The organism is Seohaeicola saemankumensis (assembly GCF_021021435.1).
In the GTDB taxonomy this organism is placed as follows: domain Bacteria; phylum Pseudomonadota; class Alphaproteobacteria; order Rhodobacterales; family Rhodobacteraceae; genus Seohaeicola.
In genome coordinates, this window is the sequence record NZ_JAINWI010000014.1 from 57,308 (window position 1) to 114,021 (window position 56,714).

Annotated in this window: 55 protein-coding genes (2 of these 55 running past the window's edge); 36 read left to right on the forward strand and 19 right to left on the reverse strand. The window is 60.8% G+C overall.

The genetic code is table 11. From position 1 onward, the window contains the following. The 3 genes in view from K7H22_RS12720 to K7H22_RS12730 are tightly spaced (at most 42 nt apart) and all read left to right on the forward strand, a layout consistent with a single transcriptional unit that may run on beyond the window. Positions 1-148: the 3' end of a TRAP transporter permease gene (locus K7H22_RS12720; RefSeq protein WP_230801238.1), read on the forward strand. The gene continues 1,853 nt to the left of window position 1, outside the view; the window shows 148 of its 2,001 coding nt (coding positions 1,854-2,001); its start codon lies beyond the left edge, outside the window; its stop codon occupies positions 146-148. 42 nt (positions 149-190) lie between these two features. Beyond that, on the forward strand, positions 191-1,759 hold the full coding sequence (locus K7H22_RS12725) for a class I adenylate-forming enzyme family protein (RefSeq protein WP_230801239.1): 1,569 nt from the start codon (positions 191-193) through the stop codon (positions 1,757-1,759). Positions 1,760-1,774: 15 nt separating this feature from the next. Then, positions 1,775-3,343 carry an acetolactate synthase large subunit gene (locus K7H22_RS12730; protein ID WP_230801240.1) on the forward strand — a complete coding sequence of 523 codons (1,569 nt, stop codon included), beginning with the start codon at positions 1,775-1,777 and terminating at the stop codon, positions 3,341-3,343. Between the two features lie 10 nt (positions 3,344-3,353). Here the strand turns inward: K7H22_RS12730 and K7H22_RS12735 are convergent, their stop codons facing one another. Both K7H22_RS12735 and K7H22_RS12740 read right to left on the reverse strand, forming a co-directional pair. Beyond that, complete coding sequence (locus K7H22_RS12735; protein WP_230801241.1) at positions 3,354-4,898, reverse strand: fused MFS/spermidine synthase; 1,545 nt, start codon at positions 4,896-4,898, stop codon at positions 3,354-3,356. A 155-nt stretch (positions 4,899-5,053) separates the two neighbouring features. Next, positions 5,054-5,623 (reverse strand): YcbK family protein, encoded by a 570-nt coding sequence (locus tag K7H22_RS12740; RefSeq protein ID WP_230801242.1) that lies wholly within the window; start codon positions 5,621-5,623, stop codon positions 5,054-5,056. Between the two features lie 316 nt (positions 5,624-5,939). Between K7H22_RS12740 and K7H22_RS12745 the strand changes: the two genes are divergently transcribed. The 4 genes from K7H22_RS12745 to K7H22_RS12760 are packed head-to-tail and all read left to right on the forward strand — an operon-like array spanning position 5,940 to position 10,276. After that, entirely contained in the window at positions 5,940-7,631 is a 1,692-nt protein-coding gene (locus tag K7H22_RS12745) for a L,D-transpeptidase family protein (protein ID WP_230801243.1), read from the forward strand. 28 nt (positions 7,632-7,659) lie between these two features. Continuing rightward, complete coding sequence (locus K7H22_RS12750) at positions 7,660-8,751, forward strand: UDP-3-O-(3-hydroxymyristoyl)glucosamine N-acyltransferase (RefSeq protein ID WP_230801244.1); 1,092 nt, start codon at positions 7,660-7,662, stop codon at positions 8,749-8,751. A gap of 56 nt (positions 8,752-8,807) precedes the next feature. Next, positions 8,808-9,071, forward strand: a complete 264-nt coding sequence (locus K7H22_RS12755) for an acyl carrier protein (protein WP_230801245.1) — start codon at positions 8,808-8,810, stop codon at positions 9,069-9,071. Beyond that, positions 9,068-10,276 carry a beta-ketoacyl-[acyl-carrier-protein] synthase family protein gene (locus K7H22_RS12760; protein ID WP_230801246.1) on the forward strand — a complete coding sequence of 403 codons (1,209 nt, stop codon included), beginning with the start codon at positions 9,068-9,070 and terminating at the stop codon, positions 10,274-10,276. Before K7H22_RS12755 ends, K7H22_RS12760 begins: the two co-directional genes overlap by 4 nt. Positions 10,277-10,358: 82 nt before the next feature. Here the strand turns inward: K7H22_RS12760 and K7H22_RS12765 are convergent, their stop codons facing one another. Beyond that, a complete protein-coding gene (locus K7H22_RS12765; protein ID WP_230801247.1) occupies positions 10,359-11,006 on the reverse strand; it encodes an invasion associated locus B family protein in 648 nt (215 codons plus the stop codon). Positions 11,007-11,473: 467 nt separating this feature from the next. On the opposite strand from K7H22_RS12765, the gene K7H22_RS12770 reads away from it, so the two are divergent. Beyond that, positions 11,474-13,018 carry a helicase HerA-like domain-containing protein gene (locus tag K7H22_RS12770; RefSeq protein ID WP_230801248.1) on the forward strand — a complete coding sequence of 515 codons (1,545 nt, stop codon included), beginning with the start codon at positions 11,474-11,476 and terminating at the stop codon, positions 13,016-13,018. 78 nt (positions 13,019-13,096) lie between these two features. Here the strand turns inward: K7H22_RS12770 and K7H22_RS12775 are convergent, their stop codons facing one another. The 5 genes from K7H22_RS12775 to K7H22_RS12795 all read right to left on the reverse strand — a co-directional run bounded on the left by K7H22_RS12775 (position 13,097) and on the right by K7H22_RS12795 (position 18,297). Further along, entirely contained in the window at positions 13,097-14,398 is a 1,302-nt protein-coding gene (locus K7H22_RS12775) for a branched-chain amino acid ABC transporter permease (protein ID WP_230801249.1), read from the reverse strand. Further along, complete coding sequence (locus K7H22_RS12780) at positions 14,395-15,405, reverse strand: branched-chain amino acid ABC transporter permease (protein WP_230801250.1); 1,011 nt, start codon at positions 15,403-15,405, stop codon at positions 14,395-14,397. Before K7H22_RS12780 ends, K7H22_RS12775 begins: the two co-directional genes overlap by 4 nt. A 3-nt stretch (positions 15,406-15,408) precedes the next feature. Continuing rightward, the gene (locus tag K7H22_RS12785; protein ID WP_230801251.1) at positions 15,409-16,239 is read right to left on the reverse strand and encodes an ABC transporter ATP-binding protein; all 831 of its coding nucleotides are present in this window, start codon (positions 16,237-16,239) and stop codon (positions 15,409-15,411) included. Continuing rightward, positions 16,236-17,018, reverse strand: coding sequence for an ABC transporter ATP-binding protein (locus K7H22_RS12790; RefSeq protein WP_230801252.1), 783 nt, complete (start codon positions 17,016-17,018; stop codon positions 16,236-16,238). The genes K7H22_RS12785 and K7H22_RS12790 overlap by 4 nt, the downstream gene beginning before the upstream one ends. A gap of 94 nt (positions 17,019-17,112) precedes the next feature. Next, positions 17,113-18,297, reverse strand: a complete 1,185-nt coding sequence (locus K7H22_RS12795; protein WP_230801253.1) for an ABC transporter substrate-binding protein — start codon at positions 18,295-18,297, stop codon at positions 17,113-17,115. Positions 18,298-18,474: 177 nt separating this feature from the next. On the opposite strand from K7H22_RS12795, the gene K7H22_RS12800 reads away from it, so the two are divergent. After that, positions 18,475-19,584, forward strand: coding sequence for a PQQ-dependent sugar dehydrogenase (locus tag K7H22_RS12800; protein ID WP_230801254.1), 1,110 nt, complete (start codon positions 18,475-18,477; stop codon positions 19,582-19,584). A gap of 8 nt (positions 19,585-19,592) precedes the next feature. Here K7H22_RS12800 and K7H22_RS12805 read toward each other — a convergent pair whose 3' ends face one another. Further along, positions 19,593-20,597, reverse strand: a complete 1,005-nt coding sequence (locus tag K7H22_RS12805; protein ID WP_230801255.1) for a GlxA family transcriptional regulator — start codon at positions 20,595-20,597, stop codon at positions 19,593-19,595. A gap of 209 nt (positions 20,598-20,806) precedes the next feature. Between K7H22_RS12805 and K7H22_RS12810 the strand changes: the two genes are divergently transcribed. Next, on the forward strand, positions 20,807-22,177 hold the full coding sequence (locus tag K7H22_RS12810) for a class II 3-deoxy-7-phosphoheptulonate synthase (protein WP_230801256.1): 1,371 nt from the start codon (positions 20,807-20,809) through the stop codon (positions 22,175-22,177). Positions 22,178-22,265: 88 nt separating this feature from the next. Here K7H22_RS12810 and K7H22_RS12815 read toward each other — a convergent pair whose 3' ends face one another. Then, positions 22,266-22,988 carry a PAS domain-containing protein gene (locus tag K7H22_RS12815; RefSeq protein ID WP_230801257.1) on the reverse strand — a complete coding sequence of 241 codons (723 nt, stop codon included), beginning with the start codon at positions 22,986-22,988 and terminating at the stop codon, positions 22,266-22,268. A 219-nt stretch (positions 22,989-23,207) separates the two neighbouring features. Here K7H22_RS12815 and K7H22_RS12820 point away from each other — a divergent pair, with 219 nt between their 5' ends. The 11 genes from K7H22_RS12820 to phoB all read left to right on the forward strand — a co-directional run bounded on the left by K7H22_RS12820 (position 23,208) and on the right by phoB (position 34,104). After that, entirely contained in the window at positions 23,208-24,086 is an 879-nt protein-coding gene (locus tag K7H22_RS12820) for a YicC/YloC family endoribonuclease (RefSeq protein WP_230801258.1), read from the forward strand. Between the two features lie 27 nt (positions 24,087-24,113). Beyond that, positions 24,114-24,755, forward strand: coding sequence for a guanylate kinase (gene gmk, locus K7H22_RS12825; RefSeq protein ID WP_230801259.1), 642 nt, complete (start codon positions 24,114-24,116; stop codon positions 24,753-24,755). Next, on the forward strand, positions 24,752-25,279 hold the full coding sequence (locus K7H22_RS12830; protein ID WP_230801260.1) for a gamma carbonic anhydrase family protein: 528 nt from the start codon (positions 24,752-24,754) through the stop codon (positions 25,277-25,279). Before gmk ends, K7H22_RS12830 begins: the two co-directional genes overlap by 4 nt. 119 nt (positions 25,280-25,398) lie before the next feature. Continuing rightward, the gene (locus K7H22_RS12835; protein WP_230801261.1) at positions 25,399-26,586 is read left to right on the forward strand and encodes a trans-sulfuration enzyme family protein; all 1,188 of its coding nucleotides are present in this window, start codon (positions 25,399-25,401) and stop codon (positions 26,584-26,586) included. Between the two features lie 4 nt (positions 26,587-26,590). Further along, on the forward strand, positions 26,591-27,631 hold the full coding sequence (locus tag K7H22_RS12840) for an ATP-binding protein (RefSeq protein WP_230801262.1): 1,041 nt from the start codon (positions 26,591-26,593) through the stop codon (positions 27,629-27,631). A gap of 218 nt (positions 27,632-27,849) precedes the next feature. After that, positions 27,850-28,905 carry a substrate-binding domain-containing protein gene (locus K7H22_RS12845; RefSeq protein WP_230801263.1) on the forward strand — a complete coding sequence of 352 codons (1,056 nt, stop codon included), beginning with the start codon at positions 27,850-27,852 and terminating at the stop codon, positions 28,903-28,905. A gap of 72 nt (positions 28,906-28,977) precedes the next feature. Continuing rightward, complete coding sequence (gene pstC, locus K7H22_RS12850; RefSeq protein ID WP_230801264.1) at positions 28,978-30,441, forward strand: phosphate ABC transporter permease subunit PstC; 1,464 nt, start codon at positions 28,978-28,980, stop codon at positions 30,439-30,441. Further along, complete coding sequence (pstA, locus tag K7H22_RS12855; protein ID WP_230801265.1) at positions 30,438-31,802, forward strand: phosphate ABC transporter permease PstA; 1,365 nt, start codon at positions 30,438-30,440, stop codon at positions 31,800-31,802. Before pstC ends, pstA begins: the two co-directional genes overlap by 4 nt. 21 nt (positions 31,803-31,823) lie before the next feature. Beyond that, positions 31,824-32,621 (forward strand): phosphate ABC transporter ATP-binding protein PstB, encoded by a 798-nt coding sequence (pstB, locus tag K7H22_RS12860; protein ID WP_230801266.1) that lies wholly within the window; start codon positions 31,824-31,826, stop codon positions 32,619-32,621. Between the two features lie 63 nt (positions 32,622-32,684). After that, positions 32,685-33,410, forward strand: a complete 726-nt coding sequence (gene phoU, locus K7H22_RS12865; RefSeq protein WP_230801267.1) for a phosphate signaling complex protein PhoU — start codon at positions 32,685-32,687, stop codon at positions 33,408-33,410. 4 nt (positions 33,411-33,414) lie between these two features. Continuing rightward, positions 33,415-34,104, forward strand: a complete 690-nt coding sequence (gene phoB, locus K7H22_RS12870) for a phosphate regulon transcriptional regulator PhoB (protein ID WP_230801268.1) — start codon at positions 33,415-33,417, stop codon at positions 34,102-34,104. Between the two features lie 102 nt (positions 34,105-34,206). Here the strand turns inward: phoB and K7H22_RS12875 are convergent, their stop codons facing one another. Further along, positions 34,207-35,115, reverse strand: coding sequence for a LysR family transcriptional regulator (locus K7H22_RS12875; RefSeq protein ID WP_230801269.1), 909 nt, complete (start codon positions 35,113-35,115; stop codon positions 34,207-34,209). A gap of 161 nt (positions 35,116-35,276) precedes the next feature. On the opposite strand from K7H22_RS12875, the gene K7H22_RS12880 reads away from it, so the two are divergent. The 4 genes from K7H22_RS12880 to K7H22_RS12895 all read left to right on the forward strand — a co-directional run bounded on the left by K7H22_RS12880 (position 35,277) and on the right by K7H22_RS12895 (position 39,312). Next, the gene (locus K7H22_RS12880; RefSeq protein ID WP_230801415.1) at positions 35,277-36,500 is read left to right on the forward strand and encodes an acyl-CoA dehydrogenase; all 1,224 of its coding nucleotides are present in this window, start codon (positions 35,277-35,279) and stop codon (positions 36,498-36,500) included. 99 nt (positions 36,501-36,599) lie between these two features. Beyond that, a complete protein-coding gene (locus K7H22_RS12885; RefSeq protein WP_230801270.1) occupies positions 36,600-37,868 on the forward strand; it encodes an NAD(P)/FAD-dependent oxidoreductase in 1,269 nt (422 codons plus the stop codon). A 233-nt stretch (positions 37,869-38,101) separates the two neighbouring features. Then, positions 38,102-38,560, forward strand: a complete 459-nt coding sequence (gene aroQ, locus K7H22_RS12890; protein WP_230801271.1) for a type II 3-dehydroquinate dehydratase — start codon at positions 38,102-38,104, stop codon at positions 38,558-38,560. Next, on the forward strand, positions 38,557-39,312 hold the full coding sequence (locus K7H22_RS12895) for a LuxR family transcriptional regulator (RefSeq protein ID WP_230801272.1): 756 nt from the start codon (positions 38,557-38,559) through the stop codon (positions 39,310-39,312). The genes aroQ and K7H22_RS12895 overlap by 4 nt, the downstream gene beginning before the upstream one ends. Positions 39,313-39,763: 451 nt before the next feature. Here K7H22_RS12895 and tsf read toward each other — a convergent pair whose 3' ends face one another. After that, on the reverse strand, positions 39,764-40,639 hold the full coding sequence (tsf, locus tag K7H22_RS12900; RefSeq protein ID WP_230801273.1) for a translation elongation factor Ts: 876 nt from the start codon (positions 40,637-40,639) through the stop codon (positions 39,764-39,766). 77 nt (positions 40,640-40,716) lie between these two features. Beyond that, positions 40,717-41,487, reverse strand: a complete 771-nt coding sequence (gene rpsB / locus K7H22_RS12905) for a 30S ribosomal protein S2 (RefSeq protein ID WP_230801274.1) — start codon at positions 41,485-41,487, stop codon at positions 40,717-40,719. Positions 41,488-41,771: 284 nt separating this feature from the next. Here rpsB and K7H22_RS12910 point away from each other — a divergent pair, with 284 nt between their 5' ends. From K7H22_RS12910 to K7H22_RS12920, 3 genes are all read left to right on the forward strand, one after another. Continuing rightward, entirely contained in the window at positions 41,772-42,665 is an 894-nt protein-coding gene (locus K7H22_RS12910) for a PfkB family carbohydrate kinase (protein WP_230801275.1), read from the forward strand. Beyond that, on the forward strand, positions 42,662-43,603 hold the full coding sequence (locus tag K7H22_RS12915; protein ID WP_230801276.1) for a pseudouridine-5'-phosphate glycosidase: 942 nt from the start codon (positions 42,662-42,664) through the stop codon (positions 43,601-43,603). The genes K7H22_RS12910 and K7H22_RS12915 overlap by 4 nt, the downstream gene beginning before the upstream one ends. Before the next feature lie 71 nt (positions 43,604-43,674). Beyond that, complete coding sequence (locus tag K7H22_RS12920; RefSeq protein ID WP_230801277.1) at positions 43,675-44,364, forward strand: DUF502 domain-containing protein; 690 nt, start codon at positions 43,675-43,677, stop codon at positions 44,362-44,364. Between the two features lie 18 nt (positions 44,365-44,382). On the opposite strand, the gene K7H22_RS12925 is transcribed toward K7H22_RS12920, so the two are convergent. Next, complete coding sequence (locus K7H22_RS12925) at positions 44,383-45,420, reverse strand: patatin-like phospholipase family protein (RefSeq protein WP_230801278.1); 1,038 nt, start codon at positions 45,418-45,420, stop codon at positions 44,383-44,385. 113 nt (positions 45,421-45,533) lie between these two features. Further along, complete coding sequence (locus K7H22_RS12930; protein WP_230801279.1) at positions 45,534-46,307, reverse strand: 3-hydroxybutyrate dehydrogenase; 774 nt, start codon at positions 46,305-46,307, stop codon at positions 45,534-45,536. Between the two features lie 336 nt (positions 46,308-46,643). Here K7H22_RS12930 and K7H22_RS12935 point away from each other — a divergent pair, with 336 nt between their 5' ends. Continuing rightward, positions 46,644-48,479, forward strand: coding sequence for an extracellular solute-binding protein (locus tag K7H22_RS12935; protein ID WP_230801280.1), 1,836 nt, complete (start codon positions 46,644-46,646; stop codon positions 48,477-48,479). Further along, entirely contained in the window at positions 48,476-48,601 is a 126-nt protein-coding gene (locus tag K7H22_RS12940; protein ID WP_230801281.1) for an entericidin EcnA/B family protein, read from the forward strand. Before K7H22_RS12935 ends, K7H22_RS12940 begins: the two co-directional genes overlap by 4 nt. Before the next feature lie 6 nt (positions 48,602-48,607). Here the strand turns inward: K7H22_RS12940 and K7H22_RS12945 are convergent, their stop codons facing one another. Then, positions 48,608-49,231: a helix-turn-helix domain-containing protein gene (locus tag K7H22_RS12945; protein WP_230801282.1), complete on the reverse strand. Its 624-nt coding sequence runs from the start codon at positions 49,229-49,231 to the stop codon at positions 48,608-48,610. Positions 49,232-49,297: 66 nt separating this feature from the next. Between K7H22_RS12945 and K7H22_RS12950 the strand changes: the two genes are divergently transcribed. The 4 genes from K7H22_RS12950 (at position 49,298) to K7H22_RS12965 (ending at position 54,065) form a co-directional block, all read left to right on the forward strand. Continuing rightward, positions 49,298-50,824 carry a class I adenylate-forming enzyme family protein gene (locus K7H22_RS12950; protein ID WP_230801283.1) on the forward strand — a complete coding sequence of 509 codons (1,527 nt, stop codon included), beginning with the start codon at positions 49,298-49,300 and terminating at the stop codon, positions 50,822-50,824. Continuing rightward, the gene (locus K7H22_RS12955) at positions 50,811-51,482 is read left to right on the forward strand and encodes a DsbA family oxidoreductase (protein ID WP_230801284.1); all 672 of its coding nucleotides are present in this window, start codon (positions 50,811-50,813) and stop codon (positions 51,480-51,482) included. The genes K7H22_RS12950 and K7H22_RS12955 overlap by 14 nt, the downstream gene beginning before the upstream one ends. A gap of 6 nt (positions 51,483-51,488) precedes the next feature. Then, positions 51,489-52,757 (forward strand): MFS transporter, encoded by a 1,269-nt coding sequence (locus K7H22_RS12960; RefSeq protein WP_230801285.1) that lies wholly within the window; start codon positions 51,489-51,491, stop codon positions 52,755-52,757. 93 nt (positions 52,758-52,850) lie between these two features. Beyond that, positions 52,851-54,065 (forward strand): NADP-dependent isocitrate dehydrogenase, encoded by a 1,215-nt coding sequence (locus tag K7H22_RS12965; protein WP_230801286.1) that lies wholly within the window; start codon positions 52,851-52,853, stop codon positions 54,063-54,065. A 99-nt stretch (positions 54,066-54,164) separates the two neighbouring features. On the opposite strand, the gene K7H22_RS12970 is transcribed toward K7H22_RS12965, so the two are convergent. The 3 genes from K7H22_RS12970 to K7H22_RS12980 all read right to left on the reverse strand — a co-directional run bounded on the left by K7H22_RS12970 (position 54,165) and on the right by K7H22_RS12980 (position 55,706). Continuing rightward, entirely contained in the window at positions 54,165-54,455 is a 291-nt protein-coding gene (locus tag K7H22_RS12970; RefSeq protein WP_230801287.1) for a CcdB family protein, read from the reverse strand. After that, positions 54,443-54,697: a type II toxin-antitoxin system CcdA family antitoxin gene (locus K7H22_RS12975; protein WP_230801288.1), complete on the reverse strand. Its 255-nt coding sequence runs from the start codon at positions 54,695-54,697 to the stop codon at positions 54,443-54,445. The genes K7H22_RS12970 and K7H22_RS12975 overlap by 13 nt, the downstream gene beginning before the upstream one ends. Before the next feature lie 256 nt (positions 54,698-54,953). After that, positions 54,954-55,706, reverse strand: a complete 753-nt coding sequence (locus K7H22_RS12980; RefSeq protein ID WP_230801289.1) for a hypothetical protein — start codon at positions 55,704-55,706, stop codon at positions 54,954-54,956. Between the two features lie 159 nt (positions 55,707-55,865). On the opposite strand from K7H22_RS12980, the gene K7H22_RS12985 reads away from it, so the two are divergent. Continuing rightward, a complete protein-coding gene (locus K7H22_RS12985) occupies positions 55,866-56,195 on the forward strand; it encodes an SMR family transporter (RefSeq protein ID WP_230801290.1) in 330 nt (109 codons plus the stop codon). A gap of 120 nt (positions 56,196-56,315) precedes the next feature. Beyond that, positions 56,316-56,714, forward strand: the beginning of a protein-coding gene (locus tag K7H22_RS12990; protein WP_230801416.1) for a penicillin acylase family protein. Its footprint extends 2,079 nt past the window's final position; the window shows 399 of its 2,478 coding nt (coding positions 1-399); it begins with the start codon at positions 56,316-56,318; its stop codon lies off the right edge, out of view.

Consider the following 56,714-nt stretch of genomic DNA (forward strand, 5'->3'; position numbering starts at 1 on the left):
GTTCTTTGGGGGAATCCTGATTGCTAAACCCAAAACCGAGCTTCTGGACCTCAGCTACGGGGCGTCCTTCCTGCTGGGAGCCGCGATCTGCGCGTTGCCGATGCTCGTGGCGTGGCGCGCACGGGTTGCGCCGGCGCCTGCGGCCTGACAAGCATAGGTGAATAAGCGGAACACAAGCCGGAAGAACCCGATGATCAAGATCAACCCGCCCTCATCGGGCACCCCACCAACGCGCAGTATCGTCGAGCAGGTCCGTGACAACGCCCGCGCGCATCCTGACAAACTGGCTGTGGTCTGTGGGCCCGTCCGCCTGACATGGGGCGCGTTCGATGCGGGCGTGAACCGCGTCGCCAACCTGCTGTTGGGGCAGGGGATGCAGCACGGCGACCGCATCGCGATACTGTCGCCCAATTCGGCGGATTATGCGCTGCTCTTCATGGGTATCCTGCGGGCTGGCGGCTGTGTCACGCCCCTGTCCACGATGGCATCCAGCGCAGCGCTTGAGCGGATGCTGCGTGACTGCGAGGCCCGCGCGATTTTTGTGGCAGAGCAGTATCTGGGTCTGGTCGAAGGGTTTCTTAGCGATCTGGATATCACCCGCTACGCGATGGATTTCGACGATCCGCGCTTTGTGCCGATGCAAGCGGCACTTCAAAGCGCGGATACCACCGACCCGATGGTGCCGATTGGTCTGAAGGACGCTTTCAACCTGATCTATTCCTCTGGCACGACCGGCACCCCTAAGGGGATCATCCACGACCACTGGATGCGCGCCGCACAGATGGACCGTGTCACACCCAACGGCTATGACGACAACGCGCGCACGCTGATCTCGACACCGCTCTATTCCAATACAACTATCGTCTCGTTCATCCCGACTCTGTTCGGCGGATCGACTGTGCATCTGATGGGCAAATTCGACGCGGCCGCGTATTTGCAGATTGTCGAGAACGAGCGCATCACCCACACGATGTTGGTGCCCGTCCAATATAAACGGATCATGGATGTGCCGGATTTCGACCGCTTCGATTTGTCTTCCATGCGGGTGAAATTCTCGACCTCGGCACCGCTGCGCGCCGATGTGAAGGCCGATGTGCTGGCGCGCTTTCCCGGCAAGTTGATCGAGTATTATGGCCTGACCGAAGGCGGCGGTGTCACCGTGCTGGTCGCGGACGAACATCCTGACAAGCTGCACACTGTCGGCAAGCTCGGCCCCGGAAACGATATCCGCCTGATTGACCTCGAGGGGCGCGAGGTCGCGCAAGGGCAGGTCGGAGAGATCTGCGGACGCGGCCCTACGATGATGGCAGGTTATTTCGGACGCGAGGATCTGACCCGTGACTATATCTGGCTGAACGAATCCGGAGAGGTCTATTTCCGTTCCGGCGATATGGGCCGCTTTGACGAGGATGGATTTCTGATCCTGTCGGATCGCAAGAAGGACATGATCATCTCGGGCGGGCTGAATATCTTTGCCGATGATCTGGAACTAGTGTTGCTGGCCGATCCCGATGTGACCGATGCCGCCGTGATCGGTATTCCCTCGGATGCATGGGGCGAGACACCCTACGGGCTGGTCGTTCTGCGCCAAGGCACGGACCGCAGCCTTGGCGAAATCTGCACAGCCGCCAATGAGAAACTTGGCAAAAGCCAGCGTCTGTCGGGGCTTGAGGCGCGTGATGCCTTGCCCCGCAGCTCTATCGGCAAGATATTGAAACGCGAATTGCGCGCGCCCTTCTGGGCAGATGCGCCACACTGACCGGAAAGGCACAGCATGACGAACCCCACCGATCCCGCCATCAACGGCGCCGAAAGCCTTGTGCATACGCTGCTGGCCGCGGGCGTCGATACCTGCTTTTCCAATCCCGGCACCTCCGAGATGCATTTTGTGGCAGCGCTTGACCATATCCCCGGCATGCGCTCGGTTCTGACCCTGCAAGAGGGCGTGGCGACAGGGGCGGCGGATGGCTATTACCGCATGGCAGGCAAGACCGCCTGCACATTGCTGCATCTGGGGCCGGGCCTTGCGAATGGGTTATCGAACCTGCACAACGCCAAAAAAGCGGGATCGGGTGTTCTGAACATCATTGGCGAGCATGCCCAAAGCCATATCGACCTTGATGCGCCTCTGACCTCGGATATCGAGGGGATTGCGCGCCCTGTGTCGCATTGGGTGCATAGTTCGAAATCCGTGGGCGATCTGGGCGCGGATGCGGTGCAGGCTGTGCAGGCCGCCAATACCGCCCCGGGACAGGTAGCCGCCCTGATCCTGCCATCAGATACCGCATGGACGGAGGGCGGTATAGTGGCCGACCCGCAACCCGCACCACAGCGCCCCGATTTCGACCGCAGCCAGCTTCGGGCAGCGACCACTGCGCTGTCCGGCCCTGACAGCCTGTTACTCTTGGGTGGCGCGGCACTGACCGAGGACAATCTGCTGCTGGCAGGCCGCATCAGCGCCGCCACGGGATGCGCGCTCTTGTCGGAATGGGCCAATGCAAGGATGGACCGCGGGGCAGGGCGCGTCACCGTGGGGCGCGTGCCCTATCCGATTGATCAGGCGCTCAAGGTGCTGGCCCCCTACAAGCGGATCGTGCTGGTCGGCGCGCGCGCGCCTATCGGCTTTTTCGCCTATCCCGGCAAACCGGCTGTGCTGACGGCGGACGGCGCCGAGATCATCCATCTGGCCCATACCGGCAGCGATCTGGCTGCTGCCTTGGTCGCTCTTTGCGATGGTGCGGGTGCCAGCGCCACGCCCCCCGCCCATGTTGCGAAAGCCGCCGTGCCGGACAAACCCAAGGGCGGACTGACACCCGACAATATCGCCGATCTGTTGGGCCGCGCGATCCCAGAAGGGGCCGTGGTGGTCGACGAATCCGTCACCACAGGCCGCAGCTTCTTTCCGGCCACCCAAGGCGCGCCGAAACATGTCTGGCTGAACAATTGCGGCGGCTCGATCGGCTACGGCCTGCCCGTCGCCATTGGCGCCGCCATTGCCGCGCCCAAGGCAAAGGTCATGGCACTGACCGGTGACGGCTCGGCCATGTATACACTTCAGGCGCTTTGGACGATGGCGCGGGAAAATCTGGATGTCACCGTGGTGATTTTTGCCAACCGCAGCTACCGCATCTTGCGCGGCGAGTTGACGAATGTGGGCGTCGGTAATCCCGGCCCGCGCGCCATCGACATGCTGTCACTGGACCGGCCCAATCTGGACTGGGTGCAAATGGCCCGTGGCATGGGCGTCGAAGGCGTCGCCGTGACCGATTGCGACGGGCTGGAGGCGGCACTGGCCGACGGACTGGCGATGTCCGGCCCCTACCTGATCGAAGCCGTGATGTGAGAAGCGCCGCTCAATAACTTTCCGCACCAATCAGCCGGTCAATGGGCGCGTAGTCATCGGTCAGCACGATCGGCGCGCGCGCGGCCTTCAGTTGCGCCTGCGCTTGCGGGGGAATGCGCGCAAAGGTGATCGGCGCGGGTGACATGCCTTGCAACACATCCACATCCGTCGGGCTGAACCCGGCGGCGATGATGTTGATCATCCGCTCGCCCGGTTCGGGGCGGCGCGCCTCGGTCCAGATTTCGACATGGGGAAAGACCTGCTCCAGCGTATGGACGAGCGACATCAGCGCAATCATCCGGTCGGCATGGTCGATCACGTTCATCAGGTAAACGCCATCCTCGGTCAGGTGGTCGCGCACCAGCGTGAAGAACTCTTCCGTCACCAGATGCGCAGGCACCGCGATATCGGTGAAAGCATCACCGATGATCACGTCATAGCTGCTGCCATCGGTCCGCAAGGCACTGCGCGCATCCTGGTTGAGGATACGCGTGCCTGCGGGGTCGAACCAGAAATCGCGGATCGCCACCTGCGTCACGGTGGGGTCAATCTCGGCCACGGTCACCTGGGGGCGCGGCTCAAGCGTGGACCATTTGCGCGGCACGGTGAAGGTGCCGCCCCCGATGAAAAAGGCCGAGAAATCGGTGCCGCCCATCCGCTCGCGCGCCAGCAGGTCCAGCAAGGCAGCATGGTCGTAGAAGATCACCTCGGGCAGATCGCGGGCCGACACGCCATGCACCAGATGATCCAGCACCATCAAACGCACAGGGCTGTTCGGATCGGCCGAGACATCCTCGACCCTGATGCAGAAATAGTCGCTTTCCTCGGTGCAGGGCGAGGGCTGTGCCAATGTCGCGCCAGCCAGCGCCAGACCGGCCAGCGTGACCAGTGCAGCCACCAGCATGCCGGATTGATCACCAGCGCGCCGTGCCAGCCACAGCAGGATCAGTGCCGCCACCAGATAGCAGACCGTGACCAGCGCCAAGGTCCCCACCGATCCCAGCCATGCGACAAAGACGAAACCTGCCAGCAACGTGCCGGCAATAGCGCCCAAAGCACCAGCCGCGAACATCGCCCCCAAGGCGCGGCCGGACTGATCAGGGGCCGCGACCACCGAAATCTGTGCCAAAACCGGTGCGGGAATGCCCGCAAAGAACGAGGGCATGAAGAAGGCGATCATACATAGCGCGACAATGGCCCCGATGGGATTGCTGATATGCGGCAGCAGGATGTCCGCGCCGCTCCGCAACACGAACACAGCCAGCGCTGTGGTCAGGCCCGCGCCCAGCATCGACCACCCCGTCCAGAGAAGGGCGCGCGGCGCCTGCATTTCAGCGATCCGCCCGCCCGCCCAATGGCCTGCCGAAAAACCGGCCAGCACCACGGCGATGATCGAAGTCCAGGTATAGAGCGACATGCCGACATAGGGGGCCAGCATCCGTCCCGCCACGATTTCCACCACAAGCGAAGCCGCCGAAACTGCCGCTTGCAGGATAACCAGCAAAGCCACACCCGGCAGGACAGAAGGGTGATCCTTGGTCAGAATGGCTGTCACAGTGTCGGTCCCTTTCGGCGTTTTCGTTCAGCGCGCAGTTGGGACAAAACAGGGGTGCACTGCAAGATGAAACCACCGGGACATATGCAAAAACCCGCAAGGATCAACTTGCGGGTCGGCTCATTCCTGTTGCGCGCGTAGTGCGGGAGAGGACCTTACCGGCCCCAACTGCGGATCGGCCCGCAATCCATATGCACAAAATTGGATCCCGAATAAGATCCGACCCCGCCGGCGCGGCAGGCGGCTGCGGCGCGGGCCATCTGACCGACCGAGCGAGAGGCCAGACGCAGATCGGCAGCCTGACCCTGAAGGTGCAAGGAGTTGCGCGCCACACCCGAAGAGTTCGAGCGCAACATCGCATTGGTCTTGGGGCTGCGATAGCCGGACAGAAGCATGTAGGGCTCGCTCACGTCCAGAAGGTTATGGGCGGCGGCCATGATATCGACGGTCCGCAGGTCCATGTTCTTGACGTCATTTGTGCGCCAGTCGCGCATGAAATGGTTTATCTCGGCCACGGCATCGCGGATATACTCGCCTTCGACCCAGTAGATCGTGTCAAGACGTTCACCGGTCCGGCCCGAGTAAAGTTTGATCCGGCGGATATCACCGCTGCGGCGTAACAATCCGGCGGCTTTGGAATAGGTCGGGGCTGCCACCAATGCGGTTGCCGCGAACACACCCAGAAGCGCACGCCGCGAAAGGCTTGAGGAGTTGTCATAGGTCATGTGAGCGTCTGTCCCGTCGCTTGCCTGTTTGCCCGCGATGTTACGCGGAGTTTGCCATCCATCCCCAGATGCAGGGTAAGGTATTACATATAAGGATTCGTGAACCAACCCGCGGTTCCATTTTTTTTCGACCCGCAAGCCCCTTTCGGCGAAATTCTGCCACTCGCGCGGTCGGTAGCACATTTGGCGGCAAACCGATGCAACCCTGCATCACCCGTGCCAACTGCGCCAGGACATGACAAATTGTGAATGGACTTTACGGCGCGCAGTTTCCACTGCTGAAGTCCATAGCTGCTTGATTTGAAAAGAGGTTGCGATGTTTTGCGCTGGAGAACCTGCTGAAACCGGCTTTGTTAAGGCTGTTCTGGTTTCTGCATTACTGTCCCTGACACTCGCCACGGGGCTGTCTTTCGGCTTTGGTGGCAACGCACAGGCCCAGATCCTCAGTCCCGACCAATCGCAAACCCTGGCCGCGGCAGGCGAGAGGACGCGTGTCACAGCCTTCAAGCAGGCCGTTGCCGAAGCGGCCTCCTCCGACAAGGATATCGCGACGTTCTACCGCGAAAACGATTATGCGCCGGTTTGGACCGGCACAGGCGCAGAACACACAGACCGCCGACGCAGTTTACTACAGGCGATTGCGGATGCGGGCGAGCATGGGCTGCCCCCTGCGCGCTATCGCGGCGATGCGCTGATGGCGGCCATGCAGGTGGCCGGCAACCCGCGCGATCTGGGGCTTCTCGAGGTCGAGTTGACGCGTAGCCTGTTGCGGCTGGCGCGCGATCTGCAAACCGGCTTGGTCGTGCCCTCCGAGATCGACAAGGCCATCGTCCGCAAAGTGCCGCTGCGCGACCGCGTCGAGACAATGAACAGCTTTGTCACCACGACACCTGCCGCCTTTTTTCGCGGGTTGGCACCGTCGACCAGTGAATACACACGGTTGATGAAGGAAAAAATCCGGCTGGAGCGGTTGTTGGGGCAGGGCGGCTGGGGCGCCCTTGTTCCGGCCAAGACCCTTGCGCCGGGTGACAGCGGTGCCGCCGTGGTCGCCCTGCGTAACCGGCTGATCGCAATGGGGTATCTGGGACGCAGCGCGACACAGAACTATGACGCCGCGGTGCAAACCGCTGTGCAGCTGTTTCAGGCCGACCATGGCTTGACAGCGGATGGCGTGGCTGGTGCCTCCACCATGACCGAGATCAACGCACCTGTGGAAGAGCGCCTGAAATCAGTGATTGTCTCGATGGAGCGTGAACGCTGGTTGGGCGAAGAGCGTGGCAAGCGGCATGTTCTGGTCAATCTGACCGACTTCCAGTCCAAGATCATCGACGATGACCGCGTGACCTTTCAGACTCGTTCCGTGATCGGCGCCGTCGATCCGGCCAAGCGCACGCCCGAATTCTCGGACATGATGAGCTATCTGGAGATCAATCCCGACTGGACCGTTCCGACAGGCATCATCCAGCGCGACTACCTGCCTGCCTTGCAGCGCAATCCCAATGCGTTGTCGCATCTGCAAGTAACCGATGCGCGCGGACGGGTGATCCCGCGCGGGGCTATCGACTTCTCGCGCTATACCGCGCGGACCTTTCCCTTCAACCTGCGCCAGCCGCCAAGCCGGTCGAACGCACTGGGGACCGTCAAGTTCATGTTCCCGAACCCCTATGCGATCTATTTGCACGACACGCCCGACAAGAGCCTGTTTTCACGTGAAAGCCGTGCCTATTCGAATGGCTGTGTCCGCCTGAACGATCCGCATGATTTCGCCTATGTGCTGCTGGCGCGGCAGGAAGCGGACCCCAAGACATTTTTCGACCGCATCCTGAATTCAGGCCAGCAAACCCGCGTGAACCTTGTGGACCCCGTGCCGGTGCACCTGATCTACCGCACCGCCTTTACCAACGCCAAGGGCAAGACCAACTATCGGCGGGACGTTTACGGACGTGACACAAAGATATGGGAAGCGCTTGAACGGGCAGGGGTGGAACTGCGCGCGGTTCAGGGGTAAATCTGCCCCGTCAGATACGGGGGCCAGCATGAGTTACACGATAAAAGAGATCGCGGCGGCGCTGGGGGCAGAGGCTTTCGGCGCTGTCGACCTGCAGGTCTCGGGCGTGGCGGAACCCGCTATGGCGGGACCGGATGATCTGGCACTGGCCATGTCACCCAAATATGCCGAAGGCTTGCCACAGGGACAGGCTTGCGCGGCCATGCTTTGGGCAGGGGCAGACTGGCAGGGCCTTGGCCTGCAAGCTGCCATCGTCGCCCCGCGTCCGCGTTACGCGATGTCCGGCCTCAGTGCGATGATGGACCCGGGCGAAGGGTTCGGCATCGGAATCCATCCATCCGCCGTGGTCGATCCGCTGGCATTGATCGGCGCGGATGTCACGATCGGGGCGCTGGCAGTGATCGGGCCGCGCGCACAAATCGGGGCCGGTTCGGTGATCGGGCCGCAATGCTATATCGGCGCCGATGCGATCCTTGGCGACGGGGCTTTCCTGCGCGAAGGCGTGCGGCTTGCGGCCCGCGTCAGGATCGGCGCACGCTTCTTTGCCCATCCCGGTGCGGTGGTCGGCGCGGACGGGTTTTCCTTTGTCACACCAGAAGCATCAGGCGTCGAGAATGTGCGCCAGACGCTTGGCGATCAGGGTGATGCAGCCCCGCAATCATGGGCGCGCATCCATTCCCTTGGCTCTGTTCGGATCGGTGATGATGTGGAACTGGGGGCCAATAGCTGTATCGACCGTGGCACCGTGCGCGATACCCAAATCGGTGACCGCGTCAAATTCGACAATCTGGTCCATATCGGCCATAATGTAAGGATAGGGAATGATTGCCTGATCTGCGGTCAGGTGGGGATCGCAGGATCGACCGTTGTGGGCAATAACGTGGTGCTGGCCGGACAGACAGGGCTGAGCGATAATCTGACCATCGGTGACAATGTCATCACCGGCGGTGCGACAAAGGTCATGTCCAATGTGCCTGCGGGCCGCGTGATGCTGGGCTATCCTGCGGTCAAAATGGAAAATCACATCGAAAGTTACAAGGCGTTGCGCCGCTTGCCGCGCCTTTTCCGTGATGTCGCGGCCTTGCAGAAATCGGTTTTCAAGACCGAAGAGAGCGACTAAATCGGCACCAGATCCAGCGGCCAGTGGCCGGACGGGTCACAAGGAAAGGGCCTCGCATGAGCATTCAGGACCGTGTCATCGCCATCATCGCCGAACAGGCCGTGCTGGAACCATCTGATGTGACCCCGGACAGTACGCTTGAGGCGTTGGGAATCGACAGTCTGGGACTGGTCGAAAGTATTTTCGCGATCGAGGAAGCCTTCGACATCACTATCCCGTTTAATGCGAACGAGCCTGAAAAGTCAGATTTCGATATATCCTCGGTCGCTTCCATCGTGGCGGGGATCGAGAAACTGGTGGCCGAACGGGATCAATCTTGAAACGGGTTGTCATTACAGGTGCGGGTACGATCAACGCGCTTGGCCATGATGTTCCCGAAACCCTGGCCGCGATGCGCGAGGGGCGCTGCGGAATAGGCCAGCTAGAGTTCCGCGATGTCGAACGCCTGTCCATCCAGATCGGCGGTCAGATCAAGGGCTTCGAGGCCGAGGGCCATTTCAACCGTCAACAGATGACGCTCTATGACCGCTTCACCCAGTTCACCCTGATGGCGGCGCGCGAGGCGATCAAACAGTCGGGGCTGGAGTTCAGCGGCGATCTGGCCAATCGCGCCGGTGTTGTGCTGGGCACGGCGGGCGGGGGTGTCAGCACGTGGGATGACAATTACCGCGCCGTCTATGAAGAGGGCAAGAACCGTGTGCATCCATTCGTGGTGCCCAAGCTGATGATGAATGCCGCTGCCTCGCATGTGTCGATGGAGTATAACCTGCGCGGGCCAAGCTTCACGGTCTCGACCGCCTGTGCCTCGTCCAACCACGCGATGGCGCAAGCCTTCCAGATGGTGCGCTCGGGCATGAGCCCTGCGATGATCACCGGCGGGTCGGAATCGATGCTGTGCTTTGGCGGCATCAAGGCATGGGAAGGGCTGCGGGTCATGTCGCGCGATGCCTGTCGCCCGTTTTCGGCCAATCGCAACGGCATGGTGCAGGGCGAGGGAGCGGGGATATTCGTCTTCGAGGAATATGACCATGCCCGCGCGCGCGGCGCCGAGATTATGGCAGAGGTGGCTGGCTATGCCATGTCTTCGGATGCCGCCGACATCGTCATGCCGTCCAAACAGGGCGCTTCAAGAGCTATTGCAGGGGCCTTGCGCGATGGCGGTATCGCGGCGGACAAGGTGGGCTATATCAACGCGCATGGCACGGGAACGGCGGCCAATGACAAGACCGAATGCGCGGCGGTGGCCGATGTATTCGGGCGGCATGCTGACCGGCTGATGATCTCGTCAACCAAATCAATGCACGGTCATCTGATCGGCGCGACAGGAGCTGTGGAACTGCTAGCCTGTATCATGGCATTGCGGGACGGGATCATCGCACCCACCATTGGCTACGAAGAATTCGACCCCGAATGCGCGCTGGACGTGGTCCCCAACGAAGCGCGCGAGGCCAAGGTCGAGGTCGCCTTGAGCAACGCTTTCGCCTTTGGCGGGTTGAACGCTGTGCTGGCGCTCAAACGCGTCTGATTTTTCTCTGATTACCATATCACAAGAATAAAGGTCGCCCAACAGGGCGACCTTTGCAACAAATACACGTCAAACGGGTTGGTTACTCGGTCGGCAAGGTTACAAGATCATAACCTGCGGTAAAACCGGTGAGCGACAAGTCCAGACTGACCCGTTGATCCGGTGCTACGAAAGGCACAAGCGACACAGTGGCAGAAGCGCCGCGCTTGTAAGAGTTGACATCTTCCTCGGTCAAACCGATGCGCGCATAGCAGCCCTGCTGGTCACAGACCGAGAAGGGGTAACGCTTGCTTTGACCGTCATTGATCTGGATGGTCAACTGCCCGGTCAGCAAGGTCTCAAGCGGCACCGCCACCAGCGCGCCGGCTACTGCCTGACCACCAGCGGGCAGTTTGAACAGGCGCATGTTGGCAACCTGATTGCCTTGGCTATCCGTCAGGGTCTGGAACATTTGGCAAGGTTCGTCCTCGCCCTCGGGCACGCGCAGGCATTCCAGCGACCAGTCGCCTGTCACTTCGCGGATATATGTCTGGCCCGGCACCTGGCCGTCGACAACGGGTTCACCCATCGAAACCCCCTGATCAGGAGGCGTCGTCTGCTCGGTCGGGGCGGCTTCGGTCTCGGTTTCGGCGGGCGCGGGTGGTGTGGTCTGCGCGAAAGCAGCCCCTCCCAAAGGAGCCCCCAAAGCTAGTGCGGCAATCATCGACATCCGTGTTAGAAGTTTGGGCATATTCCCGTCCTGTTGCTGAGAAAAAACTACTGCGCGCGCTCTACCATGTCAGCATAGCATTGTCAGGGCGCTTTTCGATCAGCTTGACCCGATAGGGCGAAAACCCGCCTTGACCGATAGATCAAGAACGCTGTGCAACCATCCGGCGAAAAACAAAAAAGGGGCCGAATGGCCCCTTTTAAGGTATTTTTTTGCTCCCCGTCGGACTGGCCGACTTAGTTATTGACGTGACGCTAATTTGAAATGCACCACCGGTCAACAGGCAATGGAACACAATTCTGCCAGATATGAAAAAAGACCGCATCCGAAGATGCGGCCAGTCTGACAGGGAGGAAAAAGTCCGATTCCGTGTGCAACGACAGTTTCGGACTGGATTCATTCTGGCAGATAGGGGTTAAGTTTGTATTTTCAGAACGGCTAAACCGATGAAAGCGGGGCAGCTTTGAGGCAAATTGAAAGGGCAGACAGTGGAAGATGCGATTTTCGTAGGTGGCGGCGGTGAAGGCTACGGCACCAAACAAGGGTTGTTGCTGAGCTATGCGAACCGCCACGGGCTGATCGCGGGCGCGACGGGGACGGGCAAGACGGTCACGCTGCAGATCCTCGCCGAGGGTTTCTCGGCCGCTGGGGTGCCGGTCTTCATGTCCGATGTGAAGGGCGATCTGTCAGGCTTGGCCCTGCCGGGCGATCCGACGGGAAAGCTGCATGAACCCTTTACCAAACGCGCGACGACAATCGGTTTTGACAATTTCGCCTATGACGGCTTTCCGGTGGCTTTCTGGGACATGTTCGGCGCGCAGGGCCACCCTGTCCGCACGACCTTGGCCGAGATGGGGCCGCTGCTGCTCAGCCGCCTGCTGGAACTGACCGAGGCGCAGGAGGGTATCCTGAACATCGCCTACCGGCTGGCCGACGAACAGGGCATGCCGCTGCTGGATCTGAAAGATCTTCAGGCCTTTCTGGTCTGGATAGGCGAGAACCGCGCCGAGATTTCCTTTCGCTACGGCAATATCGCGGTGTCCTCTGTGGGCGCGATCCAGCGGCGGTTGATGGTGCTGGAAAATCAGGGTGGCACGCATTTCTTTGGTGAGCCCGCACTTGAACTGGCCGATCTGATGCGCTGTGACGAGGATGGGCGCGGTGTGGTCAACATCCTGGCCGCCGACCGCCTGATGAACAGCCCGCGCCTTTATGCAACCTTCCTGCTCTGGCTTTTGTCCGAACTGTTCGAAACCCTGCCCGAAGTCGGCAACCCCGCCAAACCCAAGCTGGTCTTCTTCTTTGACGAGGCGCATCTGCTGTTCAACGATGCCCCCAAGGCGCTGGTGGAAAAGGTCGAGCAGGTGGCGCGCCTGATCCGCTCCAAAGGGGTGGGCGTCTACTTCATCACGCAGAATCCGGCTGACGTGCCCGAGAATATCCTTGGCCAGTTGGGCAACCGTGTGCAGCATGCCTTGCGCGCCTTTACGGGGCGCGACCAACAGGAATTGCGTCGCGCGGCACAGACCTATCGCAGCAATCCCGCCTTTGACACCGAAACCGCGATCCGCGAGGTCGGCACGGGCGAGGCTGTCACTTCCTTGCTCGAGAACAAGGGCGTGCCCGGGATTGTCGAGCGCACGCTGATCCGTCCACCGTCTTCGCAACTGGGACCGATCACCGAAAGCCAGCGCAACGCACTGATCCGCACATCCGCGCTGTTTGGCAAATATGAGACCCCGCTGGATCGCGACTCAGCCTACGAGGCATTGAAACGGATTGCCGAAGAGGCCGCGCAAGAGGCCGAGGCGGCGGCTGCTGCCGAGGCCAAGGCCATCGAGGAAGAGCGCGAATTCAAAGCCGCGCGCCGCTACCAGCCGACAACGCCCGCAAAACGCAGCACAAGCAGTCGCAGCCGCGAGCCTGAAAGCCTTGGCGAGGCTATGGGCAATGCGCTGATGAAGGAACTCAAGGGCACGACAGGCCGCCGTATCGTGCGTGGACTTTTGGGCGGGCTGTTCAGGGGGCGCTGAACCACCATCGGATCAGTCAGAAAAAAGGCCCGCAAGGATATCCTCCTTGCGGGCCTTCTTGTTGTCGGGGCCTTTGGCCTATTTTTCGGGGATCAGGCCGCGCGGGCTGAAGCGCAGCACCAAAAGCAGGATCAATCCCATCGTAAACAGGCGCATATGCGCCGCACTGTCCATCAGATGCGATTTCAGGGCGCCATCGGACATACCGGATGTCAGCGTGCTCATCAGCCACAACCCGATCGGTTCCACCTGCACCCAAAGCAGCCAGATCAGCAACCCGCCCAGCACCGCGCCGAAATTGTTACCCGAACCGCCCACGATCACCATGACCCAGACCAGAAAGGTGAAACGCAGCGGCTGATAGGTGCCGGGTGTCAACTGTCCGTCCAGCGTGGTCATCATCGCGCCGGCGATGCCGCAAATCGCAGAGCCCAGGACGAAGATCTGCAAATGACGGCGCGTGACATCCTTGCCCATCGCTTCTGCGGCGACCTCGTTGTCGCGGATCGCGCGCATCATCCGGCCCCAAGGCGATTTCAGCGCTTTTTGCGCCATCCACAGCAGGATCACCAGAACCACAGTGAACAGCGCCGCATATTCCAGCTTCACATAGATGGTCGAGGCCGTGACCGCGTCCATCCCGAAACTGGCCGCGCGTTCCACGAATTCGGGGTCGCGTTGCAGATCCACTTCCAGCGGCACAGGGCGGGGCAGGCCCACCACGTTCTTGACGCCGCGCGCCAGCCAGTCCTCGTTCTTCAGGACCGCAATGATGATCTCGGCAATGCCCAGCGTGGCGATGGCAAGATAGTCGCTCCGCAGACCAAGGGCGGTTTTACCGATGATCCAGGCAGCCCCCGCCGCCAGCAACCCGCCGACCGGCCAAGCCATCAGAACCGGCAAGCCAAGCCCGCCGATATTGCCCGACGAGGCCGGATTGATCGCCTCAATCGCCTCGACAGCCGGATCGAAGACCGACCGGTAAAGAAAAAAGCCGCCGATCAGGATCACCAGCATCACCAGCACGCGCATATTGCCCTTGGGCATCCGGCTATAGGCCAGCACGGCCAGCACGATCGTCACGGCCCCCATCACAAGGCCCGCAATCACGCCGAAACCGCCCGCAGCCCATGCGCCTTGGGTCGGGGGCATCGACACCAGCACGGCGGCCAGACCACCCAGCGCCACGAAGCCCATGACACCCACGTTGAACAACCCTGCAAAGCCCCATTGCAGGTTGACCCCCAAGGCCATGATCGCGCTGATCAGGCCCATATTCAGGATCAACAGCGCCGTGTTCCAGCTTTGCATCACCCCCGTAATCACGATCAGGAGTGCGACAAGGGCAAAAAGCCCTGTGTTCTTGACCATCTCGTTCATACCGATTTCCCCTTGAACAGGCCCGTCGGGCGGAACAGCAGAACAACCAGCAGGATGATGAAGCTGACTGCGAATTTGTAATCAGTGGACAAAAGCTGTACCAGCCCGTCCGGCCCCATCCCGTCGGGCAGGGCATAGACCAGCACCTTTTTCCACGCATAAGTGATCGTCACCTCGGAGAAGGCGATCACGAAACCGCCCGCGATGGCACCCACAGGGCTACCAAGGCCGCCCACGATGGCGCTGGCGAAAATCGGCAAAAGCAGTTGGAAATAAGTGAACGCCTTGAAGCTTTTGTCCAGCCCGTAAAGCGTGCCCGCCACGGTGGCCAATGCGGCCACGATGATCCATGTCACCATGACCACCTTTTCGGGATTGATGCCCGACAGCAGCGCCAGATCCTCGTTATCAGAATAAGCGCGCATGGATTTGCCGGTGCGGGTCTTGTTCAGGAACCAGAACAACAGGGCCACGACAATCACTGCCGTAATCACGGTGATGCCTGTCGAGGTGCGGATTGCAAGCCCCTCCTCAAGGCCCGTCAACGCGCGGAAGGTGCGGGCCGAGATGATGAAACGCTCGCCATCGCCGAAAGCGTGGTCATCCGGCCCGATGATGAAGCGCACGACACCGTTCATGATGAACATGACACCCATCGACACGATCACAAGGATCACGGGCTTGGCCTTCTGCTCGCGGTAAAAGCGATAGACGGCGCGGTCTGTCAGCAGCACGAACAGCGCGCAGCCTGCGATGCCAAAGGGCAAGGCAAGCAGGGCAGTCGGAAAGACGCCCAGCGAGATACCCCATGACTGGAACAGCCATGTGAACAGGATGGTGACCATCGTGCCGAACGCCATTGTATCGCCATGGGCGAAGTTCGAGAACCGCAGGATGCCATAGATGAGCGTCACCCCCAGCGCACCAAGTGCGAGCTGGCTGCCATAGGCAATCGCGGGGACGATGACGAAATTCGTCAGCGTGATAATTGCGTTGAGAAGATCCATGGCTCAGCCCCCCAGAAACGATTTGCGGACTTCGGGATCGGCCATCAACGCCTTGCCGGTGTCTGTGAATGCGTTGCGCCCCTGCACCAGAACATAGCCCTTGTCGGCAATCTCCAGCGCCTGACGCGCGTTCTGTTCGACCATCAGGATCGGAATACCGGTGCGGGCAACCTCGATGATCCGGTCGAATAATTCGTCCATGACGATGGGTGACACGCCCGCTGTCGGCTCGTCCAGCATCAGAACCTTGGGCTTGGTCATCAGCGCGCGGCCTACGGCCACCTGCTGGCGCTGCCCGCCCGACAGTTCGCCCGCCGCCTGATAGCGTTTTTCCTTGAGGATCGGGAACAGATCATAGACCTGCGCCATCGTATCGCGGAAATCATCGCTGCGGATGAACGCGCCCATTTCAAGATTTTCCTCGACCGTCATCGAGGTAAAGATATTGCTGGTCTGCGGCACGAAACCCATCCCCTTGACCACGCGGTCCTGCGGGGTCAGCGCGGTGATATCCTCGCCATCCAGCAGCACGCGGCCCGAACGGACATCCAGCATTCCGAAAACCGCCTTCATCGCGGTGGATTTGCCCGCACCGTTTGGCCCGACGATCACGGCAATCTCGCCGCGATCCACGGCGATAGTGCAATCATGCAGGATGTCGGGGCCTTTGCCATAGCCGCCGGTCATCGCCTCGCCAATCAGAAAGGGGCCACCGGGGGCCGCAGTCACCTTGCCGCTTTTGCTGCGCGGCATCTGGCTGCCTTGTCCGGCAGGGTTGGTGATCGAGCGGTCCTTGTTGCCACGATCATCCTGATAGGGGTTGCCGTTGCTCATGCGCCCACCTTGTCCTTGTTCTTCAGACCGGTGCCCAGATAGGCTTCGATCACCTGTTCATTGGCCTTGATCTCGGCCAGCGTGCCCTTTGCCAGCACCTTGCCTTCGGCCATACAGATCACCGGATCGCAAAGCCGTCCGATGAAATCCATGTCATGCTCGATCACGACAAAGGTATATCCGCGTTCCTTGTTCAGCTTGATGATCGCATCGCCGATCGTGTTCAGCAGGGTGCGGTTCACGCCCGCGCCCACCTCGTCCAGAAAGACGATCTTGGCATCCACCATCATGGTGCGGCCCAGTTCCAGCAGCTTTTTCTGACCGCCCGAAATCTGGCTGGCTTTCTGTTCGGCCAGATGGTCAATAGTCAGGAATTCCAGAACCTCGTCCGCCTTGGCGCGTAGGGCGCGCTCCTCGTCGGCGATGCGTTTGCGACCGAACCAGGTGTTCCACAGGTTTTCACCTGACTGGTTGCCCGGCACCATCATCAGGTTCTCGCGGCAGGTCATCGAGCCGAATTCATGCGCGATCTGGAAGGTCCGCAGCAGGCCCTTGTGGAACAACGCGTGCGGCGGCAGGCCTGTGATATCGTCGCCAAGCATCGTCACCGTGCCCGATGTCGGCGACAAAACACCAGCGATCACATTAAAAAGCGTGGTTTTTCCGGCACCGTTGGGGCCGATCAGCCCAGTGATCGTGCCCTTCTTGATGTCCAGCGAGGCCCCGTCAACGGCACGGAATCCGCCAAACGTCTTTACGACGTTGTCGACTTTGATCATACCTTTTCCCCCGGCACTGTTCTTTTGACGTGCCTTTATCTTATGCAAACGGCGCGGGGGAAGCCCCCGCGCCGTCAAATCTCGCTGCGTCAGATCACCGGAAGTTCACGGTCTCGATCACGCCATCCTTGATCTCGATTTCACGGTAGTTGCCGGCCGATTCACCGGGTCCGATCAGTTCAACAGCGGTCGCACCGACATAGTCGATATCGCCGCCCGCTTTGATGATCTCGATCGCTTTGGCCAGTTCGCCGGGGAAGATTTCTTCGCCGGGGGCGTTGGCCAGATCCATCACGTGATCCTTAAAATCGGCAGAAGCCGTGGATTTCGCCGCTTCCATCGCCAGCAGGATCAGCGCGGCCGCATCATAGCTTTCCGGTGCAAAGGCCGAGGTGCCGTCGAAACCGGCTTCGGTCGCCAGACCCTGGAACAGTTCCGCACCGGCGCTGTCGGTGCCAGGATACTGGCCGAACGAGCCCGTCAGACCATCGCCGATATCGTCCACAAGCTGCTGGCCAACCATACCGTCGGGCAGAACGAACGTGTCGAATGCACCGGAATCAAGGCTTGCCTGAATGATGCCTTTGCCACCCTGATCGGTATAGCCTGCAACAACAAGAACCTCGCCCCCGGCAGACGCCAGTGCCGCCACTTCCGATGAGTAGTCGGCCTTGCCGTCCTCATGGCTGGAGTTGATTGTCACGGTGCCGCCGGCTTCGGTGAACGCGGCTGCGAATGCATCGGCCAGACCCTTGCCGTAGTCGTTGTTGGTATAGGTCAGGGCAACGGATTTGATTCCGCGATCCATGATCACTTCGGTCATCACAACGCCCTGACGTGCGTCAGACGGGGCGGTGCGGAAGAACAGACCATCATCATCGGCGGTCGACAGACCGGGGGATGTGGCCGAGGGCGAGATCATCACAACGCCGTTCGGCCGCGCGACGTTTTGCAGGATCGCACCGGTCACACCCGAGCAGTCCGCGCCCATGATCGCGTTCACGTTATCGGATGTCACCAGACGCTCTCCGGCTGCAGTCGCCGCACCCGCGTCGATGCAGGTCGAGTCAGCGCGCACTGACGTCACAGTTGCGCCATCCAGCAGCGTGCCAGCCGCGTTGACTTCCGCAATCGCCAGTTCAGCGCCGGCAGCCATGTTGGGCGTGATCGATTCCAGCGGGCCGGTGAAGCCCAGAATGATGCCGATCTTGATCTCTTGTGCCGACACGGAGCCCGCCATCAAGGCGGTCGCGGCCGTGGCCAAAAGTAGTTTTTTCATGTTAGTCTCCCATATTGGATCTTATGTCCAGCACACAGGTTAAGTTCACTTTGCCTAAAAGAAAAGCGCAATACGGGGTCAGCAATCACCCGAATGCGACTTTTTGTGAGGCCGCCAAATGCTAGGCTCCAGCGCCGTGCGTGCTAGGCTTGCGACACCAACTCCGGGAGAATGCCGATGCGCCGCGATATGATGATCACAAGCCTGCTGGCCTTTTGCGCCGGAACATGGGCCATCAGTGAACCTGTGGTTGCACTGGACAGCCGCGACGGGGCGTTGACCGTCACGGCCATGGCGGAGGGGTTCGCAACCCCTTGGGCCGTCGGGTTCCTGCCAGACGGCGGATTTCTGGTGACCGAACGCGAGGGGCGATTGTGGCACGTGGCGCGAAACGGCAACCGCCAGCAAGTCAGGGGGCTGCCGCAGATTCGCGTGGGCGGGCAGGGCGGTCTGCTGGATCTGATGGTGCCGCGTGACTTCGCCCAAAGCCGCGACATTTTCTTCAGCTATGCAAAGCCGCAGGGCAGGGCCGAGGGCACAGCCCTTGCCGTCGGACGTCTGTCCGAGGATCGCACAAATTTGCAAGATGTCCGGTTGCTGTTCGAAATGGCTCCCGGCTCGTCCGGGGGGCGACATTTTGGCGGGCGCATTGTGGAAGGCCCGCAAGGTCATCTGTTCCTGACCATCGGGGACCGTGGCGATCCGGACACCGCGCAGGATGTTGGCAACCACAACGGCGCAGTCATCAGAATTAACCGCGACGGATCGGTTCCTGCCGACAATCCTTTCGTGAACCAGTCCGGTGCACGGCCGGAAATCTGGTCCTATGGCCACCGCAACCCGCAGGGCGCAAGCCTTGATGCGGATGGCACCCTGTGGGTGAACGAGCACGGCGCGCGCGGCGGGGACGAGGTGAACCGCGTGCAAAAAGGCGCCAATTACGGCTGGCCTGTCATCTCCTACGGGCGGCACTACTCGGGTCTGCCCATTGGGGAAGGCACGTCCAAGCCGGGCTTGGAACAACCGCAGATGTATTGGGATCCGTCGATGGCCCCGTCGGGCATGGCGATCTACACGGGCGATCTTTGGCCCGCATGGCGCGGCCAGATGTTCGTGGGATCGCTCAAGTTCGACTATATCGCCCGTGTCGGTGGCGCGACCCCGACCGAGATTGAACAGATCAAGGGCCGTGAAACCGACCGCGTGCGCGATATCAGACAAGCGCCAGACGGGTCTGTCTGGTTCATCAGCGAGGGTCGCGGCACGATCTACCGTATCGCGCCCTGATCCTGATCTTAGATCGACAGCCGTGTCGCGTGACTGCCGCGCTCGCGGTAGGGCGTTGTGTCGTAATGCGCGCGGTAGCATTTCGAGAAATGCGAGGGCGAGGCAAAGCCGCAGGCAAGTGCCACGTTGATCACGCTCATATCGGTCTGCATCAGCAGGTTACGCGCCTTCGACAGCCGCAATTCCATGTAGTAGCGCTTGGGACTGCGGCTGAGATAGCGACGGAACAGCCGTTCAAGCTGCCGCGTCGACATGCCCACATCGCGCGCCAGAACCGAAGGGCTGATCGGCTCTTCGATATGGCCTTCCATCATCTGGATCACGCGGCTCAGCTTGGGATGGCGCACGCCGATTCGCGTTGGAACCGACAGGCGTTGCGTGTCCTGATCGGTGCGGATTGATGAATAGATGAACTGGTCCGCCACAAGATTGGCGACATCTTCGCCCTGATCATTTGCGATCAGCTTGAGCATCAGGTCGATGGACGAGATCCCCCCCGCGGTGCTGAAGCGGTTGCCATCGACCACAAAGACCGATTTGGTCAGATCCACCTCTTCGAATTCCTCGGCGAAACTGTCCTGATTTTCCCAATGGATCGTGGCGCGCTTTCCGTCCAGCAATCCGGCTTTGGCCAGCGCATAGCTGGCCGTGCACAACCCGCCCAGCAACATCCCCTTGCGTGCCTCGCGACGCAGCCACGAGATCACTTTTTTTGTTGTCGCCCGCTGCACATCAACGCCGCCACAGACCACTACAACATCGTCGCGCCCCAGTTCGATCAGATCCGCATCGACCTGGAACTCTACACCAGCCGAGCATTTGATCTGCGTGCCGCCTTCGCCCAACAAAAGCCAGCTATAGGCTGTGCGCTCCATGATGCGGTTGGCAATCCGCAGGCTTTCCAACGCCGAGGCAAAGCTGAGCAGGGTGAAGTTGTCCAAAAGCACAAAGACAAACCGCCGCGGTGCCGCGGCAGATGCAGGCTCTTTGGCCATCGGGCGGGGCGAAGACATGGGTGTGATGCTCCATCGGGGTTGCAGGGCAATTGATCAGGTTTGATAATCCGCATCAAGGGCCGCAACGGCGTTCTAAGGTGCAATTGCGCCAAATCGCGACCATTGGACGTCGCCTTTCACCGATGCGGGGGCAAATCGCTTGTGGCATGCGGGGCGCGGCTTTTGTATAGAAGGCCCGACAATAGCAGATTTGCGGAGATGCGGACATGAGCGAATGGCAAAAAACCGATTGGCGCGGACGCCCACGGGTTCAAATGCCTGATTATTTGGATGCCGCCAGCCTTGGCACCGTCGAGGCGCAATTGTCCAAATATCCCCCGCTGGTCTTTGCCGGCGAGGCGCGCAAGCTGAAAACCGCGCTTGGCGAGGCGTCGCGCGGCGAGGCGTTTCTGTTGCAGGGCGGCGATTGCGCGGAAAGCTTCGACCAGTTCAGCGCCAACGCAATCCGCGACACGTTCAAGGTGATGCTGCAAATGGCGATGGTGCTGACCTATGGCGCCAAGGTGCCGGTGGTGAAGGTTGGCCGCATGGCAGGCCAGTTCGCCAAGCCGCGTTCCGCCCCGACCGAAACGATCGACGGGATGGAACTGCCCTCGTATCGAGGCGACATCATCAACGATCTGGCCGCCACGCCGGATGCCCGTCAGCCCGACCCGCAGCGCATGTTGCAGGCCTATTTGCAAGCAGCGGCAACGTTGAACCTGCTGCGCGCTTTCTCGACCGGCGGCTATGCCGATGTGCATCAAGTGCATAGCTGGACGCTTGGCTTTATCGAGGGCGACAACGCGGCGCGCTACCGCGATATGGCCAACCGGATCAGCGACACGCTGGATTTCATCAAGGCCGCCGGTATCGACAGCAAGCAGGCGCATACGCTGCAAACCGTCGATTTCTACACCAGCCACGAAGCTTTGCTGCTGGAATATGAAGAGGCGCTGACCCGTCTGGATACGACATCGGGCAAATGGCTGGCAGGCTCCGGCCATATGGTCTGGATTGGCGACCGCACGCGCCAGCCGGACGGCGCGCATGTGGAATATTGCCGTGGTGTGCTGAACCCGATCGGGTTGAAATGCGGGCCAAGCATGACGTCCGAGGACCTCAAGCTGCTGATGGCCAAGCTGAACCCCAAGAACGAGGCGGGACGCCTGACCCTGATCGCGCGTTTCGGTGCGGGCAAGGTGGCCGAACACCTGCCGCGCCTGATCAAGACGGTGCGCGACGAAGGGGCCAATGTGCTGTGGGTCTGCGATCCGATGCATGGCAACACGATCAAGTCCTCGAGCGGATACAAGACCCGGCCTTTCGACGCGGTGCTGCGCGAGGTCCGCGAGTTCTTTGCCGTGCACAAATCCGAAGGCACAATCCCGGGCGGTGTGCATTTCGAGATGACGGGCGAGGATGTGACCGAATGCACCGGCGGTTTGCGCGCAGTCAGCGACGAGGATCTGTCGGACCGTTACCACACAGCCTGCGATCCGCGCCTGAATGCCAGCCAATCGCTGGAACTGGCCTTTCTGGTGGCCGAGGAACTGTCGAACCTGCGCGCAGAACGTCAGGCCGCCGCGGTAGTCTGACACCTCATAGGCGTTAAGAAAGCTAACCGGCGGGCCATACCCGCCGGTTTTTTTATGTGTGGCGCTGTTTCAGAGCGAAAGGCGGGGTTCAGGCGTCGGTCGGGACAAGACGCAAATGCGAACCGCAAATGTCGGACCCGCGCGATCGTCGCACCGCATGCAAGAGGGTAACATTGCACTCATGGCTGTGCTGCGCACCCGCAGTCTTGGGGGTGACAGCTTGAGGCGTGAAACACAGCGCACCCTCTTCACCGGTCACTTCGGTCATTTGCCGTGCGGTTACGGTGAAACGGCGGGGCGTGCGCCCGATACTGCCGCTGCTGTCCAGACAGCCCAGCACACGGCTGATCTCACCGCTTTCGCCACGCATTGGCAACAGCAACAGCCGCGCTTCGAGCGGTGGTTTGCCGATACCGGTTTCCGCCTGCAAGGATAGTCTGGCCGTGGCCGGCGCATTGCAAACCTGCACCAGACACTCCGCCAGCGCGCGACGCGCTTCGGGCTGGAAAAACGCGGTCAGGGGCATGCCGCGCACCTCCATCCCCAGAAGATCGACAAGATGACCGCCCGCGATCCTGAGCCGCCCGATGCCCGGCGCCACCTGTTCCAGAATGAACGCATATTCCAGCGCGGATTCGATACCGCGCGGATCAACCTCGGCCCGGCGTGGCACGATGCGCCGCCCGCGCAGGGCATGCCAATAGGCCTCGACCTGCGCGATATGGGCAAAACGGGGATCTGGACGGTGACGGTTCATCGCGATCACATTGCTGGTGGAGCCCTTTACGGGCGACATGCGGTCTTCACACATGACAACAAGTCCTTAACAGCGTTCTAGGCGGCAATAGGTTAACATGGCCTTAATATGCCAGTGTTTGATGAAAACCGAACATGAATTCGCAAGCTTTGGTTAACCCCTTCGCAACACCACAGCCCGCGACGGGATGCTTGCCGTTGGCCGCGGGACAGGCTAGGCCATCGCCCAACGCCGTGACAGTGACGCGAAGGGGATGCACAGGTGATACAGTCGATGACCGGGTTTGCCACCGCGAAAGGGTCCGCTTGCGGGGCTCTGTGGTCGTGGGACTTGCGAAGCGTCAACGGCAAGGGGCTGGACCTGCGTTTGCGGGTGCCGGACTGGATCGAAGGGTTGGAAACCCAGCTCAGAACACGCCTGACAGCACAGATCGGACGCGGCAATGTCACCTTGAATCTGCGCCTGAGCCGTGAGGAGGGCGTCGGCGAAATGACGGTCAATCCCGGTGGTCTGACCGCCGTGATCGCCGCCATGGCCTGCGTCGAGACCGAGGCGATGCAGGCAGGCCTGTCACTGGCCCCCGCCACCGCCGCCGATATTCTAGGCATCCGCGGCGTGTTGGAAACCCGCAGCCTCGAGGCCGAGTCCGGCCCGCTGCTCAAGGCGCTAATGGCGGATTTCGAAACCGTGCTGGCAGATTTCAAACAGATGCGCCGCACCGAGGGGCGCGCACTGCACGCCGTCATCAGGGCACAACTGGCGCAGATCACCACGCTAGTGGATCAGATCGCAGCCGCGTCCGAGGCGCGCAATACCGAAATGGCCGCCACCATGCGCACCAATCTGGCCCGCGTGCTGGACAACACGGACGGGGCCGATCCGCAGCGCGTGGCGCAGGAACTGGCGTTGATCGCGGTCAAGGCCGATGTAACCGAGGAACTGGATCGCCTGCGCGCCCATATCGCGGCCGCGCTGGACTTGCTGCAAAGCTCCGATCCGGTGGGGCGCAAACTGGATTTCCTGACGCAGGAATTCAACCGCGAAGCCAATACCCTCTGCGCCAAGGCCCAGCACAAGACATTGACGCGGATCGGTCTGGACTTGAAAACCGTCATCGACCAGATGCGCGAACAGGTCCAGAATATCCAATAGGCCGGATGATCGGAAAGGCAGACTGACATGGACCAAAGACGCGGGCTTCTGATTATCCTGTCTTCGCCCTCGGGTGCGGGAAAATCAACGCTGGCCAGCCGCTTGCGGGCGTGGGACACCTCGATCCGGTTCTCGGTCTCGGCCACCACCCGCGCCCCGCGCCCCGGCGAGGAACATGGCCGCGAATACTATTTCCACAGCCGCGAGGAATTCGAAAGCATGGTTGCGCGCGGCGACATGCTGGAACATGCCGAGGTGTTCGGCAACTTTTACGGCAGCCCGAAAGGCCCCGTCGCCGCCGCCATAGATGCCGGACAGGATGTGCTGTTCGATATCGACTGGCAGGGCGGCCAGCAGGTCCGCAACTCGAGCCTTGGCAAACATGTGCTGTCGATCTTCATACTGCCCCCCTCGATCGCGGAGCTGGAACGCCGCCTGCGGTCACGCGGGCAGGACAGCGATGATGTGATCGACGCCCGCATGACCAAATCGCGTGACGAAATAAGTCATTGGCCGGAATATGATTTCGTTCTGGTCAACGACAATCTGGACGACACGTTCGCCCGCCTTCAAACCATTGTCAGCGCGGAAAGGCTGCGCCTGTCGCAACAACCCGCGCTGGTGGATACGGTCCGCAACCTGAACAAGGAATTCGAGGAACGCACATGACACTTTACGCTCTGGACGGAAACGCCCCGCAACTGCCCGCAGACGGTGATTTCTGGATCGCCCCCGATGCCAATGTGATCGGCAATGTCGTGCTGGACAGCGGCGCCTCGGTCTGGTTTGGCGCGACATTGCGCGGCGATAACGAGGTGATCCATATCGGCGCGGGCAGCAATGTGCAGGAAAACACCGTGATGCACACCGATATCGGCTATCCGCTGGTGGTCGGCAAGAATTGCACAATCGGCCACAAGGCCATGCTGCATGGCTGCACGATTGGCGACAATACCCTGATCGGAATGGGCGCCACGGTGCTCAACGGCGCGAAGATCGGCAATAACTGCCTGATCGGGGCAGGAGCCCTGATCACGGAAGGCAAGGAGATCCCCGATGGATCGCTGGTCATGGGCGCGCCCGGCAAGGTGGTGCGGCAGTTGGACGAGGCCGCGATCGAAGGTCTGCGCCGCTCGGCGCTGGGATACCAGATGAATATGCGCCGTTTTGCAAAGGGCCTGACCGCACTCTGAGCAGTCGCGCAGGAGCGCGCCGCGCGCTGATATGTGAGGCAAGACGAAACGGGCAGGGCGCTGCTTGCCGTTGCTTGCGGGCTGTGCCAGTTGTTGCACAGTAACAGGAAAGACATGCCATGAAAAACTCCAAAGGATCGCTGATCCGCCCCGTCCCATTGCCCGACAGCATCAGCCGTCCGGTGGTCACTCCGCTAAGCCCCTCGGTGGTTTATGCCTCGGAAACGCCGGACGATCTGGACGCACAATATGAAGGCCGCACAAGCGGTTACACCTATGCGCGCGAAGGCCATCCCAATGCCGATGTGCTGGCGCGGCGGATTGACCTGCTGGAAGGCGGCACAGGCGGGATCGTGACATCTTCGGGCATGTCGGCTGTCACGGCGGTGATGCTGGGCCTGCTGAAAGCGGGCGATCATGTGCTGGGGGGAGACCAGCTTTATGGCCGGTCGCTGCGCCTGATGAAGCAGGATTTGCCACGTCTGGGGATTGCCACCAGCCTTGCCGACCCCACGGATGTGGCCGCGATGGAAGCGGCGCTGCGCCCCGAGACACGGATGATTCTGGTCGAGGTTGTGTCGAACCCGACGCTGCGTGTGGCCGATATCACCGGACTGGCCAAGCTGTGCAAGTCGCGCGGTATCTTGCTGGCTGTGGATAATACATTCACAACGCCCCGCGCCTACCGGCCCTTTGATGCGGGCGCCGATATCGTGATCCATTCGGTCACCAAACTGCTGGCGGGCCATTCCGACGTGACACTGGGCTATGCCTGCGCCGCCGATCCGGTGCTGCAAAAGGCGATTTATGATTTCGCCGTGACCACCGGCCTGACCGCCAGCCCCTTCGATTGCTGGCTGGCCGAGCGGGGGCTGGCCACGTTCAACCTGCGTTTCGACCGTGCCGAAGCAAATGCCGCGGCGCTGGCCGACCATCTGGCAGGTTTACAGGGGGTCAAACGCGTGCTTTATCCGATGCGTGCCGATCATCCCGACCGCAAGCGGGCGGGCGATCTGCTGGGCGCGCGCGGCTGCAACATGGTCAGCTTCGAGTTGGAGGGCGGGCGCGCAGCCGCCAATGCCTTTACCCGCGCGGCAGACGGTCTGGCCTTTGCGCCGACACTGGGCGATGTCGGCACCACCTTGTCCCATCCTGCCAGTTCCTCGCACCGCGCACTGCCTGCGGCAGAGCGCGAGGCACTTGGCATGAGCGAGGGGTTCTTTCGGGTCTCGGTCGGGCTGGAAGAGCCTGATGCGCTGATGGCGGTCTTTACCACCGCCATTGCCGCGGCCCACGACGCCGGTTGATCCGATGCCGGATACCGCGATCCGCACCCTTCTCGCGGCTGTGCCGCTGCCGGCGCTGTTTCTGGGCGAGGGGGACCGGATCGCGGGATTGAACGCGCGCGCCGAGGCATTGTTCGGACAGGCCGAGGCGCGCCCTTTCATCACGGCAATCCGGCAACCATCGGTTCTGGAAGCCGTTGCCGCCTGTCGCGCGAAACGCACCCCGCAAATTGCGCGCTATCTGACCAAGGAAGCCGCGCAGGACGTAATCTACCGCGCCCATTGCGCCTATGTCGAAGCCGGCCCCGCCACGGGCGTGCTGATGAGCTTCGAAGATGTGACCAATCAGGAGCAGATCGGCCAGATGCGCCGCGATTTCGTGGCCAATGTCAGCCATGAACTGCGTACGCCCCTGACTGCCCTGATGGGATTTATCGAAACATTGCAAGGCCCTGCGAAGGATGATCCAATCGCGCGAGAGCGGTTTCTGGCGATCATGGATACAGAGGCGCAGCGGATGAACCGCCTTGTGCGCGACCTGCTATCGCTAAGCCAGGTCGAGGAAATGGAGCGGATGCGCCCCGATACACAACTGGACCTGCGCGAGTTGCTGCTGTCCTGCCTGCGCAACCTTGCCCCCGTGGCCGCGCGGTCGGATACCACGCTACGCACGGAGATGGGCGAGAACCCCGTCAGGGTGGCAGGCGATCCCGACCAGTTGCGGCAGGTTTTCAACAACCTGATCGAGAATGCCATCAAATACGGGGGACGCCCTGGTATTGTGACCCTGCGCCTGACCGGACCCGAACGCGATCAGGCCCTGCGCGCCGATGCGGTCCGCGTCGATGTGCAGGATAACGGGCAGGGCATCGACGAGATCCACATTCCGCGCCTGACCGAGCGGTTCTACCGCGTCGACAGCCACCGCTCGCGCGAGATGGGGGGCACGGGGCTGGGTCTGGCGATTGTGAAGCATATCATCAGCCGCCATCGCGGGCGGTTGCGAATCGACAGCACGCCGGGGCAGGGCAGCACCTTTACGGTCAGCCTTCCGGTCAGCCTGTAAGACACGCCGCCAGATTCGCGAGGGCCACTGCCTGACACCGTAATTTCCGGCGCTGAACCCACTTTTTTCCGCAGTCCCACCGACTTTTTCCTGTGGTCCGGCAATCTGTCATAAAACCGTTACACGGGTGTCACAAAAGCATTGCGTCGGGTCTTTAGCAGGGCGCTTACGGCCCGCAGACTTGTCGGCCGGTGTAAACCGCAAACAGGAGACATCCTATGTCCTTTGCAAAACTGGCCGTATCGGCCATTGCCATGGCCGCCGTATCGGCCACCGCTGCCGCGGCCCGCGATAACGTCCAGGTGACAGGCTCGTCCACCGTGCTGCCCTATTCGACCATCGTTGCAGAAGCTTTCGGTGAGAATTTCGATTTCCCGACACCCGTCGTTGAAGGCGGCGGTTCGGGTGCTGGCCGCGCCAAGATGTGCGAAGGTGTCGGCACGAACACTGTTGATATCGCCAACTCTTCCTCGCGCATCACCCAGAAAGATCTGGACACCTGCGCCGCCAATGGCGTGACCGAGGTGATGGAAGTTCGCTTCGGCTATGACGGGATCGTCTTTGCCTCGGATGTGAACGGCCCCGAATTCGCCTTCACCCCCGCCGACATCTACAATGCGGTTGCTGGTCAGGTTGCGGTTGACGGCGCGATTGTTCCGAACACCTACACCCAGTGGGCCGATTTCAACCCAGACATGCCCGCGCAGGATATTCTGGTTCTGTCGCCCGGCACCAAGCACGGCACCCGTGAAGTCTTTGACGAGCGTGTGATCATCGCAGGCTGCAAGGCAACCGGGGCCTATGACCTGTTCCTGGCCACGGCAGAAGGCGATGACGATCGCGCGAAGTCCCGTGCTGCCAATGGCGCCTGCACGACGCTGCGGACCGATGGCCGCAACGTGGATATCGACGGTGATTACACCGAGACCCTGCAGCGTCTTGAGAACGACAAGAACGCGATCGGAGTCTTCGGTCTGTCCTTCTACCAGAACAACACCGACAAGCTGCGTGTCGGCACGATGGGCGGTATCGAGCCTTCGACCGAGACAATCGCAACCGGCGAATACCCCGTATCGCGTCCGCTGTTCTTCTATGTGAAGGTCGCGCATCTGGACGTGATCCCCGGCCTGCAGGAATATGTCGATTTCTTCGTGTCCGACGATATGGCTGGGCCCAATGGCCCGCTGGCCCAATATGGTCTGGTAGCTGACCCCGAGCTGGCCGCGACACAGGAAATGGTCGCCAACCGCACCCCGATGGGTCCGTTGAACTGATCTGAACACCCGAGAGGCCCCCGGACAACATGCCGGGGGCTGATCACTTGGAAATACACCGCAGGAACTGCCATGTCTTTACTTCTGCTTCTGGTTGCAATCGGTGTTTTCGCCATCGCGGGTTTTGTTCTGGGGCGCAGACGCGCGCTTGCTTCGGTGCAGGGGAATACTCGCGCTTTGCATTCGTTGCCGAACTATTATGCCTGGCACGGGGCTATCATGGCGGCGTTGCCGGCTTTGACAGTTCTGGTGATATGGCTGATCGCACAGCCCTTGGTGATCGAACGGCAACTGGCGGGTTTTTTCCCCGCAGCTGAATTTGAAAATGACAGCCAGCGCATCCTGCTGATGGCCGATGTGCGCCGCGTCGCGGAAGGGCTGGATACTGCTGTGGCCGCAGGCACACTGAGCAGTGACGAGGCGATTGACATCCGGACCGGCGGTGATGCGTCCATCCGCGAAATTCTGGGCAGCGTCGGTGTTGCCTTGGGTGCAGGCGTAACACCGCAGGTCCTTGAGGCGGCGCAAGCCTACCGCGCCTTTGCCAGCAAGGGTGGCGCGCTGCGGAACGTCCTGATCCTGTTGGTCTCGGTCGCGGGGCTGGCCTATGCGCTGCGGATCACCACAGGCGACTTCCGCGCCCGCAACCGCGTTGAGGTGGTGATGTTGGGCGTGCTGATGCTGGCCTCGACCATCGCCATCCTGACGACGATCGGGATCGTCCTGTCGATGCTGTCCGAGACCATCCGCTTCTCAAGCATGTATCCCTTCTGGGATTTTGTCTTCGGCCTGACATGGCAGCCCAACTTTCAGGGTAACAGCCAGCTTGGTCTGCTGCCGCTACTATGGGGCACGATCTATATCAGTTTTGTCGCCATGATCGTGGCCGTGCCGACGGGTCTGTTCACAGCCATCTATCTGGCCGAATACGCAAGCCCGCGCGTGCGCTCTGTCGTCAAACCGCTGATCGAGATTATTGCAGGCATTCCGACCGTTGTTTTCGGTCTTTTCGCACTGGTCACGGTGGGGCCGTTCATCCGCGACTGGATCGCGCAACCCACAGGTCTGGGCACATCGGGATCGTCGGTGATGACCGCCGGTCTGGTAATTGGGGTGCTGAACATTCCCTTCATCTCGTCGCTGGCCGATGACATCATCAACGCTGTGCCACAATCCTTGCGGGACGGATCCTACGGGCTGGGTGCCACCAAATCTGAAACCGTGCGGCAGGTCATCCTGCCGGCGGCCTTGCCCGGTGTGGTGGGTGCGATCCTGCTGGCAGCCAGCCGCGCCATTGGCGAGACCATGATCGTTGTGATGGGGGCAGGGGCCGCTGCACGGCTGGACCTGAACCCGTTTCAGGCCATGACAACCATCACGGTGAAAATCGTCAGCCAGTTGACCGGCGATACCGAGTTCAACTCGCCCGAAACCCTGGTGGCCTTCGCCCTTGGCATGAGCCTTTTCGTGATCACGCTTTGCTTGAACATCTTTGCCCTTTGGATCGTGCGGAAATACCGGGAGCAGTACGAATGACCGATCTTACCTCAGCCTCTATCCCCGCCGCACATCCCGCGCCCCGCAAGTCTTCGCTGCTGACCCAGTCGGCCCTAGTCAAAAAGCGCAATGCCGCCGAAGCACGGTTCAAATACTACGGTATCGCCGCGATTACGATCAGCCTTTCAGTGCTCGCGATCATGCTCTGGACGATCTTCAGCGATGGTCTGTCGGCATTCAAACAGGCGACATTTACCTTTCCCGTTACGCTGGACGCCGAGCGGCTGGACCCCAAAGGCAACCGTGACCGCGCCGAGATGATGAAAGTCACGACAATCGGCTATACCAGTCTGCTGAACGAGCAACTTGTCGGCTATCTGGACGCACGCGGAATTTCGACCGAAGGCGTGGATGACCGCGAGATCGGCGCGTTTATCTCACGCGATACGCCCGCACGGCTTCGCAATCTGGTGCTCGACAACCCCGGTATTCTCGGCCAGACGATCGAGTTCAACGGCTACGCCACGGGCCGGATTGACGGCTATCTCAAAGGTCGCGTTACGCGGGACTCAGCCGAACTGGATACGAATATCTCGGTTGCGCAACTTGATCTGGCCGACCGGATGGTTGACGAGGGGATGCTGTCAGCCAGCTTCAACTGGGGCTTTCTGACCAATCCCGACGCTTCGGACCAACGCCCCGAGGCCTCGGGCCTTGGGGTTGCGCTGATCGGTTCGGCCTATATGATGCTACTGGTGGCGATCATGGTCTTGCCGCTGGGCGTCGCCGCCTCGATCTATCTTGAGGAATTCGCCCCCAAGAACCGGTGGACCGATCTGATCGAGGTGAATATCTCGAATCTCGCCGCTGTCCCGTCGATCGTCTACGGTATCCTTGGCCTCGCAATCTTCATCAACTTTGCCAAAGTGCCCCAATCCAGCCCGATGGTGGGGGCGCTGGTGCTGACGCTTATGACTTTACCCACAATCATTATCGCCACGCGCGCGGCCATCCGTGCGGTGCCGCCATCCATCCGCGATGCCGCCTTGGGTGTCGGTGCGTCGAAAATGCAGACCGTGTTCCACCATGTCCTGCCTTTGGCCGCACCCGGTATCCTGACCGGCACGATCCTGGGTCTGGCCTCGGCCTTGGGTGAAACCGCGCCGCTGCTCTTGATCGGCATGGTTGCCTTTGTGGCCAACTATCCCGCAGGACCGCTGGACGGTGGCATGCTTGATCCCGCCACGGCCCTGCCGGTGCAGGTCTATTCATGGGCCTCACGCTCCGATCCGGCCTTTATCGAACGCTCGGCAGGTGCGATCATCGTGCTGCTGGCGTTCCTTGTCGTCATGAATATCGTCGCGATCCTCCTTCGCCGACGGTTCGAGCGGCGCTGGTAACTTATGGACAGGAAACGAAAAATGTATGACGCGCCTATTTCGGAGACAAGAGTGACCCAAAATGAAATGAAAATCACCGCGCGCGGCGTTCAGGTCTTCTATGGCGAGAAGCAGGCCCTGATCAATGTGGACGTGGACATTCTGGACCATACCGTGACCGCCTTCATCGGTCCGTCCGGCTGCGGCAAATCCACCTTTTTGCGCTGCCTGAACCGCATGAATGACACCGTCGCCAGCGCCCGCGTCGAGGGCGAGATCCTGCTGGATGGCGAGAACATCTATGACAAGCGCGTTGATCCTGTCCAGTTGCGCGCCAAGGTGGGGATGGTGTTCCAGAAGCCGAACCCCTTTCCCAAGTCGATCTATGACAACGTGGCCTATGGCCCCAAGATCCACGGACTGACCCGCAACAAGGCCGAACTGGACCAGATCGTCGAAGAAAGCCTGCGGAAAGCCGCGCTGTGGAACGAAGTCAAGGATCGCCTGCACGAGGCAGGCACCGGCCTGTCGGGTGGCCAGCAACAACGCCTGTGCATCGCGCGCGCCGTGGCCACAGCGCCCGAAGTGCTGCTGATGGACGAGCCCTGTTCCGCGCTGGACCCGATTGCCACCGCTCAGGTCGAGGAACTGATCGACGAATTGCGCGCCAGCTTTTCCGTGGTCATTGTGACTCACTCGATGCAGCAAGCCGCCCGCGTCAGCCAGAAGACGGCCTTCTTCCATCTTGGCAGCCTCGTCGAATATGGAGATACCAACCATATCTTCACCAATCCTACGGACCCGCGCACCGAAAGCTACATCACCGGCCGGATCGGTTGATCCTGCGACCGCGTGCCCTGCACAGGGCGGCGCATCGTTCAACAGAACAGGAAGACAGACCCCATGTCCGACAATAGCAAGCAACATATCGCCTCGGCCTTCGACCGGGATCTTGAAGGCATTCAAGGGCAGATCATCAAAATGGGTGGTCTGGTCGAGGCCGCCATACTTGATGCAGCCCAATCACTGGCCGAACGGGACGAGGAACTTGCCGAAAAGGTCCGCGCCGGCGACCGCGCCATTGATGAGTTGGAGGAGCTGATCAACGAAACAGCAGCCCGCGTCATCGCCTTGCGCGCGCCCACCGCTGTGGACCTGCGGGTAGTGCTGTCGGTCATGAAGATCAGCGCCAATCTGGAACGGATCGGTGACTATGCCAAGAACATGGCCAAGCGCACATCCGTTCTGGTGCAGATGAGCCCGATCAATGGCAGCCATGCCGCCCTGCGCCGCATGGCCCGCGAGGTGCAACTAATGCTCAAGGATGCGCTGGATGCCTATATCCACCGCGATCCCGAACTGGCGATGGACGTGATCCAGCGCGACCGCGATGTGGACCAGATGTATAACGCGTTGTTCCGTGAATTCCTGACCTTCATGATGGAAGATCCGCGCAATATCACCGCCTGCATGCACCTGCATTTCATCGCCAAGAATACCGAGCGGATGGGCGATCACGTTACATCCATCGCCGAACAGGTCGTGTATCTGGTCACGGGCGAAATGCCCGAAGACCAGCGCCCCAAGGGTGACAATGTCTCGTTCACACTCCCCGATGTGAAAGGTTAGGACAATGGCAGCCGATCAACCTACGGTCCTGATCGTCGAGGATGAACCTGCCCAACGCGAAGTGCTCGCCTATAACCTGGAAGCAGAAGGCTTCCGCGTCAGCCGCGCCGCCAATGGCGAGGAAGCCCTGCTGCTGGTCGCCGAGGACGCCCCCGACCTGATCGTGCTGGACTGGATGCTGCCCAATGTCTCGGGCATAGAGGTCTGCCGCCAGCTCAAGATGCGCGCCGATACGCGTCAGGTGCCGGTCATCATGCTCTCGGCCCGCTCGGAAGAGGTGGACCGTGTGCGCGGGCTGGAAACTGGGGCGGATGACTATGTCATCAAACCCTATTCCGTGGTCGAGTTGATGGCGCGGGTGCGCGCGCAACTGCGCCGGACGCGCCCCTCGACCGTGGGCGGGCGTCTGGAGTATGACGATATCGTTCTGGACAGCGAAACCCACCGCGTGACCCGCAATGACAAACCGCTGAAACTGGGCCCGACCGAGTTTCGACTGCTATCTACTTTCATGGAGAAACCGGGCCGGGTCTGGAGCCGCGAACAACTGCTCGACCGTGTCTGGGGCCGCGACATCTATGTCGATACCCGCACCGTGGACGTCCATATCGGGCGCCTACGCAAAGCCCTGACCCTGCATGGCGGGGACGATCCGCTCCGCACTGTGCGCGGCGCGGGATACGCCTTGGGCTGATCCGCAGCCTTATCACGCGGGCAGGGGGGCTGTCTGCCCCCCACGTTCTGCGATGCAGAACGCCCCCCCGAGGATATTTTCAGCAAGAAGAAACCGGCCGGATCAGCGTGGCAGCGTGTCTTCCTCGCCTGTCTGGGTCGCCAGCCAGTCGCGGAACAGGCCAAGCGCGCTGTCCTGCGCCTTGGACTTGGGCCAAACCAGATAGTAGTTGCCCCGCGTCCGTGTCGGCCCGCCAAAGGCCATTACCAGACGACCGGCCGCCAGATCCTGCTCGGCCAGATAATCGGGCAGCAAGGCCACGCCCAACCCGTGCAGGGCGGCTTGCGTGATCGTCGAGAACTGGTCGTAAAGCGTGCCTTGCGGCGGCTCTTGCGTGACACCATGCGCGGCGAACCAGTCCGCCCAAGCCCGCGGGCGCGTTTCGATATGCAAAAGCGGCAGCGCCAATACATCGCCCGCACGTCGCAGCGGACGCCGCATCGCCAGCTCCGGTGTGCAGACCGCAACCACAGTTTCCGTTCTAAGAAGCATATGGTCGGTTGCGGGCCAATCCGCATCGCCGTAATGGATCGCCGCATCAAAGGGTTGCGTGGCAAAGTTGAAAGGCGCCAGACGCGTGGCCATGTTGATCGTGACCTCGGGATGCAGGCGCGCGAAGTCAGCCAGACGCGGCACCAGCCAGCGCATTCCAAAGGTCGGCAAGATCGCCAGATCCAATGTGCCACCACGCGGTTGCACGCGCAGACGCAGCGAGGCCTGCGCGATCTGGTGAAGCGCCTCGCGCACCTCGGTCACATAGGCGCGGGCAGGGGGTGTCAGTTCCATCCGTCGCCCGTCGCGGATGATCAGCGGCACCGCCATCTGCGTCTCGAGCGTCTGCAATTGACGGCTGACAGCACTTTGCGTCAGCGACAACTCTTCTGCCACCGCCGTGGCACTGCCCAGACGGTCAAGCGCCTCGAGCGCGCGCAGCGAGGCAATAGAGGGCAGGAAACGGCGCGGTGCGATCATCTATGCGTTTTACTCATGCCAAGATGCAAAACTATCGTTTCATCATGCAAGGATTATGCTGTACCCTTTCCCGAAATACCACAACTGCGCGCAAAAAACTCATGATCTGTGATAGATCATTCCGCGCAACACCCAACAGAAAAGAGGTCCCCATGAACGAGATGAGCCGCCAAGCCCCGAAATTGCGCGCCAAGGATGCCCCCGATCTGGGACAGTTCGACTGGGCCGACGCCTTCCGTCTGGACGAGCAACTGACCGAGGAAGAGCGCATGATGCGCGACTCGGCCCATGCCTATGCACAGGAAAAGTTGCAGCCCCGCGTGCTGAAAGCATTTGCCGACGAGCATACAGACCCCGAGATTTTCCGCGAGATGGGCGAAATGGGCCTGCTGGGTGTCACCACACCCGAGGAATATGGCGGGTTGGGGGCCGGCTATGTCTCCTATGGTCTGGTCGCACGCGAGGTTGAGCGGATCGATTCGGGCTACCGGTCGATGATGTCGGTGCAATCCAGCCTTGTGATGTATCCGATCTATGCGTACGGCTCGGAAGAGCAGCGCCAGAAATATCTGCCGAAACTGGCCAGTGGTGAATGGATCGGCTGTTTTGGCCTGACCGAACCCGATGCCGGTTCCGATCCCGCAGGCATGAAGACCCGCGCGGTCAAGACCGATGGCGGCTATGTCATCACCGGTTCCAAGATGTGGATTTCCAACGCGCCGATCGCGGATGTTTTCGTGGTCTGGGCCAAGTCGGACGCGCATGGCGGCAAGATCCGTGGCTTCGTTCTGGAAAAGGGCATGAAGGGCCTGAGCGCGCCCAAGATCGGCAACAAGATGTCACTGCGCGCCTCGATCACTGGCGAGATCGTGATGGACAATGTCGAAGTAGGCGAGGAGGCGTTACTGCCGCATGTCGAAGGGTTGAAAGGTCCGTTCGGCTGTCTGAACCGTGCCCGTTACGGCATCAGCTGGGGCGTTCTGGGGGCCGCCGAATTCTGCTGGCATGCAGCGCGCCAATACGGGTTGGACCGCCACCAGTTCAAGCGCCCGTTGGCGCAAACGCAGCTTTTCCAAAAAAAGCTGGCCGATATGCAGACCGAGATCGCATTGGGCCTTCAAGCTAGCCTGCAAGTGGGCCGCCTGATGGATCAGGCCAAGGCCGCGCCCGAGATGATCAGCATCGTCAAGCGCAACAACTGCGGCAAAGCCCTTGATATTGCACGCATGTCCCGCGACATGCACGGCGGCAACGGGATTTCGCTGGAATTCGGAGTGATCCGCCATATGGTAAACCTTGAAACGGTAAACACCTATGAAGGCGCACATGATGTCCATGCGCTGATCCTTGGCCGCGCTCAAACAGGGTTGCAGGCGTTTTTCTGATCCAGGCATCCGGCAAGGCTGAAAACTTCAACGGTGCGTTTGCCAAATGGCAGGCGCACCGTTATCATTTGGGCAATGGTTTTTTCCGGCAGAGGCGTCATGAAGGCAGATCTGAACCTGTGGCGAGACAGTGCGAAAGAGAACTTCCAAGCCGATGTTTTTGCGGAAGAAACATCGGCTGATCTTTGCATCCTCGGCGGCGGTTTCACCGGCTGCGCCGCAGCCCTGACAGCGGCACGGGACGGTGCGTCGGTACTGTTGCTGGAGGCCGAAACCATCGGTCATGGCGGATCGGGGCGCAATGTCGGGCTGGTCAATGCAGGGCTTTGGTTGCCGCCGCAAGCTGTCTGCGACGCGTTGGGCCAGGGGCAGGGCTCAAGGCTGAACACAGCCCTTGCAGCCGCACCCGGCCAGGTTTTTGACCTGATCGAGGACTACGATATCGCCTGTGAGCCGGTTCAGTCAGGCACACTGCATTGCGCGCATTCCCTAAAGGGTTTCAACGACTTGTGCAGCAGGTATGAACAACAACGGGCGCTTGGCGCGCCAGTGACATTGCTGGATGCGGGACAGGCGCAGGACAGGACAGGAACAGCACGGGTATATGGTGCCTTGCACGATGCGCGCGCAGGCACGATCCAGCCCTTGGCCTACGCGCGCGGCCTTGCGCGCGCCGCAGCACAGCATGGCGCACGCATCTTTGAGCATAGCCCCGTGACCTCGGCTACGAGACAGGGCCGCTCATGGCTCATAAACACGCCACAAGGAACTGTTATTGCGCGCAAAATACTCGTGGCTACCAATGCTTACCACCAGCCGTTCAAAGGTACGGATGTGCCCCCGACAACGCCGGTGCACTACTTCCAGCTTGCCACCGCGCCGCTGGGTCACAATATCGGTGCACAGGTTCTGCCGGGCGGCGAGGGCTGTTGGGACACTGGAACAGTGATGACGTCATTCCGCAAGGACCAGGCCGGACGTCTGATCATCGGCGCGATGGGAAATCCGGACGGGTTGGGCCTGCATGAAGCATGGGCAAAGCGTATGCTGGCAAGGCTGTTTCCGCAGGTTGGCGATACTCCATTCGAGCATTTCTGGTCGGGGCAGATCTCGATGACCTCTGATCATATTCCCAAGGTGATGCGTCTGGGCGGCGACGGTTTTGCCGTGTTCGGCTATTCCGGACGCGGCATCGGTCCGGGCACGGTGATTGGCACAGCCGCCGCGCGAACCTTGCTATCGGGGGACGAAGCGCTGTTACCGCTTGATGCGGTCGACGGCTATTCGGAAGGCTTCACAACGGCCAAAGGGCAGTTCTACGAGCTTGCAGCACGTCTGACACATGCCAGCGGGGCACGGCTGGGGTAATATCGAACCGAATGCATTAGTCGCATAATCAGTATTATGTTAATATTAGATAGACCCAAAACCGCAGGCCAAGCATATATAGCCTTGCAAAAACAATACCCTAGACACGTCTTTCGATGTTGCTTCCCATCTGTTGCATGATGTCTTTGATCTGCGCCTGCATCTACAGTCCCTCTCGACAGTGCGGGCTGTGCATGGCTATCTATACGCGAAGAAAAGAGAATGCGAACAACATGTCCAAGCTGCTGATCCTGAACGGCCCCAACCTCAACCTGCTGGGCACACGCCAGCCCGAGGTCTATGGCCGTGTGACGCTGGACGATATCAATGCGCTCTGCGCAAAGGAAGCATCACGGCTGGGCCTGAGCGTTGACTGCCTGCAATCCAACCATGAAGGCGCGCTGATTGATGCGGTGCATGCCGCACGCGGGCAACATGCGGGGATCGTGCTGAATGCCGGTGCCTATACCCATACTTCCGTCGCGCTTATGGATGCGATTGCCTCGGCCGCAGTGCCATTGGTCGAGGTGCATCTGTCCAACATTCATGCGCGCGAGGCGTTTCGCCACAAGTCCTATATCGCGCCGGTGGCCCTTGGACAGATCTGCGGGTTCGGCGCGACAGGATATATTCTAGCGATACAGGCGCTGGCCGCACATCTGGCTGCCCAATCCGGGAAAGCCTCCACATGACCATCAACCGGTATCTGGAATCGCTGACAAACGCCCAGACGCTGGAAGAGCTGTGGGATATGCATTGTCGCAAAATGGCCGGTTACGGCTTTGACCGTCTTCTTTACGGCTTCACACGCTATCGCAACGGCACATCGCTGGGAGATCCCGATGATTTCGTGATCCTGACAAACCATCCCACCACCTATGCGGAAACATTCATCTCGGAAGGGTTCTATTTCCACGGACCGATGGTGCGTTGGGCGCTGGACAATGAAGGCGCCTGTAGTTGGCGTGTCGTGGCCGATATGATCCAGACCGGCAACATGACGCCCAGCGAGGCGCGTGTGATCCAGTTCAACTTGGCGCACAAGGTCAATGCCGGCTACACGATCGGGTTCAAATCGGTCTCGCCCCGCGCCAAGGGCGGCATCGCGCTGACCGCGCGTGCCGAGCTGAGTCAGGATCAGGTCGACGCGCTGTGGGACCGGCACGGACAGGATATTCTGGTGATGAACAATGTCGCCCATCTGAAAATCCTCACCCTGCCCTATACTGCCCCCGGTCGCAGCCTGACCCGCCGCCAGCGCGAAGCGCTGGGCTGGGTCGGCGATGGCAAGACAACACAGGACATCGCCCTGCTGATGGGGCTGACACCCGCCACGGTCGAGAAACACCTGCGACTGGCACGCGAGGCGCTGAATGTCGAAACAACAGCGCAGGCGGTGCTCAAGGCGGCGCTGCAGAATCAAATGTTCGTTTTGGACGCTTGACGCGCGCGCCCTGCCCTGCGCCGGCTCCATCCCCCAAAAAGCCAAGTCTGACGTTGCGTATTTTCAGGACTATCCGCGGCTGTGGTATGGAATACCCTACCTCTTCGGCCTTTTTTTCAAGGGTTTCCGGCCAAAGGTAGGGAAATCCAGACTACCTTAACCTTAGGTTAACCTGCATCCTGATCATGTTCCGTGAGTGGTGGCTTTGGCCAGGGAACACCGGGAAAGACCTTTGTGATACCGAAGCTCTCTAGCCCGTCCGGGTAACCGGAACCGTCGGCCTGCTTGTGTATTGATCCACTTGCAGGTCGGCAACTTGGACCGCCTCATCCATCCCGATACAGGCGGCCAAAAGAAAGACGGTGCCAACCCTGGGGGTGGCACCGTCGCTTTCTTTTCGGGCAATAGCCTTATGCAGAGGCCCCGACAGGATCGGGGCCTAGCAGATGGGTCAGCCGCGACCGACCTTGGCCACTTCTGCGGCAAAGTCTTCTTTCTCGACCACGATGCCTTCGCCCACTTCCAGACGCAGGAAGCCTGTGATCTCGACGCCGGCCTCTTTGGCAGCAGCCTCGACCGTCAGGTCGGGGTTCACAACGAATGCCTGACCCAGCAAGGTAACTTCGGCCATGAATTTCTGCATCCGTCCCACGATCATCTTTTCGATCACGGCTTCAGGCTTGCCCGACTCGCGCGCGATTTCCATCTGGACGTTCTTTTCCTTCTCGACCACGGCGGGGTCCAGATCGGCCTGGCTCAGCGAGGCGGGGTTTGCCGCCGCGATATGCATGGCAACCTGACGCCCGAACGCGTCGTTTCCACCCTTCATGGCGACCAGAACGCCGATCTTTCCCATGCCGTCAGCAGCTGCGTTATGGACATAGGACACAACGGTCTCGCCTTCGATCACGGACATGCGGCGTACCGACATGTTCTCGCCGATGGTGGCGATCTTTTCGGTCAGAACTTCCTCGACGGTCTTGCCGTTGACGTGGGCCGATTTCAGCTCTTCTACCGAGTTCACGCCCATGGCGGCCGTGGCAAAGCTGGCCACCATTGCCTGGAAATCGGCGTTCTTGCCAACAAAATCTGTCTCGGAGTTCACCTCGACAGCAACGCCGCGACCATCTTTGACCTGAACGGCCACAAGACCTTCGGCGGCGGTACGGTCAGATTTCTTGGCGGCTTTCGCCAGACCTTTGGTGCGCAGCCAGTCAATGGCGGCTTCCATGTCACCATCGGTTTCGGTCAGTGCTTTTTTTGCGTCCATCATGCCTGCGCCCGTACGGTCGCGCAGATCTTTTACCAGTGCAGCTGTGATCGCCATCGCTCGGCTCTCCTCGGATGAATGAAATGGATGTGCGGGCGGTCATGCCGCCCGCATGTATCAGTGTCGTGACAGGATCAGGCCTGACCGGTTGCCTCGGCCAGCAGTTCCTCGACTGGTGCGTCTTCCAGAGCGCCCAGATCCACGCCTGCGGCACCCATCTGTGCGGTCATGCCGTCCAGAGCAGCGCGGCTTACCAGATCGCAGTACAGCGCGATGGCGCGGGCCGCGTCGTCATTGCCGGGGATGATATAGTCGATACCATCGGGCGAGCAGTTGGTGTCGACAACGGCGACAACCGGAATACCCAGCTTGTTCGCTTCGGCAATTGCCAACTGCTCTTTCTTGACGTCAATGACAAAGATCAGGTCCGGCACGCCACCCATTTCGCGGATACCGCCAAGGCTGGCCTGCAGTTTGGCCTGCTCGCGCTCCATGCCCAAACGCTCTTTCTTGGTCAGGCCGTCGGCGCCGCCTGCCAGTTGCTCGTCGATGGATTTCAGACGGTTGATCGACTGCGACACGGTCTGCCAGTTGGTCAGCGTCCCACCCAACCAGCGGTGGTTCATGTAGAACTGCGCGCATTTCTCGGCGGCTTCGGCCACGGGCTGTGCCGCCTGACGCTTGGTGCCGACAAACAGGATGCGGCCGTTTTTAGCAACAGTGTCACGGATGACCTTCAGCGCCTGATCCAGCATCGGAACAGTCTGCGTGAGGTCCATGATGTGGATGCCGTTGCGCGCGCCGTAGATGAACGGACCCATGCGGGGATTCCAGCGCTGCGTCTGGTGGCCGAAGTGAACGCCAGCTTCAAGCAATTGGCGCAGAGTGAACTCGGGAAGAGCCATAAATCGTTTCCTTTTCCGGTTTTCGCCTCGGCGGGGGTGTAAGAACGGATGCTCCAACCGGCGGACTTATGGGGATGTCTCCCCCGATAGGCCCACCCCGCCTGCGGGATTTCAGTGGCGCGCGTATAGACGGGATGCGTGCGGGGCGCAAGAGGCATGCTTTTGCAGCGGTCATACCTGCCCCGCGCGGGGTTGCCGCGCGCGGGGTTCTGGGTGTTTGGGGCCAGATGACAGGCCAAGCGATGCGCGCTTGTGTCAAGGTGCGCTTTTGGGCAGGAAGAGGCATGAGCAACAATCACGACATATTATGTATCGGATCGGTTCTGTGGGACGTGATCGGGCGCGCGCCAAGCCATATGCGGCAGGGTGCGGATGTGCCGGGGCGGATCACCCGTCTGCCCGGCGGTGTGGCGATGAATATTGCGATGGCGCTGGCGCGCTTCGGTCTGCGCCCCGCCTTGTTAAGTGCGGTGGGCCGTGACGCCGAGGGAAACGAGTTGATGCAGGCCTGTGCGGGATTGGGCGTTGGGACGACACATCTCTATCGCTCGGATGACCTGCCGACCGATCGCTATATGGCAATCGAGGGCGCGAACGGGTTGATCGCCGCGATTGCGGATGCCCATTCGCTGGAAGCGGCAGGCGCCAAGATCCTGCGCCCGCTGACGGAAGGTCCCTTGGGGGATAGCACGCAGCCCTATACGGGATGTATCGCGCTTGACGGCAACCTGACCCGCGCGCTTTTGGATGACATCGCCACCCATCCGGCCTTTGCCCGCGCCGATCTGCGCGTGGCCCCTGCCAGCCCCGGCAAGGCCGAGCGGTTGGTGCCGTTCCTGTCGAACGGCCGCGCCGTGCTATATGTGAATCTCGAGGAAGCGGCGATCCTGTGCCAGCAGGGTTTCGACGATGCCGCCAGCGCCGCCGCCGCACTGGTTGCGCGCGGGGCGGCGCGTGCGCTGGTCACCGATGGCGGGCAGCCTGCCGCGGATGCAACCGCAACAGGCGTCATCACCCTGCCCTGCCGTCAGGTGCTGGTGACCCGTGTCACCGGCGCGGGCGACACATTCATGGCCGCCCATATTGCGGCGGAACTGGGAGGTGCGGCAAGAGAGGCAGCACTTGCCCGCGCTGTCGAAGCTGCCGCAACCTATGTCTCAGGAGAGATCCCGTCATGAACCTTTACGCCCACTCGCCCGAGGTTGCCGCAGCACTGGATGCCGGTCGCGCCGTGGTGGCGCTGGAAAGCACGATCATCACACATGGCATGCCATGGCCCCGCAACCTGCAAACCGCGCAAGCTGTGGAGCAGGCGGTGCGCGATGCGGGTGCCACCCCCGCCACGATTGCCGTGCTGGATGGCCAGTTGCATATCGGACTGACAGGGGCGGAACTGGAACGGCTGGCACAGGCCAAGGGTGTTGCAAAACTCAGCCGTGCCGATCTGGCGGTCTGTCTGGCGCAGGGCGGCAACGGGGCCACGACAGTGGCGGCCACGATGATCGCTGCCGAACTGGCGGGGATCCAGGTTTTTGCCACCGGCGGGATCGGCGGAGTGCATAAGGGCGCCGAGGAGACATTCGACATTTCCGCCGATCTGCAGGAACTGGGGGCCACCCGCGTCACGGTGATTGCTGCCGGCGCCAAAGCCATTCTTGATCTGCCCAAAACGCTGGAAGTGCTGGAAACGCTGGGCGTCCCTGTGATCGCCTATGGTCAGGACGATCTGCCCGCGTTTTGGTCCGCGACATCCGGCATCAAGGCGCCGCTGCGGATGGACACCCCCCAGCAGATCGCCGCCGCGCACCGGATGCGGGCGCGCCTCGGTCTGCCGGGCGGTCAATTGGTCGCCAACCCGATTCCGAAAGATGCCGAGATTTCGCAAGCCCAGCTTGCACCCGTGATCGCGCAGGCCACTGTCGATGCGACCGAACTGGGGATCAAAGGCAAGGCGGTCACACCGTTTTTGCTGCAACGCATCTTCGATCTGACCGGCGGCGCGTCACTGGAGGCCAATATCGCACTGGTGCTAAATAATGCCCGCCTTGGCGCCGCCGTTTCCGTGGCGCTGACAGCACAAAATGCCGCATCCGACGCGCCATCTCCAAAAGCCTGACCCCTGGCCCATTGTGACCGGCACGGCGGCCACTTAAATGTAACCGGACTGTCCCTGCGGGAACCGCTGCCATGACAACGCCCTTTGATCCCGAACCGCCTGCCCCGCGCCGTGCAGGGCCTTTTTCGGGCCTACGCTCGAGCTTTCTGACCGGCCTTGTCGTGATTGCCCCTATTGGCCTGACGATCTGGTTCATCTGGTCGCTGGCGGGTTTCGTGGATGGCGTGGTGCTGCCTCTGGTGCCGGACCAGTTCAAGCCGGACCAGTTCATCGGCGTCAACCTGCGCGGGCTGGGCGTGATCATCTTTCTGATCTTCACGGTGATCGTGGGCTGGATTGCGAAAGGCCTGATCGGCCGTTCGCTGATCCGCTTCGGGGAATCGCTGGTCCAGCGCATGCCGGTGGTCCGCTCGATCTATTCCGGAGTGAAGCAGATCGCGGAAACCGTCTTTGCCCAATCCGAGCGCAGCTTCGAGAAAGCCTGCCTTGTGGAATATCCGCGCAAGGGGATCTGGGCCATCGGTTTCATCTCGACCGAGGCCAAGGGCGAGATCGCTGCACGCCCGGCAACCGCCGGAGCGCTGATGAGCGTGTTTCTTCCCACAACCCCCAATCCGACATCGGGCTTTCTGCTCTATGTGCCGCAAGAGGATGTGATCCTGCTGGATATGAGCGTCGAGGATGCCGCAAAGCTTGTGATATCCGCGGGCCTTGTCTATCCCAATGCCAAGGACCCCGGCCAGCCTGTCAAGGCGGCCTGATCTCCGGTCAACACCGTCTCAGGCCAGCATCTGCGCCAGATCAACCGTGCCGCGCTGGTTCAGATCCTCCTTATGTGCGGCCAGAAACGCATCGGCACTCGCACGGCCCGACGCCTTGAGCCGCGCCAGCAAGACGGGGTTGGGCATGATCTTGGTGGCCACAGACAGATCGTTCATCAGCGGATCGTCCGAAATCATATGCACAAGCACATCCTTCATCGTGCCGGGCGTCAGCGCGCCTTGCGCCAGCAGACGTTTGACAAAGGCAATGGCGCGTAACTCGCGCAACAGCGAGGCATTGAAGCTGATCTCGTTGATCCGGTTCTGGATCTGGTTCGGGCTGCGTGGCAGGTCGTCACGGATGATCGGATTGATGTTCACAATCATGATATCGGCAGGCAATTCCGGTTCGAACAGCGGGAAAAGGGCGGGATTGCCGCTATAGCCCCCATCCCAATAGGCCTCGATCGTGCCGGTCGCAGGGTCTTCGATCTCGACCGCCTGAAACAATGTTGGCAGGCAGGCCGAAGCCAGCAATGCGCCGGTGCTGATGTCATGGCCGGTGAAGACACGGATCTTGCCCGTCCGCACATTGGTGGCGCCCACGAAGAGGCGCGGGCCATCGCTGGCACAGACCGAATCGTAGTCGAACGCCTCGGCAATCGAGGTCAGCGGGTTGGTGTAGAACGGCCCGAAAGCATACGGCGAGGTCAGGCGCGACACGGCATCGGCCACGCCATAGGCGACCGAGCTTTCAAGTGCTGCACTGACGGCTGCCGTAGCCGGTGACAGCCCGGTCATCCAGCGGGTGGCGGGCGTGTCCTGCAAGGCGCCCATTTTGGACCAGAGCCAGTCAAGATTGGCCCGCGCCCCGTCGCGCCCGCCCTTCAGCCAGCCCGATTTGTAGGCAGCACCGTTCAGCGCGCCTGCCGAGGTGCCGGAAATCGCGGCGATCTCGATATCTTCGTCGTCCAGTAGGCGGTCAAGCACGCCCCATGTGAAGGCACCGTGGGCACCGCCGCCCTGCAAGGCAATATTGATCTGTTTGACACTCATGTAACTCAGCCTTTCTGGCGGTCAGTCAGGCCGGAAGGGGGCCAAGCCCCCCATCGCCTGCGGCGATTCCCCCCGGGATATTTCCGGCAAGAAGATACGGGAAAGTGCGCGCCCTACATCGCGGTCCAGCCGCCATCCACGCTGATCGTGGTGCCGGTGATCTGGGCCGCCGCATCCGAGCACAAAAACACGGTCGTGCTGCCAAGCTGTTCGACGGTGGCGAATTCTCGGGAAGGCTGGCGTTCCAGCATGACCTTCTCGATCACTTCCTCGCGGCCCATGTCGTATTTCTTCATCGTGTCGGGAATCTGCGCCTCAACCAGCGGTGTCAGCACATAGCCGGGGCAGATCGCGTTGCAGGTGATCCCCTGCCCTGCAGTTTCAAGCGCGGTGGTCTTGGACAGGCCGACAACACCATGCTTGGCCGCGACATAGGCCGACTTATAGGGGCTGGCCGTCAAACCGTGGGCCGAGGCGATATTGACCACACGGCCCCAACCCTTGTTACGCATCAGCGGCAAAGCGGCCGCGGTTGTGTGGAAGGCCGAGGTCAGGTTGATCGCGATGATCGCATCCCATTTTTCGGTCGGAAATTCGTCGATCGGGCTGACATGCTGGATGCCGGCATTGTTCACAAGGATATCGCAGGCGCCCGCCTGCTCGATCAGCGCACGGCATTCAGCGGCCTTGGACATGTCGGCCTTGATGTAACGCGCGCTGACGCCGAATTCTTCGCCGATCTCGCGGGCCAGAGCATGATCCTCGTCCTTGTCGGTGAAGGAGTTCAGCACAACATCAGCCCCCGCGCGAGCCAGTTCGCGGGCGATTCCCAGACCGATTCCCGAGGTTGATCCGGTGATGATGGCGGTTTTTCCGTTCAGCGACATATGCGCCCCCTTGTGCTGTGGTGTGATATAGTGATCAGAGATGACTTTGCAGCTGCAGCATAGCACAGCCTTTCCCATAATGACGAGGCGCGGCCTGGCAGGTGGTTCGCACGTCCCCGTGACAAGGCAGCCGGAAGTGCAGAGCAAAAAAAAACGCCAGCACGAAGCTGGCGTTAAGTTATTGAGGCAGGTTTCATACAGGCAAGAAACCTATCGAGCAGTAAGATCGTTATAAGCAATCTGGCGCTCGCTTCCAAGCTAAAAGTTTGAAAAGACGGGAATCCGCCGTTAGGCTGAGCCTCAATAAAACATGGCCAGAGCAGGATTGGTGCCAGAATGGAATGCGATTATTTCCGCCGTTATCGCCGGACAGCGACCGCTTGCGCGCTTGTATTCCTGGCTTTGGGGGCACCTGTCGGAGCCGATTCCGCAACCCGTCATGGCATAGCTATGTATGGCGAACCGGTGCTTCCACCTGATTTTGTGTCCCTGCCCTATGCAAACCCCGATGCACCCTCTGGCGGGCGGCTGGTCGAGGGGGCGACAGGCGGGTTTGATTCGCTCAATCCATTTATCCTGAAAGGGACGGCACCGTGGCAGTTGCGTTTTCTGGCCTACGAATCCCTCATGGCGCGAAACTGGGATGAGCCCTTCAGCCTTTACGCGCTTTTGGCCGAATCGGTCGTCGTGGCCGAGGACAGATCATGGGTCGAATTCACCCTGCGCTCCGAAGCCCGATTCTCGGATGGCAGCCCCGTGACGGTCGAGGATGTGATCTGGTCCTACGAGACTTTGGGCAGCCAGGGACATCCCCGCTATCTGGGATTTGCCGCCCAGACCGAAAGCATCACCCGAACCGGCCCGCGCAGCCTGCGGATCAGTTTCAATACACCCGATCGCGAACTGGCCCTGATTGCGGGGTTGCGCCCGATCCTGCAAAAATCCCAATGGGAGGGGCGCGATTTCACCGCCTCGACGATCAACGACATTCCCATAGGTTCGGCCCCCTATACCGTGTCGGGGTTTGAGCAGGGCCGCTATGTGACGCTGACCCGCAACCCTGACTACTGGGGCCGTGACCTGCCGATCAGACGAGGCACCAACAATCTGGACGAGATCAGGATCGAGTATTTCGGCGACCAATCCGTGATGTTCGAGGCGTTCAAGGCAGGCGAGGTTACCGTCTGGCGCGAGACCAATGCCGAAGATTGGCAAACGCGATTCGGTTTCGATGCGGTCCGGCGCGGCGATGTGATCCTGTCGGAAATCACCCATGCGCGTCCCACCGGCATGACCGGTTTCGTGATGAACAGCGCCCGCCCCCACCTGTCGGACTGGCGCGTGCGCGAGGCGCTCCTGCTGGCCTTCAATTTCACATATATCAACGGCACGATTACCGGCGGGCGTCAGCCGCGCATCACCTCCTATTTCTCGAACTCGGAACTGGGATTGCGCGAAGGCCCCGCCGAAGGCCGTGTGCGCGACCTTCTGGAGCCTTTCGCGGACAGCCTGCCCCCCGGCGCGCTGGAAGGATATACCCTGCCCGAAGGTGACGCGTCCGAGCGCAACCGCGCCGATCTGCGCCGTGCCGCGGGGTTGTTGCAGGATGCGGGCTGGCAGGTGCAGGACGGGCGACTGGTCGATCGCACAGGCACGCCTTTCACGCTGGATGTGCTCTTGCGGCAGGGTGATCGCAGCAATCTGGCGGTGATCGAGATTTATCGGTCCGCATTGGAGCGGCTGGGGATCACCACGCGCATCCGCGCCGTGGACAATGCCCAGTACGCGCAGGCCGAAGCCGCGCAGGATTTCGACATGATGCCCTTCCGCCGCGATCTGTCGCTCAGCCCCGGTAACGAACAGCGCCTGTACTGGGGGTCGGAGGGCGCAGGCACGCCGGGCACGCGCAACGTGATGAGCATGCAGATGCAAGCCGCCGATGCGATGATCGAACACCTGCTGAACACTGACAGCCGCGACGAGTTCATCGCCGCCACCCGCGCGCTGGATCGTGTGCTGATGGCGGGGCGCTATGTTATTCCGGTCTGGACAACCAATGTTGATCGTATTGCCCATGCGAAACAGTTGAAATTTCCGGAAAATACGCCGATTTATGGCGACCGGATCGGATGGATGCCCGATGTGTGGTGGTTTGAGGAGCAGGCAGAATGAACAAGCTGACGGTAATCATGCTGGGACTAGGCTGTCTGGCCGTGCTGGCAGGCTGTGCCACGGTAGAAGGTGTAGGGCAGGATATTTCCGGCGGGGCGCGTACCGTGCGTAGCTGGTTCTGAGGGTTTTCAGACCAGGGACGTCACCCACAGGATCGTCGCATCCTCGGGGCTGACCGACACGACATTATGGCCCATCGCGCCATCGTAATAGGCGCTGTCGCCGCGCCGCATTTCGACGGGTTCGTAAAACTCGGTATAAAGCCTGATAACACCGGTCAGCACATAGAGAAATTCCTCGCCGTCGTGGCGCACCCAGCCGTCGAACTCTTCCATCCGGCGGGCACGGATACGGGCGCGGTAGGGCAGCATCTGCTTGCGTGACAGCCCTTCAGCCAGCAATTCATGTTCATAGGTGGTGGTGGCGTGCCGCGCCCCCTCGCCCGCGCGGGTTACTACCCAGCGCCCCGTGGCCTGACCGGCAGCAGGCGGCGTGAAAAGTTGCGGCACCGAGATCGCAAGACCCGTCGCCAGCTTCTTGAGCGCGTCATAGGTAGGCGACATCTGCCCGTTCTCGATCTTGGACAGGGTTGACCGCGCCAGCCCCGCCTGCCGTGCCGCCTGTTCCAGCGTCAGGCCGAGATCCTTGCGCAAGCCCCTGACGCGCTGACCAAGGTCCAATGGTTCTGCGACTGCCGCGCCTCCATCGGCGCGGGCTATGCGGATCAGGGATCTGGGGTCGCGGTCGCTCATACCGGATGGATATAGAACGGCGTTCTGCGGCTTGCAACTGACGTGCGGCGGGCCTAGCAAGGGCGCATGCAAGCAATATTCGATCAGGGCGATGCCGCCCCCTGCCCCAGCCCCTTCAACATGGCCTCCCATGTACTGGCCCATGCCGCCGATCTGCCCGACAAGGTGGCGCTCTGTGTCATCGCGCAGGACAGGGCCGATACATGGACCTATGCGCGCCTGGAATCCGCGGTGCGCGGCACCGGCACCGGTCTGCTGGCGGCAGGCTTCAAGCGCGGTGACATCCTGTTGATGCGGCTGGGCAATACGGTGGATTTCCCGCTGGCCTATCTGGGCGCGATTGCCGTCGGTCTGGTGCCTGTTCCGACCTCGTCACAACTGACAGCGCCCGAAGTCGACAAGATGGTGGCACAACTGTCGCCGGCCGGTATTCTGCACGATCCGCGTGTCGCCTGCCCTGAAGATACCAGTCTGCCAGTGATCGACACCGATGCATTGGCCGCAATGCGCGATCTGCCCCCTGCGGAATACGCAATGGGTGATCCAGACCGTCTGGCCTATATCATTTATACCTCCGGCACCTCGGGTATCCCGCGGGCGGTCATGCATGCCCATCGCGCAATCTGGGCGCGGCAGATGATGCATCAGGGCTGGTATGGGCTGACGGCCGCCGACCGCCTGCTGCATGCGGGCGCCTTCAACTGGACCTATACACTGGGCACCGGCCTGATGGACCCGTGGTCGGTCGGCGCAACCGCCCTGATTCCCGCCGAAGGCGTTGCAATCGAGGCGCTGCCGCAGCTTCTGGCCAAGCATCAGGCGACGATTTTTGCTGCTGCGCCGGGGGTTTACCGCAAGATCCTTAGCCATCACGACAAGATGAACCTGCCAACCCTACGCCACGGGCTTGCCGCAGGCGAGAAACTGTCCGACCGCGTGCGCCAGCTATGGAACACAGCCACCGGCACCCCGATATTCGAGGCGTACGGGATGTCCGAATGCTCGACCTTCATTTCCGGCAGCCCTGCCCATCCTGCGACACAAGGCACGCTGGGCCGTCCGCAAGATGGGCGGCGCGTGGCGATCCTTGGCCCTGATGGTCCGGTCGAATTGGGCGCGGAAGGCACGATTGCCGTGGCCGGCACCGATCCCGGCCTGATGCTGGGCTATTTCGGGGCAGAGGCCGAAACAGCGGCCAGGATGCAGGGCGACTGGTTCCTGACAGGCGATCAGGGTATGATGGATGCGGACGGGCAGATCACCTATCTGGGTCGCGCCGACGATATGATGAACGCAGGCGGTTACCGTGTGTCCCCGCTGGAAGTTGAGGCGGCCTTGCTGACCCATCCCGCCATCCGCGAGGTCGGTGTGACCGATATCGAGGTCAAGCAGGATGCCCGTATCATCGTGGCATTCTATGTCGGCCACCCGACCGACGAAGCCGATCTGAAAGCCTTTGCCGAAACCTGTCTGGCGCGCTACAAACAACCAAGGGTATATATACAGCTTGAGGCCCTGCCAGCAGGGGCCAATGGCAAGATCCTGCGCCGTGCTTTGAAACCGATATATGAGGCCCGCCATGGTCAAGCTTGATATCCTCTCCGATCCGATCTGCCCGTGGTGCCTGATCGGTAAGGCGCAACTGGAACGCGCATTGGAGGCGCGGCCCGACCATCCCTTCGTGATCGAATGGCATCCGTTCCAGTTGAACCCCGACATGCCCCCCGAAGGCGCCGACAGACGCACCTATCTGGAAGAGAAGTTCGGCGGCAAGGAACGCGCGGTACAAATCTATTCCCGGATTGCCGGTCACGCAGACGCGGCAGGAATCGAGATCAATTTTGAGGGTATCAAGCGCACGCCGAACACGCTGGACGCCCACCGCCTGATCCATTGGGCGGGGATAGAGGGCGCGCAACACCGTGTCGTCGCAGCCCTGATGCGCGCCTATTTTCAGGAAGGGCGCGACATCGGAGACCGTGACACCCTGGCCGATATTGCCGATAACGAAGGTCTGGATGCCGCCGTGATCCGCAAACTTCTGGACAGCCCCGCCGATACCGATGATATCCGCGCCCGCGACATAGCGGCCCGCGAGATGGGCGTGAATTCGGTGCCGACCTTCATCGTGGCTGGCAAACACGCGGTTCCCGGCGCCCAGTCCACCGAGGTCTGGCTACGTGTGATCGACGAGATTATGGCGCAGGAAAACGCCTCCGTCACGGGCCCCGAAACGGGCGGGCAGGACTAGAACCCGATGACAGCGCCGCGCGCCACTGACCCCTCTGCACAGGGTGCGCGCGCCATGCCGTCCAAGGCAGAATTCATCGCGCTGATCGCCATGCTTTTCGCGATCATCGCCTTTTCGGTGGACTCCATGCTGCCCGCCCTGCCCGTGATCGGGGCCGAACTCAGCCCGCTGGACCCGAACCGCGCGCAACTGATCGTCATTGCTTTTGTGCTGGGCTTGGGGGCTGCAACGCTGGTGACCGGCCCTATGTCGGATGCCTGGGGACGCAAGCCCGTGATCATTGGCGGGGCTTGCCTTTATGTGTTCGGCGCATTTCTGGCTTGGGCCGCTCCCACGCTTGAACTGCTGTTGCTGGCGCGTTTCGTGCAGGGTCTGGGCGCTGCCGGACCGCGTGTTGTCGGCATGGCCATTGTCCGCGATCTCTATGGCGGGCGCGAGATGGCACGTATCTTGTCCTTTGTGATGCTGGTCTTCATGCTGGTGCCCGCCGTGGCCCCCCTGATCGGCAGCGGGATCATCTTTGTTGCAGGCTGGCGCGCGCTGTTCGCAGCCTTCGTGCTGTTTGCAGCCCTTGCCACGCTGTGGCTGGCGCTGCGCCTGCCGGAATCCCTACCCGTAGCGGCGCGGCGCGCGATGCGGCCTTCTGTGATCAACCGTGCTGTGGTCGAAGTGCTGAAACACCGCGTTGTGCGCCTGTCGATCATGGCCCAGACCATGGGCTATGTGCTGCTTTTCTCGACGATCAGCCTGATCCAGCCAGTCTTCGATCAAGTTTTTGACCGCGCCAGCACATTTCCTTTATGGTTCGCAGGCATGGCTGTAGTCTCTGGTTCTGCCTCGATCCTGAATGCGGCACTGGTGATGCGGTTGGGAATGCAACGCCTGGCCGCGGCCGCCTTTGGGGGGCAGGTCATCCTGTCCAGCATCATGACGCTGTTCTGGCTGAGCGGGTTGCGCGGGGATGCGATGTTCGCGGTCTATGTTGTCTGGCAATGCACTGTGCTGTTCCAGTCGGGTCTGACCGTCGGCAATCTCAACGCCATCGCGATGGAGCCGATGGCCCATATCGCAGGCACGGCGGCCAGCGTGATCGGCGCGATTTCCACCGTCGCAGGCGCGCTGATTGCAGCCCCCATCGCGCTGGTCTTCAACGGCACGCCGCTGCCGATGACGCTGGGCGTGGGCGGGGCCTCAGCCATTGCCTTTGGCCTGACATGGCGGCTGGTGCGGATCGAGCGGCATCGTCTGCGGAGCGGCGCCGCGCGGCTTAAATAAATCTGGTATACAACCGCATACCGTCTTTGCAGATCGCCCGCTTTGCGCTATGACGCGCCCAACTGATTCAACCAACACAAGGGGATTTCCCATATGACCAAGATCAAGGTAGCCAACCCCGTCGTCGAACTTGACGGCGACGAGATGACCCGCATCATCTGGGATTTCATCAAGCAGAAACTGATCCTGCCCTATCTGGATATCGACCTGAAATACTACGATCTGGGGATCGAAGAGCGTGACCGCACCGATGACCAGATCACCATCGACGCCGCCCATGCGATCAAGAAATACGGCGTCGGCGTCAAATGCGCGACCATCACGCCGGACGAGCAGCGGGTCGAGGAATTTGGCCTCAAGCAGATGTGGCGCAGCCCGAACGGGACGATCCGCAACATCCTTGGCGGCGTAATCTTCCGCGAGCCGATCATCTGCCAGAACGTGCCGCGCCTTGTGCCGGGCTGGACCCAGCCCATCGTGGTGGGCCGTCACGCTTTCGGCGACCAATACCGCGCCACCGATTTCCGCTTTCCGGGCGCTGGCAAGCTGACGATCAAATTCGTGGGCGAGGATGGCACCGTGATCGAGCGTGACGTCTTCGACGCCCCCGGCGCCGGCGTGACCATGGCGATGTATAACCTTGACGAGTCGATCATCGACTTTGCCCGCGCATCTATGAACTACGGTCTGGTCAAGGGCTGGCCGGTGTACCTGTCCACCAAGAACACCATCCTGAAAGCCTATGACGGCCGCTTCAAGGATCTGTTCCAGAAGGTCTATGACGAGGAATTCGCGGATAAATTCAAAGCCGCAGGCATCACCTACGAGCACCGCCTGATCGACGATATGGTCGCCTCGGCGATGAAATGGTCGGGCGGCTATGTCTGGGCTTGCAAGAACTATGACGGCGATGTGCAGTCCGACACCGTGGCGCAGGGCTTCGGCTCCTTGGGTCTGATGACCTCCGTGCTGATGACCCCCGACGGACAGACCGTTGAGGCGGAAGCCGCCCACGGCACCGTCACGCGGCATTACCGCCAGCACCAGCAGGGCAAGGAAACCTCGACCAACTCCATCGCGTCGATCTTTGCCTGGACCGGTGGCCTGAAACACCGCGCCAAGCTGGACGACAACGCGGAACTCGCCCGTTTCGCCGCCACGCTGGAGCAGGTGACCGTGCAGACGGTCGAGGACGGTTTCATGACCAAAGACCTCGCCCTGCTGGTCGGCCCCGAGCAGAAATGGCTGAGCACCATCGGCTATCTGGAGAAGGTCGACGAGTATCTGAACAAGGCGCTGGCTGGCTGATTAATCGGTCAGGCTTGAGTTGGAGGGGGTCGCCTGTGGGCGGCCCCTTTTTCATTGGAATATCAGCGCTGTATCAACTTAACCTAAAGAGCGCAGGCGCTATACGCCTGCCATCAGGATATCCACCGCGCGGGTGATCGCATCACCTTGGTCGGCGACTGATCCTCTACGGATCAAGGGCGCGCGGCGCACTGCTGTGATCAACCGTGTTGCAAGGACAAACCGCGCGCCGTTGAATGCGATCTCGGGGTTCAGGAACCGCACCGCAGGGTAGCCTGACAGAAGCGGTATGACCACGACAGAGGTATCGGGCGGCAACAGGTCGCTTTCGACAACGACCATGAAGACGCCGTTATACTCTGCCACATCAAAACGGGTCAGCGCGTCCAAGACGGCCCGCCGGGGGCTGTGTTGATATCGGCCAGCGGATGGCCGTTGCGCTCATGCCAGTCCGACTGCGCGGCAAAGGCTGCGGCATTCTCAGCCAGCCAGTTCTGGCGGCGCGCCTCGGCCACGGCTTGGATCAGGGCCGCCTCCGCCACGGCGGAGACATTGATCTCAAGTGTCCTTGCGGCATCTAGCGCCGCGCTGTCGAGCGTCAGGGAAGTCTTACGTTTTGTCGCTGCGGTCATGGGGTGCGCTCCGGTTTATACCGTCAAGATATACCGCATGGTGGGGTGTGGCAAGGTTGGTGTGGGATTGCGAGTGGCTTCATATTGATACCTCGCCGTGACGGTCGGCCCCGAGCAGAAATGGCTGAGCACCATCGGCTATCTGGAGAAGTTCGACGAGTATCTCAACAAGGCGCTGGCTGGCTGGCTGGCTGATTGATCGGTTAGACTGGTGTGGAAGGGTCGCCGATAGGCGGCACCATTTAGTTTTTTGGGACTAGCCAGTTACCTCTTTCTCAATGATATTTGCCAAATACTTGATGTCAGGAGAAGAGATTATAAACTGTATCGTTGCTAACACTTCAATTAACGTTCCGTTTATTTTTTGCGGATTGTAATTTTCAAAGTCTACTTCACCAGCAGGTGTTCCGAATCTCCAACTTAGAACAGGAAGTAGGTTTTCGGAATCGGATGCGTTCAGCTCAATTGAAATTTCGTGACTGAAAGCAGATAATAATTCCTCAAAACGATCTTTTATCTTTCCAGAATGAACGCCGCGATCAACGTTTGCAACAAACTTAATAACCTGCTCTCGGCTAATCCATTCGCCATTCGTGTAAATTATCCTTTGCTTTTTGAAACTTTCTAAGTTGAGGGGTAAAGTCGATTCTGGGCTATAGCCATCAATCTGCAAGGCTCTTGAACCTTTGCTTGCCATGCCTGCAGCAATGTAAATTCCATGCATTGCGGCCCCGCCTGAGACAAAGCTAACAAGTGTTTCTCGGCGAGCTTCCTTATATATCGGGTTGTTGTTGATCGACAGTATCTCAATTTTTCCCATACGTGGGCTAGCAATTTTTTGTAGCAAATTTTCTATTAGTAAACGCCTTAATATGGCGCTGGCATGCCTAATATTTACTGATCGGGTTTCAAGCTTTTTCACCAAGTCAATAAGATGATAATAGTCTTCAAGAAAAGAAATCGCGTCTTTTCGTGTTTCTGCAATTAATTGGGTAGGACCTTTATTCATACCTTCTGAACTCGCTTACATCTCTATTGCTTGCACTTGAAATTTAAGATCGCCAACCAAGTGGTGTGTCTGTCAAGTTCTTTTCTCTCTCCCCCTTCCCTCCCTACCCCCATCCGGTCCACCCTACCCCTCGCCCCGACTCACCAAAGGACCGTCCCCATGCCCTACCTCATCCTCCTCCTCGCTGTGGTGGCGGAAACCATTGGCACGTCCGCCTTGCAGGCCAGCCAACAATTCACGCGACCTTGGCCCTCGGTGCTGGTGGTGGTGGCTTACGGGGTCAGTTTCTATCTGCTGGCGCAGACGCTCGCCTTTATGCCGGTGGGCGTGGTCTATGCGCTCTGGTCCGGCCTTGGCATCGTGCTGATCGCGATTATCGGGTTTCTGGTCTTCGGCCAGCGGCTTGACCTGCCTGCCGTTCTGGGGATGGGCATGATCCTTGGCGGGATCGTGGTGATCCATCTGTTCTCGAATGCCTCGCCGCATTAAGGGCGGCGGCACGGTCCGGCCAAGCGAATAACCCCTGCCCGCTTCCCCCTTGAGCAATTGTCTTTTGATCGGTTTGTGTCTAGCTAACGGGCTGAACGCGAGGGGCAAAGGTCAATGACAATGGTGCGGGTTTTCCAGTGGTTGCTGCGGATTGCGGGCGGGATGATCCTGTTGGCGGTCTTTGCGCTGGTGCTGGTCTACTGGTTCGCCAGCCGCTCGCTGCCCGATTACAACCGCAGCTTCACCGTGGCCGAAGGCGCTGTCAGCCCCGCTGCCGCGATCGAGATCGTGCGCGACAACGCGAACGTGCCGCATATCTTCGGGCAAAGCGATGCCGATGTATTCTATGGTCTGGGCTATGCCCATGCCCAGGACCGGCTGTGGCAGATGATCACCATGCGCCGCACCGTGCAGGGGCGGCTGTCCGAAGTGTTCGGGCCGCGCACCGTGTCGATCGACACGCTGATCCGGCGGCTGGACCTCTATACGCTGGCGCAGCGCGCGGTCGAGGTGCAGGAC

Coding starts and splice junctions, on each gene's coding strand:
- K7H22_RS12925 (WP_230801278.1), bottom strand. CDS start 45,420: ATGAGTGTCAAACAGATCAATATTGCCTTGCAGGGCGGCGGTGCCCAC.
- aroQ (WP_230801271.1), top strand. CDS start 38,102: ATGTCCAAGCTGCTGATCCTGAACGGCCCCAACCTCAACCTGCTGGGC.
- pstB (WP_230801266.1), top strand. CDS start 31,824: ATGTATGACGCGCCTATTTCGGAGACAAGAGTGACCCAAAATGAAATG.
- K7H22_RS12830 (WP_230801260.1), top strand. CDS start 24,752: ATGACACTTTACGCTCTGGACGGAAACGCCCCGCAACTGCCCGCAGAC.
- K7H22_RS12765 (WP_230801247.1), bottom strand. CDS start 11,006: ATGCCCAAACTTCTAACACGGATGTCGATGATTGCCGCACTAGCTTTG.
- K7H22_RS12740 (WP_230801242.1), bottom strand. CDS start 5,623: ATGACCTATGACAACTCCTCAAGCCTTTCGCGGCGTGCGCTTCTGGGT.
- K7H22_RS12960 (WP_230801285.1), top strand. CDS start 51,489: ATGACAGCGCCGCGCGCCACTGACCCCTCTGCACAGGGTGCGCGCGCC.
- phoU (WP_230801267.1), top strand. CDS start 32,685: ATGTCCGACAATAGCAAGCAACATATCGCCTCGGCCTTCGACCGGGAT.
- K7H22_RS12750 (WP_230801244.1), top strand. CDS start 7,660: ATGAGTTACACGATAAAAGAGATCGCGGCGGCGCTGGGGGCAGAGGCT.
- rpsB (WP_230801274.1), bottom strand. CDS start 41,487: ATGGCTCTTCCCGAGTTCACTCTGCGCCAATTGCTTGAAGCTGGCGTT.
- K7H22_RS12915 (WP_230801276.1), top strand. CDS start 42,662: ATGAACCTTTACGCCCACTCGCCCGAGGTTGCCGCAGCACTGGATGCC.
- K7H22_RS12820 (WP_230801258.1), top strand. CDS start 23,208: ATGACCGGGTTTGCCACCGCGAAAGGGTCCGCTTGCGGGGCTCTGTGG.
- tsf (WP_230801273.1), bottom strand. CDS start 40,639: ATGGCGATCACAGCTGCACTGGTAAAAGATCTGCGCGACCGTACGGGC.
- K7H22_RS12755 (WP_230801245.1), top strand. CDS start 8,808: ATGAGCATTCAGGACCGTGTCATCGCCATCATCGCCGAACAGGCCGTG.
- K7H22_RS12895 (WP_230801272.1), top strand. CDS start 38,557: ATGACCATCAACCGGTATCTGGAATCGCTGACAAACGCCCAGACGCTG.
- pstA (WP_230801265.1), top strand. CDS start 30,438: ATGACCGATCTTACCTCAGCCTCTATCCCCGCCGCACATCCCGCGCCC.
- K7H22_RS12940 (WP_230801281.1), top strand. CDS start 48,476: ATGAACAAGCTGACGGTAATCATGCTGGGACTAGGCTGTCTGGCCGTG.
- K7H22_RS12885 (WP_230801270.1), top strand. CDS start 36,600: ATGAAGGCAGATCTGAACCTGTGGCGAGACAGTGCGAAAGAGAACTTC.
- K7H22_RS12800 (WP_230801254.1), top strand. CDS start 18,475: ATGCGCCGCGATATGATGATCACAAGCCTGCTGGCCTTTTGCGCCGGA.
- K7H22_RS12980 (WP_230801289.1), bottom strand. CDS start 55,706: ATGAATAAAGGTCCTACCCAATTAATTGCAGAAACACGAAAAGACGCG.
- K7H22_RS12965 (WP_230801286.1), top strand. CDS start 52,851: ATGACCAAGATCAAGGTAGCCAACCCCGTCGTCGAACTTGACGGCGAC.
- K7H22_RS12910 (WP_230801275.1), top strand. CDS start 41,772: ATGAGCAACAATCACGACATATTATGTATCGGATCGGTTCTGTGGGAC.
- K7H22_RS12790 (WP_230801252.1), bottom strand. CDS start 17,018: ATGATCAAAGTCGACAACGTCGTAAAGACGTTTGGCGGATTCCGTGCC.
- K7H22_RS12930 (WP_230801279.1), bottom strand. CDS start 46,307: ATGTCGCTGAACGGAAAAACCGCCATCATCACCGGATCAACCTCGGGA.
- K7H22_RS12955 (WP_230801284.1), top strand. CDS start 50,811: ATGGTCAAGCTTGATATCCTCTCCGATCCGATCTGCCCGTGGTGCCTG.
- phoB (WP_230801268.1), top strand. CDS start 33,415: ATGGCAGCCGATCAACCTACGGTCCTGATCGTCGAGGATGAACCTGCC.
- K7H22_RS12880 (WP_230801415.1), top strand. CDS start 35,277: ATGAGCCGCCAAGCCCCGAAATTGCGCGCCAAGGATGCCCCCGATCTG.
- K7H22_RS12985 (WP_230801290.1), top strand. CDS start 55,866: ATGCCCTACCTCATCCTCCTCCTCGCTGTGGTGGCGGAAACCATTGGC.
- K7H22_RS12975 (WP_230801288.1), bottom strand. CDS start 54,697: ATGACCGCAGCGACAAAACGTAAGACTTCCCTGACGCTCGACAGCGCG.
- K7H22_RS12810 (WP_230801256.1), top strand. CDS start 20,807: ATGAGCGAATGGCAAAAAACCGATTGGCGCGGACGCCCACGGGTTCAA.
- K7H22_RS12785 (WP_230801251.1), bottom strand. CDS start 16,239: ATGAGCAACGGCAACCCCTATCAGGATGATCGTGGCAACAAGGACCGC.
- K7H22_RS12795 (WP_230801253.1), bottom strand. CDS start 18,297: ATGAAAAAACTACTTTTGGCCACGGCCGCGACCGCCTTGATGGCGGGC.
- pstC (WP_230801264.1), top strand. CDS start 28,978: ATGTCTTTACTTCTGCTTCTGGTTGCAATCGGTGTTTTCGCCATCGCG.
- K7H22_RS12945 (WP_230801282.1), bottom strand. CDS start 49,231: ATGAGCGACCGCGACCCCAGATCCCTGATCCGCATAGCCCGCGCCGAT.
- K7H22_RS12845 (WP_230801263.1), top strand. CDS start 27,850: ATGTCCTTTGCAAAACTGGCCGTATCGGCCATTGCCATGGCCGCCGTA.
- K7H22_RS12840 (WP_230801262.1), top strand. CDS start 26,591: ATGCCGGATACCGCGATCCGCACCCTTCTCGCGGCTGTGCCGCTGCCG.
- K7H22_RS12935 (WP_230801280.1), top strand. CDS start 46,644: ATGGAATGCGATTATTTCCGCCGTTATCGCCGGACAGCGACCGCTTGC.
- K7H22_RS12805 (WP_230801255.1), bottom strand. CDS start 20,597: ATGTCTTCGCCCCGCCCGATGGCCAAAGAGCCTGCATCTGCCGCGGCA.
- K7H22_RS12725 (WP_230801239.1), top strand. CDS start 191: ATGATCAAGATCAACCCGCCCTCATCGGGCACCCCACCAACGCGCAGT.
- K7H22_RS12875 (WP_230801269.1), bottom strand. CDS start 35,115: ATGATCGCACCGCGCCGTTTCCTGCCCTCTATTGCCTCGCTGCGCGCG.
- K7H22_RS12950 (WP_230801283.1), top strand. CDS start 49,298: ATGCAAGCAATATTCGATCAGGGCGATGCCGCCCCCTGCCCCAGCCCC.
- K7H22_RS12730 (WP_230801240.1), top strand. CDS start 1,775: ATGACGAACCCCACCGATCCCGCCATCAACGGCGCCGAAAGCCTTGTG.
- K7H22_RS12780 (WP_230801250.1), bottom strand. CDS start 15,405: ATGGATCTTCTCAACGCAATTATCACGCTGACGAATTTCGTCATCGTC.
- K7H22_RS12745 (WP_230801243.1), top strand. CDS start 5,940: ATGTTTTGCGCTGGAGAACCTGCTGAAACCGGCTTTGTTAAGGCTGTT.
- K7H22_RS12835 (WP_230801261.1), top strand. CDS start 25,399: ATGAAAAACTCCAAAGGATCGCTGATCCGCCCCGTCCCATTGCCCGAC.
- K7H22_RS12775 (WP_230801249.1), bottom strand. CDS start 14,398: ATGAACGAGATGGTCAAGAACACAGGGCTTTTTGCCCTTGTCGCACTC.
- K7H22_RS12920 (WP_230801277.1), top strand. CDS start 43,675: ATGACAACGCCCTTTGATCCCGAACCGCCTGCCCCGCGCCGTGCAGGG.
- gmk (WP_230801259.1), top strand. CDS start 24,114: ATGGACCAAAGACGCGGGCTTCTGATTATCCTGTCTTCGCCCTCGGGT.
- K7H22_RS12815 (WP_230801257.1), bottom strand. CDS start 22,988: ATGTGTGAAGACCGCATGTCGCCCGTAAAGGGCTCCACCAGCAATGTG.